Genomic DNA, 44,642 nt, shown 5'->3' with positions numbered 1-44,642 from the left:
GTTCGTTTCATCCTCCATGAAGTGTTTGATCTCCGCCTTCATAATGGATTCCAGGTTTTCTTTTACAAACTGAGTGACAAGATTTTCAAATAGGTTTGTGAGCTGGTTTTCTGCTATTATAGTCATGGAGTAGAGTCCCTTCTTGGTGCGTGGTAACCCCGAGGATACTCTACTTTTTTGTTCCCTGTTAAGGGGCCAAATCTTGGTACACAAACTATTGTACGTCATCAGACTTTGAACAAAACAGAACAAAACGCGTAGAATATGACATTCATTCGGGTGAAAAAATACTATTTGAGCATGAATCGATCCTGAGCAATCCTGTTTATATAGATGGGAAACTTTATTCGATCGAAACACTTGAATCACTTGATTATGAAAAATACGCTGTATTGGATTTGAGTACAAATCAATTTTTGGTGATTTTATCTTCAGGCGAGAAGATACTTGCTTTCGATAAACATTTCCTTCTCACATACAAATGGTTAGGAAATTCCAATCAGCAGATTGTCTATGTATATGATTTGGACGAAGAACCGATTGAGCAACAGTTACTGGGTATTGGCCGCGCCCATTATGATGGCAAGCAATTAACGATATTTAGTTGAAAATTTTTGCAGACGGCGGGGAGATTCTTGATAAATCTACTCTGAAATCATCAAACATACTTTCTGGCAGCCCCTTCTCTAAGTGTTTTGAAGGCAAGAGTGACGAAGAAGCCTGCGAATGTGCATGAATTTCGGTTACAAGACGCCATAATGTTGAAATTCCTGCGATCATGCATGAATTTTTGGGGAAATCGGTCGATAAGGGGAAACGAGGGTGAAATACCTGCACGCTGGCAGGCATTTCACCTTCAGGGGGTCAGAAATGCGAAAAAAACTGCCGTTTCGCATGTTTTGTCTAGCCCACAACTCGCTTGTCGTCCTCTAGCGAGGAGTACATGGGCGGTCCCATGTTTGCAGGCATTCCACATCAATCAACTTCTTAAAGCAGGAGCTGAGCTTTCCAAAAAGGGCTTTCTGGACAACCCCTTTGTTATGCAAATGTAATGGCGGAGTGGGTTGCGGCTGTTCACAAGGAGGGTGAACCATGCAGCTGGTACTCCCTGAGTGCCTTGTGAAAGCGTTGAAAAGGACTTGATAAAATTTTGATGTTTCGTTTTATTCTAGCTTGCTTCTTGACATCGTGCCTGCATGTGTCCAGACGATCGATGTTTTTATCAATCTTCTCTCTTAGTGTGATGATGAACCCGATTGCTATATGCGCACGAGCGAGCTCTTCGAGATCGGCGGCAAGCGCTTCACTAAGCTCCCTGATGCTCGGGATAGACAGTCTATTGTCCACGAAGACAACCTCTGGTGTGAAATCCTCGCGATAATCCTGTCCAGGCACTTGTTCCCAGAAATAATTCCATTCCTGCAGATGGCCGGTTTCATACAACAGGTATTTAAGAAACCCGCATAACCATGCCGTACAGCTTGTGTTGCGAAGCTGGCATCCGAGACCTCTCACAAGATGCCGGCAGCCATTGCAGCAGGAGCCGCCATTGGCAATACAGACTTTACATATATGCTCGGAGCCTGCATCCTGCAGAGCACGAATGCCGAGATCAATGACGGATAGTCTGCTGATTTGGTGCAGCTCTGAGGAGGTTGCGTTGGAGCCTTGCGAATTGGGGTTGGATGGATTGCTTTCCATGATGCTTGACATTCGCACTCACTCCTTGTTTAATAATAAGAATCAAATATTCAGATATTTGAATATATATAAATTATTATACTGAAGTTATAATAGAATGACAAACCGACTCAAGCGGGTATCTTTTGCACAATGCTAATATTTAAGTATGCTATTATATTCATATATTCAGTAGTTTACCCAAGGGAGCATACGCCATGAATCATAATGCGGGCATTCAACAATTTAAAGCCGATTTCTTTAAAGCATTAGCTCATCCGATGAGAATACGAATCCTTGAAGTTCTCGGGGAGGGCGATAAAAATGTAAATGAACTGCAACAAATACTGGGTTCGGAAGGCTCCGCCGTATCGCAGCAATTGTCCATATTGCGCAATAAAAATATAGTCTATGGGCTGAAAGAAGGAACATCGGTCATTTACTCCTTGCGGGACCCGCTCATTAAAGAACTGCTGGCAGTTGCAAAGCGCATCTTTGATAATCACCTTGTAGATGCCATTTCATTGCTGGAAGTGATTCGGAATGAGCCATATAACGAGAAAGGCGTCCGCGAGTAATTCGCTGGATCGCCTTTTTTTTCGAAAGCAGCGTTTAGAAACATTTTTACTTGATTAAAATATATGTATGCGATATATTGCATACAAAGGAGTGATTGGAATGCCAATCCCAACAAGTTATTCGACACCGGCGAGAGTGTCTGCCAAAGAACGAGCATTGTCACAAATCCAGAGGTGGATTATTGACGGAACATTGCAGCCTGGCGAGAAGCTGGTTGATGCTGAGCTGGCGGAGGCGCTTGGAGTCTCCAGAACACCCGTCAGGGAGGCTTTGCAGCTGCTTGAGGTACAAGGGCTGGTGGAAATGCATCCGGGAAGAGATACAAGGGTGCAAACCATTGAAAAAGATGACATCCTCAAAATGTATACGACACTTGCAGCGCTTCACGCATTAGCTGCCGAGACTGCTGCTTCGCTTATTCGTCCGGAGGAGGTCGAGCAGCTAAGAGGGCTCAATGCCGAGTTTGCCGCAGCGATTGAGAATGGACAGCCCTACCTTGCGATGGAGATAGATGAACAGCTCCACAATCTCATCGTTGAAGTGTCTGGCAACTCTTATGTGGCTGCCTTCAGCGCATCGCTGCAAATCCATATAAGAAGATTCAAGTATGTATTCTTGGCTCAGCCCGTCTCAGCAACCGCAGCATCAGTTGAAGAGCATGCTGCGATCATTAAAGCATTGGAGCAGGGATATGATGAAGCTGCCGCATCCGTAATGAAGCAAAATCTGCTCCGACCGATGCGCGAGCTGCACGCAATCATCAATGCCAGAGGGGAGTAATGGAAATGACAGACGAAAAAGATTTGAGAATTCGCAGCAAGGTGATCAGCGAGGGTGTCAATCGGGTGCCGAACAGGGCCATGCTTAGGGCGGTAGGCTTCAAGGATGAGGATTTCAAGAAGCCGATGATTGGGGTTGCCAGCACATGGAGTGAAGTAACCCCCTGCAATATTCATATTGATGAGCTGGCAAGGGAAGCCAAGAGAGGTGTGCAGGCCGGTGGAGGGGCCCCGCTAATTTTCAATACGATCACCGTCTCGGACGGCATATCTATGGGACATGAGGGCATGCTCTTCTCGCTGCCAAGCCGAGAGATCATTGCGGATTCCATCGAAATCGTCACAAATGCCGAACGGTTCGACGGATTGGTAGCAATCGGCGGCTGTGACAAGAATACGCCTGCTTGTCTGATGGCCATCGGCCGAATGAATTTGCCTGCGGTCTATGTGTATGGCGGCACCATTCAGCCCGGCAAGCTGAACGGTCAGGATGTCAATATTGTGACGGCATTTGAAGCTGTTGGCCAATACCATGACGGCAAGCTGACCGACGATGAATTGCATGAAATTGAGTGTCATGTATGCCCCGGAGCAGGTGCATGCGGAGGAATGTATACCGCGAATACGATGGCTTCGGCTGCTGAAGCGATGGGCATGAGCTTGCCTGGCTCTTCCTCAACAGCGGCAATTGCCGCCAACAAGGCGGCAGAGTGCGAGGAGGCCGGCAGGGTGGTGGTCGGACTGCTGGAGAAAGGGATCTATCCAAGAGACATTATGACTAAGAAGGCATTCGAGAATGCGATTACCGTCATCATGGCGCTAGGCGGTTCCACCAATGCATTCCTCCATTTATTGGCTATCGCACACGCCGTGGAGGTCAATCTAACCATCGATGATTTCGAGCGCATTCGCAAAAAGGTGCCGCATCTTGCCGATTTGAAGCCGAGCGGACGCTATATGATGCAGGATCTCAATGATGAGGGAGGCGTCCCTGCCGTCATGAAATTGCTCCTGGATCAGGGCTTGCTGCACGGGGACTGCTTGACGGTGACAGGCCGGACGATCGCTGAGAATCTTGCCCTTGTGGAGCCGTTGTCCGATCATCAGGATGTCGTAAGATCATTCGATAATCCGCTGAAGCCAAGCGGTCCTCTCGTTCTGCTGAAGGGCAATCTCGCTCCTGAGGGAGCAGTGGCAAAGATGTCCGGATTGCAAAACTTGCGGTTTACCGGCCCGGCCCGTGTATTCAACAGCGAGAATGAAGCTACACAAGCGATTATGAGGGATGAGATTCGCAAGGGTGATGTCCTCGTCATCCGCTATACAGGTCCCAAAGGCGGGCCTGGCATGCCGGAAATGCTGTCTGTCACAGCAATGATCGTGGGGAAAGGTCTCGGCGGAGATGTTGCCCTCCTTACGGATGGAAGATTCTCGGGAGGCTCACACGGATTCGTTGTGGGACATGTTGCGCCGGAAGCACAGGTCGGCGGGCCGATTGCGCTATTGCAAGATGGCGATATAATTACCATAGACAGCGAGACACAAGAGATTAATATGGAGGTCTCTGCTGCCCAAATGGCGGAAAGAGCTGAGAATTGGCGCCAGCCTCCGCTCAAATTCCGATCTGGGGTGCTGTCCAAATATGCACGGCTCGTCTCCTCTGCATCCAAGGGAGCTATAACAGATCTTCCATAAAAAATATATAGTATTACAGACATAAGTCTTTATGGAAAGATAGTTCCATAGAGGCTTTTTTGCTATTAAATAACATGCAATACTATATCACATAAAAAGGAAAAAAATGACTAGAGTCATCCTTGGGAGGGAGTGATTGCAGCAGTTGGACAACTGCATATTGATAGATTTGGAGAAATGTTTTTTGCGGTACAGTAAATTACTCATTCATGAAGAGGAGAGAAATGATGGTTAAAAGCAGATTGGTTAGTCTCGTTGTCGTGGCATTATTGCTCCTATCCAGCATCGCGTCGTTTGAAGCTGCGCCTGTTCAAGCCAAAGGGGAGTCTAATGAAGTCCCTATTAAATATCCCGATGAAATTGTCGTCAAATTCAAATCGGGCATCGATATCCCGCTTCAGAATGAAGCAGATCCCCAAGTGTCACCGCAAGGAAACACTGAGCCGGGGATTGCGCTGGAAGCGTTCCCGGAATTGAAGTTTAACCGGCTATTCAATCTTGCCGGAGATGCTGGAGGGAATGCAAGAGGAATCGAGAGCTCAATTACCGTCCTGGATCTCTATTATACAGCTCCTGTTCCAGAGAATGGCGATGCGGAAGAGCTGATACAAAGTTTAAGCGCTTCCCATTACGTAGAAGAGGCTTATCTCAAGCCTCAGCCGGTAGAGCCGCCTACGATTGTATTGCTGCCTAATACGACGCCGGTTCAATCCGGCAATGATCCTAATTTCTCCTTGCAGGGCTATGCGAACGCAGCGCCTCAAGGCCATGATGCCCCATATGCATGGCAGTATGAAGGCGGCGACGGCAAAGGAATTAGCTGGGTCGATGTCGAGCAGGGCTGGGCTTTGAATCATGAAGATTTGACCGCACATGGCATAGTGATGCTCCCAGGCAGCTTGAATGCAGCTTATCACAGCCACGGAACGGGTGTGCTTGGCGTAGTGTCTGCTGTTGACAATACGATCGGTAATCTGGGTATTACGAGCAAAGCAACGCCAATGGTATCCTCCCAGCACCGGTCTGCAGGCGGATACAGCACGTCAGGAGCAATCATCTCCGCAGCCGATGCGCTGCAAGCAGGCGATGTCATCCTGCTGGAAGCGCAAACAAGCTATAGCACGGCAAGCGGCTATGTTCCGGTTGAAGTATATCCGGATACATTCGATGCGATCCGTTATGCCGTTGACCGCGGGATTACGGTAATCGAGGCGGCAGGCAATGGTTCTGTCAATCTGGATACATTCCAGACGACGGATGGCAAATTCGTGCTGAACCGGACGAGTCCCGACTACAAAGAATCCGGTGCTATCATGGTCGGAGCGGTATCCAACACAGCGCCTCACACGAGAATGTATTTCTCCAACTATGGCAGCCGGATTGACGTCAACAGCTGGGGGATGTCCGTTCATACACTGGATGCAGCGAGCAGCAGTTCAACAACGGGCTATCAGAGCGGATTCAGCGGTACTTCCTCCGCTTCATCGATCATTACGGCAAATGCGATATCGATCCAAGGGATTGCCAAAGCTGAATTCGGCACTGCCTATTCAACGACCCAGCTTCGTGCTCTATTAAGCAATTCGACACTTAATACGCCGTCGAGCAATCCTGCTACTGACAAGGTCGGCTATATGCCGAATTTGAAGAATATCATCGACAATCTGCCCGTACCATTCGTTGATACAGTAGCGCCAAGCCAACCGGCGAACTTCATTTCGCCAAGCAAAACGTCGACAACGATCAGTCTCGCATGGGACGCTTCCACGAGCTTTACGGATACGGGCTTAACCCCGGGTACTGCATACACCTATACGGTAAAAGCAGTTGATGCGGCCAATAATAAATCTTTGCCAGCCAGTCTTTCTATCTCTACCAATTCCGGCAATACAGTAACGGTCTACTATAAACAAGGCTACTCGACGCCATACATCCACTACCGTCCTGCAGGCGGCACGTGGACGACCGCGCCGGGAGTGGCGATGCCGGCCTCTGAGGTTCCCGGATATAACAAATACACAGTGAATGTCGGATCGGCTACGGGCCTGGAAGCGGTATTCAACAACGGCAGCGGCACATGGGATAACAACGGCGGAAGCAACTATATCTTCCCTGTCGGCACTTCCACATTCAATGCCGGAACGATTACTTCGGGCGTACCGGTCAACAACACGGTTACAATTTATTACAAACGCGGCTTCAGTACGCCATACATCCACTGGCGTCCAGAGGGCGGCACATGGACGGCTGTACCTGGAGTAGCGATGGCGAACTCCGAAGTGGCCGGATACAGCAAGATCACGCTGTCAATCGGCAGCGCAGCCCGTGCAGAGGTGTGCTTCAACAACGGCAGCGGCACATGGGACAGCAACGGCGGAAGCAACTATATGTTCAACACCGGTACATCCACTTACGATAGTGGAACCATTACATCAGGGACACCTTGACAGAGTGAGGAATTGAGCAAGAATCATCAACGCCCCGGCCTTTCCAATATGGAAGGGCCGAGGCGTTTTTTTATATTTTGACAGGAAAAGTAAGATTGCGCCAGCAAAGCCCAGAGAGAAGCCGATGTGTGCGGTTACATGCTGTTTGACTGAAATTGAAGTCTATAATTATAGTTAATTATGGTAGTCTTTGCATCTCTCATAGGAAGACAGAGAGAAGGGGGATGCACGGATTAGCTGCAACCATACTGTACTTGAGTGGAGGAGAGAATGATGGTAAAGAGAACAATGGCTCACCTCATCATGACTTCAGCAGTATTCCTGTCTATTGCCGCTCTCGACACTGTGCCCGTTCTGGCGAACGGGGAAGAACCATCCAGTCTTGCATTCCCGGACGAAATTGTCGTCAAGTTCAAGCCAGACGCCAATCTGCCCTATCAAGACGGGGTAGAACCCGAGGTAGGGGAGGACGACGGATTAAGGGAAACATTATCACATTATCCAAGCTTGACGTTTAACCGGCTATTCCGCAACTATGATCTGCAAGCCTTGCCTATTGAAAGCTCAGCCTCCGTCTTCCAGCGCTACTTCACTGTTCCTGTTCCGGAAGGGGCCGATCCGGGCAATCTGCTAGAGAGGCTGAACCAATCTGGAGTGGTCGAAGAGGCTTATCTCAAGCCCAAGCCGGTAGAGGACCCCGGAGTAATCATTCCGAATTCAACCCCGGTTCAACCCGGCGATGATTCCAATTTCTCTTCGCAATTGTATGCGAATGCGGGGCCGTTAGGTCATGATGCGCCTTACGCCTGGCAGTTCGAGGGAGGGGATGGCAAGGGGATTCAATGGGTTGATATTGAGCGGGGCTGGGCTTTTAACCACGAGGATTTGGCCGCTCACCAAATACAGATGCTCCCCGGAAGCACGATCTTTCCAAGCTCTGCTGATCACGGAACAGCCGTACTCGGTGTTGTATCGGCGGTTGACAATGCAATTGGCAATATCGGACTTGCGAACAAGGCGAAGCCGATGGTATCCTCAACCATCCGTGCAGCCGGAGGCTACAATATTGCAGAAGCAATTCTCGTCGCGGTTGATGCGCTGCAGCGGGGTGATGTGATCCTGCTGGAAGCACAGACCAGCTACAGTACGGCTAACGGTTATGTGCCTATCGAGGTTTATCCCGCAGAATTTGATGCGATCCGCTATGCGGTTGATCAAGGGATTACCGTCGTGGAAGCGGGGGGCAACGGCTCTGTTAATCTCAACAACTTCCAGACCATTGACGGCAAATATATACTGAATCAGAGTAGTGCTGACTTCCGGGATTCAGGAGCAATAATGGTAGGCGCTTCGTCGTCGTCCGTGCCTCATACCCGGCTTTATTTCTCCAACTATGGCAACCGGATCGACGTGAACAGCTGGGGATTCTCCGTCCATACTCTGGCTGCGGCCAGTCCAAGCGCAACGACAGGCTATCAAAGCGATTTCTCGGGCACTTCATCCGCTTCAGCAATTGTGACGTCATCTGTCATTTCCATCCAGGGCATCGCCAAGGCCCAATTCGGCGCTCCATACGCACCGGATATCGTTCGCAATCTGCTAAGAAATCCGGCGTTCAATACACCAACGGGCAATCCAGCTGTGGATCAAATCGGCAATTTGCCCAACCTCAAGGGCATCATTGATCAAATGTCTCCGCCCGTTGTCGATAGTGTGGCACCGAGTATGCCCTCCAATCTGACTGTGAGCGGCAAGACTACCAGTATTATCTCGCTGGCGTGGAGTGCGGCAACCGACAATATCGGCGTAGTAAGGTATGAGGTGTGGCGCGACAATCTCAAGATCGGCACTTCCACAGCTACAAGCTTCACCGATACCGGATTAACACCCGGCACCGCATACAGCTATACAGTGAAAGCGGTGGATGCAGCGGGCAATTTGTCAGCAGCAAGCGCCAGCCTGTCTGTAGCGACGGACAATCCCAATACGGTTACAGTCTATTACAAGCATGGTTATTCTACGCCTTATATTCATTATCGTCCGGTTGGGGGGACCTGGACTACAGCGCCAGGAACCTCATTATCACCTTCAGAGGTGCCGGGCTACAGCAAACTAACAATTGCTGTCGGAACGGCAACCAGTTTGGAGGCCGTGTTCAATGATGGCAATAACAACTGGGACAACAACTACGGCAATAACTATATTTTCCCGCTTGGAATCTCGACCATCGATAACGGATACATCACTTCGGGAGCGCCTGTTGCCAATAACGTCACGATTTATTACAAGCAGGGCTATTCCACTCCGTATATCCATTACCGTCCATCAGGAGGAGCCTGGACGACCGCTCCTGGCGCCGCAATGCCGGCATCCGAGATTCCCGGCTACAATAAATTAACGATTAATGTTGGCACTGCGGTCGGCCTGGAAGCGGCGTTCAACAATGGGAACGGCACATGGGATAACAATCACGGCAGCAACTACTACTTCTCCGCAGGCACGTTCACCTTTAATGCCGGAACGATAACATCCGGTATGCCGACAGCGAACACGGTTACGATTTACTATAAACGCGGCTACAGCACTCCATATATTCACTGGCGGCCTGAGGGAGGGGTCTGGACCCCCGTGCCCGGACAAGCCATGCCAAGCTCCGAGGTTGCCGGATACAGCAAGGTTACATTGACGATTGGAGCTGCGAGCCGGGCGGAGGTATGCTTCAACAATGGCAGCGGAGCCTGGGACAATAATAGCGGGCGCAATTATTTCATTAACAAGGGCACCTTCACCTTCAATAATGGAAGTATAACTTCAGGCTCACCCTGATAGCTTCCGGGAATGAAAGATTAATGCTATACACCTCCAATTTTACTTTGTAAGTGACTTTGGAGGTGTTTTTATTTCTTTTTTCGGGATGAATAGATAGTTTTATAGGGCGTATTACCCATTTATTTTTAAGAAAATTTCAATTATTGAAACAGTATTCAGCCATATTAACATTAATAGGTAAATAAAAACTTATTTAATAATTGAACGAAAATAACGATAATCGTAGAAAAAGATAGAAAATGGCCCATTTGTTCGATGACATGGGGTTTGACTGCCATCTGGCCTGTAATTATAGTAAAAATAGGCATTGCTAGTATGCCTTATAAAAAATAATAGAGTAGAGGAGAGAAATGATGATTAGAAAAGGATTGTTGAGTCTGCTTATGTTCACCGTCGTATTCACGTCCGTCGTGGCTTTCGGCAATGCGCCAGCCACCGCAAGCGAGGACAAAGAAGCCAAGGTAGACAAGTACTTCAATCTGTCGAATGTGGAAGAAATCGTAGTCAAATTCAAAGACGGCGTCAATCTGTCCTATGAGGATGGGGTAGAGCGCGAGCTTGCGTCCAAGAAGGATCGTGAGCTGAGCGGCACGTTCTCAGAGTTTCCAGATTTGAAGGTTAACCGATTGTTTACGATCTTCGACAAACAATCGAAAGCAAAACAGGACAAGGCAAAGGCCGTGTTCCAAAATTATTTCACGATTCCGGTGCCTAAAGGCGCGGATGCCCAGAAGCTGCTGGAGAGCCTGAATCGTTCCGAGCTTGTGGACGAGGCTTATCCGAAGCTGGAAGCTGTCGAGCCAACGCTTGCTTCCAACACAACGCCGGTGCAGCCGAGCAATGACCCGAACTACAGCTTCCAGGGCTATGCCAATGCCGCTGCTCAAGGCATCAATGCTCCCTATGCCTGGCAGTATGAAGGTGGAGATGGCAAGGGAATTTCCTACTATGATATTGAGCGCGGCTGGGCACTGAATCATGAGGATTTGGTTGCGCACAGTGTTCCTTTTCTGGCGGGCGGAACGAACCAATCGACCTCTGCGAATCATGGAACGGCTGTTCTGGGCGTGATCTCTTCCGTAGATAATACGATTGGAAACATTGGGCTTGCGAGCAAAGCCCAGCCGCATGCAGCCTCTTATGTACGTGGCGGATTCACGAATATTGCCGAAACGATCATTCTTGCAGCTGATGATCTTGATCCTGGAGATGTTATTCTGCTGGAGGTTCAAGTGTCGGGCAATGCCGCCGGATGGCTCCCTGTCGAGACTTGGGAAGCGGAATACGATGCGATTCGATATGCCGTCAGCCAAGGCATTACCGTTGTGGAAGCAGCGGGCAACGGTACGGTCAATCTGGACACCTATCAGTCCTACAGCGGCAAATATGTTCTGAACCGGACAAGTCCTGATTATCAGGATTCCGGAGCAATTATGGTAGGCGCGGGATCTGATACCGTTCCGCACACGCGGATGTATTTCTCCAACTACGGCAATCGCATCGATGCTTTTGGCTGGGGAACCGGTGTGCATACACTTGCAGCCGTGGACACGACTTCCACGACAGGCTATCAATCAAGCTTCAACGGTACATCCTCTGCATCGCCGATTGTAACGGCGGCGGCTATTTCCTTGCAAGGGATTGCCAAGGCGGAATACGGAGTCACTTACCCGCCTTACCAGCTCAGGGACTTATTAAGGAATACGACTTATAATACGCCGTCAAGCAACCCTGCGACGGATCAAATCGGCTACCTGCCGAACTTGAAAAATATTATCGACAATCTGCCTGCGCCGATCATCGATACTACGGCGCCAAGCCAACCGGCGAACTTGACATCCCCAAGCAAAACGTCAACGAGCATCAGTCTTGACTGGGATGCTTCAACGGATAATGTGGGTGTTGATCATTATGAAATTTTACGGAATACGGTATTGATCGCAACTACGGCTTCTACGAGCTTTACAGATACGGGATTAACCCCAAGCACTGCTTACACCTATACGGTGAAGGCTGTGGATGCGGCGAATAATAAATCTTTGCCTAGCAGCCTTTATATTTCTACCGATTCCGGCAACACGGTCACGATCTACTACAAGAAAGGCTTCTCGACTCCGTATATCCACTACCGTCCAGCTGGAGGAACGTGGACGACTGCGCCTGGCGCAGCAATGCCGGAGTCCGAACTGGCCGGATATGCCAAGTATACAGTCAACATCGGCGCGGCAACGAGCCTGGAGGCCGTATTCAACAATGGCAGCGGCACATGGGACAACAATGGCGGCAGCAACTATATGTTCGGCACCGGCACCTCAACGTTTAAGAACGGGACGATTACTTCAGGCACGCCTGTAACGAACACGGTGACGATCTACTACAAGCACGGCTTCAGCACGCCATATATCCACTGGCGTCCGGAAGGCGGCACCTGGACAACTGCGCCTGGGCAAGTCATGCCGAACTCCGAGATAGCGGGCTATAGCAAGATTACGCTTGCTGTCGAAAGCGCGTCCCGAGCTGAGGTATGCTTCAACAACGGCAGCGGCACATGGGACAGCAATGGAGGAAGCAACTACTTCTTCAATCTCGGCACCTCCACCTTTGATAGCGGTACGATAACGACTGGCACGCCTTAAAGAGATCGCATAGATTCATCTCATACCCCCTTGTCTGTCAGCTGAAAGGCAAGGGGGATTTATATCCGTGAAATGGCTGTACACAAAATTGCTAGAGTAGAGGAGCGAAATGATGATTAAAAGAGGATTGTTAAGCCTTATTATGTTCACTGTTGTATTCACATCCGTTGTCGTCTTCGGCAATGGGCCCGCCACCGCAAGCGAGGACAAAGAAGCCAAGGCGGACAAGTACTTCAACTTGTCGAATGTGGAAGAAATCGTGGTCAAATTCAAAGAAGGCGTCAATCTGTCCTATGAGGATGGCGCTCAGCGCGAGCTTGCGTCCAAGAAGGATCGTGAGCTGAGCAGCACGTTCTCAGAGTTTCCAGATTTGAAGGTTAACCGATTGTTTACGATCTTCGACAAACAATCCAAAGTGAAGCAGAACAAGGCGAAGGCCGTGTTCCATAATTATTTCACGATTCCGGTGCCCAAAGGCGCAGATGCCGAGAAGCTGCTGAATAGCCTGAATCGTTCCGAGCTTGTGGAGGAGGCTTATCCTAAGCTGGAAGCTGCTGAGCCAACGCTCGCTACCAACACAACGCCGGTTCAGTCAAGCAATGATCCGAATTTCATCTATCAAGGCTATGCTAATGCGGCTGCTCAAGGCATCAATGCTCCCTATGCATGGCAGTACGAGGGCGGCGATGGCAAGGGGATTTCCTACTATGATATCGAGCGCGGCTGGGCTCTGAATCATGAGGATTTGGTTGCGCATAGTGTTCCTTTTCTGGCGGGAGGGACTAACGCATCCACCTCTGCGAATCACGGCACGGCTGTTCTGGGCGTAATTTCCGCTGTAGATAATACGATTGGGAACATCGGTCTCGCGAACAAAGCCCAGCCGCATGTAGCTTCTTATGAGCGTGGGGCGAGTACGAAAATAGCGGAAGCCATCATTCTTGCAGCTGATGATCTTGATCCTGGAGATGTCATTCTGCTGGAGGTTCAAGTGTCGGGCAATGCCGCCGGCTGGCTTCCTGTCGAGACTTGGGATGCGGAATACGATGCGATTCGCTATGCCGTCAGCCAAGGCATTACCGTAGTGGAAGCAGGAGGCAACGGCTCGGTCAATCTGGACGCCTATCAGTCCTACAGCGGCAAAAATGTACTGAACCGGAATAGTCCCCACTTCCGGGATTCCGGTGCAATTATGGTAGGTGCCGGGTCCGATACCTATCCTCATACGAGGCTGTCTTTCTCCAACTACGGCAACCGTGTTGATGCCTTTGGCTGGGGAACGGATGTGCATACTCTTGCAGCTTCAGATACTACTTCAACGACAGGCTATCAATCGGGCTTCAGCGGTACATCCTCTGCATCACCGATCGTAACGGGAGCAGCTATTTCTCTGCAAGGGATTGCCAAGGCGGAATTCGGAAACGCCTATCAGCCTTACCAGCTCAGAGAGTTGTTAAGAAACACGACTTATAATACACCGACAGACAGCCCTTCGACGGATCAAATCGGCTATATGCCGAACTTGGAAAATATTATCGATAATCTGCCAACGCCGATCATCGATACAACAGCGCCAAGCCAACCGACAAACTTTACATCGACAACCCAAACGGCATCGAGCATCTATCTTGCATGGGACATTGCAACCGACAATGTCGCTGTAGATCATTATGAGCTATGGCGTGATTCGGTATTGATCGCAACACTATCAAGCAACTTCTATGCGGATTTGGGGCTGACTCCAAGTCAAACTTACAATTATACGGTCAAAGCGGTTGACCCGATGAATAATAAATCTTTGCCTAGCAATCTCTCTGTCTCTACCAGCAGCGGAAACACAGTAACGGTCTATTATAAAAAAGGGTTCGCAACACCTTATATCCACTACCGTCCTGCCGGAGGCACTTGGACGACTGCGCCGGGCGTAGCCATGCCAGCCTCAGAGGTTGCCGGGTATAACAAATATACGGTGAATATCGGTGCGGCTACGAGCCTGGAAGCGGTATTCAACAACGGCAGCGGCACATGGGACAACAACGGCGGAAGCAACTATTTCTTCTCGGTAGGCACTTCGACATTCAATGCCGGAGTGATTACTGCAGGCGTACCGGTCAACAATACGGTGACGATCTACTACAAGCGCGGCTTTACTACGCCTTATATCCACTGGCGTCCAGAGGGCGGTACCTGGACAACGGCACCAGGGCAAGCGATGGCGAACTCTGAGGTTGCAGGCTACAGCAAGGTTACGCTGACGATTGGCAGCGCTGCGAGGGCAGAGGTTTGCTTCAACAATGGCAGCGGCACATGGGACAGCAACGGAGGGAGCAACTACTTCTTTAATGCAGGCACATCCACCTTTGACAGCGGAACGATAACTGCAGGAACGCCTTAACGAGTCGAATAGATTTCATTTATTTTATGTAATCTCCCTTGTCTTTCAGCGTGGAAGGCAAGGGAGATTTAACAATTTGCTAGAGCAAAGGAGAGAAATAATGATTAAAAGAGGATTGTTAAGTCTCATTATGTTCACTGTTGTCTTCTCATCAGTCGTCTTATTCGGCAATGTGCCCGTCACTGCCAATGAAGTCAAGGATGCCAATGCGGACAAGGCAGCCAGCCGTCTGAATGCCGATGAAATCATTGTCAAATTCAAGCCGGGAGCGGGTCTTTCCTATGAAGACGGAGCCCAGCGCGAGCTTGCAGTGAAGAAGGACAGTGCGCTGAGCGGCATCCTTTCCGAGTTTCCGGATTTGAAGCTCAATCGGTTGTTCAAAATTTTTGACAAACAATCGAAAGTGAAAGAGGACAAGGCAAAAGCCGTGTTCCAGGATTACTATACGATCCCCGTTCCCAAAGGTGCGGATGTTGAGCAGTTGTTGAAGAACCTGAACGATTCGGAGCTGGTGGAGGAGGCTTATCCCAAGCCGGTTCCGGCAACGCCATCGCTGGCATCCAACACGACACCGGTTCTGCCAAGCAATGATCCGAACTATATCTATCAAGGCTATGCGAATGCTGCTGCTCAAGGCATCAATGCCCCTTATGCATGGCAATACGAGGGCGGTGACGGAAAAGGCATTTCCTATGCGGACGTTGAGCAGGGCTGGGCGCTGAATCATGAGGATCTGGCAGCACACAGTATCACATTGCTTCCAGGTGGTACCAACGATACGACAGCAGCGGATCATGGAACCGCTGTAATGGGTGTCATCTCTTCTGTAGACAACACAATCGGCAATGTTGGGCTTGCGAGCAAGGCACAGCCAGTAGCATCCTCATGGTGGAGAACCGGTGGAGCGAATATTCCGGAAGCGATTATTGTCGCCGCAGATGCTCTTCAGGCTGGCGATGTCATACTTATAGAAGTTCAATACACCAATGCAAGCGGTTATGTGCCGATTGATCTCTACTCGGCGGAATACAGCGCAATACGTTATGCCACTAACCTTGGTGTAACCGTAATTGAAGCAGCGGGCAATGGTGGTCTGGATTTGGATACCTTGCAGGATACGAACGGCAAATATGTACTGAACCGCACCAGCCCTGATTTCAGAGACTCAGGCGCAATTATGATAGGCGCTGGTTCCGATACAGCACCTCACACGCGGATGTATTTCTCCAACTATGGCAGCCGCATAGATGCATACGGCTGGGGAACGGGCGTTCATACGCTAGCGGCGGCCAATATGTATGCAACGACCGGTTATCAGAGCGGCTTTAACGGCACATCCTCAGCCACTCCAATTGTTGCATCGGCTGCTATCTCGCTGCAGGGTATCGCCAAGGCGGAGTTTGGTGTCGCCTATTCGCCCCTCCAGCTTCGGGAACTGTTACGGGATCCCGTTCTTAATACGCCGTCAAGCAGTCCTTCAACAGATAAAATTGGCTACATGCCCAATCTGAAAAATCTTATCGACAATCTGCCTGTTCCGTTCTTTGATACAACAGCGCCAAGCCAGCCGACGGGCTTCACATCACCTAGCCAAACGGCATCGAGCATCAATCTGGTATGGAATGTTTCAACCGATAATGTCGCTGTAGATCATTATGAGCTATGGCGCGATTCGGTATTGATCGGAACGACAACAACGAACAGCTATGCGGACTTGGGGCTGACTCCGAGCCAAACCTACAACTATACGGTCAAAGCGGTTGACGCGGCGAATAATAAATCTTTGCCTAGCAGCCTCTCTGTCTCTACCAGCAGCGGGTACACAGTAACGGTCTATTACAAAAAAGGCTTCACAACACCATACATTCACTACCGTCCTGCCGGAGGAACGTGGACGACTGCGCCGGGCGTGGCGATGCCAGCCTCGGAGGTTGCCGGGTATAACAAGTATTCTGTATATATCGGCGCGGCTACTAGCCTCGAAGCGGTATTCAACAACGGCAGCGGCACATGGGACAACAACGGCGGAAGCAACTACTTCTTCTCGGTAGGCACTTCGACATTCAATGCCGGAGTGATTACTGCAGGCGTACCCGTCAACAATACGGTGACGATCTATTACAAGCGCGGCTTCACTACGCCTTATATCCATTGGCGTCCAGAAGGCGGCACTTGGACAGCGGTACCTGGAGTAGCGATGGCGAACTCTGAGGTTGCGGGCTACAGCAAGATTACGCTGTCGATCGGCAGCGCTGCAAGAGCAGAGGTTTGCTTCAATAATGGCAGCGGTACATGGGACAGCAACGGCGGGAGCAACTATTTCTTCAATGCGGGCACATCCACTTATGATAGTGGGACAATAACCGCCGGAACACCGTAGAATACCTTCTATAGCTGCTCTTTGAGCTGCAGCGGCCAGTCAGCAAAACGGGGCTAACCGAAAGTCCTATATCCAATGAGCCAGTCCCCAATGATATGAAAAGATGCCTCCAAAACCACTAAAAACTAAAAAGTGGGGGTGGAAGCATCTTTTTCATTTTATATGGGGACTTTGTTAGGATGCCGTTTCGCATGTTTCGCCTTGCTCGCAGCTCGTATTTCGCATCCCGCATGTCTCGGCGTTTGAATGGCGGATCGTCCTCTGGAGAGGAGGACGTGGGCAGTCCCATGATCGCAGGTATTCCACATCGTACAGATTCTGCCGCTTATTGCATCGCAATCCGAATTAGATCCTCCTCAGGCACCCAATCGACGGAAGCGCCCAGCGCTTCACTAATGAACCTTAGCGGCAGGTACGCTGTTCCATTGACTGTAAAAGGCTCGTTCTGCAGCTGAACGGGTTTGTTGTTCATGCTAACACCTGCCGACTTGAAGTTGATTGTGATTGCCAGAGGAGTACCGGGCATAGATCGGCTGATCGTTGCAACCTTATTCTTCTCGTCCCAAGCAATGCTGGCGCCCAGCTTCTCGAAGACAGAACGAAGCGGTATGAAGGTCTGAGCGGAGCGTGTTATTACTCCGTTGGTCAGCACAACGGCTTCGTCGTTTAATTGAATAGAAAGGGGCCGCTGCATGGGCACTTGCGTGTTATGCATAAACTCATAGTCGCCATAACCTAATTCCCCATTCTTGTTAACACCCCAGCCCCACAATGTCCCGTCATTCTTGCGCATGATAAGGTGACGGCCGCCTGATTTTATTTCACTTACATCGGCTGCTATGAGCGTAAATTCGGCAAGCGGGGACATTCGCTCAAGATCGATCGAGGTTTCGAATACCTTTCCTTCGCGTGTAAGCACTAGAATGGAGCGCTCTACGACAAGCGCATCTGTTACATTACTAATGCTGGCAATACGCAGAGGGTCGGCCTGGTTATGAAAAACTGTGCCGTCAGATGATCCTGTAATTGTATCTCCCCAGAACCAAAGGCGGGCTTGCTGGTCAATAGCAAGATTGGCGCGCCTGCTGCTTTTTATGGATTGTATGCCAGTTAATCCCTTCACCTTAGCGGCAGCTAATTGGTCAGCAGAACCGCTGGCAGTAAATTCAACAGGCCACGACCATACGGTTCCGTCCTTGCTCAGTGCGAGATTATAGTCGATGGCAACGATATCATTGAGAGATGCGACTGGTTCATAGGATTGTGTTGAACGGTTATCCTTCCAGACCGTGCCGTCCTTCTTCAGAAACAATTGTCGTTGAAATCCTTCCCGTGGGTAGGATTCATAATAAAAGTCCATACTGGCCACATTGTCTATGCCGGCGAGCAGTGTAAATTCGGGAGCGTCAGATTGGCTCTCCGGCGTGGGAGCGGTAAAGACTTGTCCCTGGGCATTCAGTGCCCACAAATGGCTTCCGTCCAGATACACATCGGCAAGGTCGCGCAATTCCGCAATGGGATGGAGCTGCGCAGCTGCGGCGAGTGAGCTTCTCTCCCAATACCATACGGTATGATCCTGCTTCATAATGAGTTGACCGGTGAATGATTGTTTCACGTCAGCAAGACCATGCACCTGTGTCGGAACCGATTGATTCCCGCCCCACTGCCAGTATGTGCCGTCGGTTTTAATTAGGGAGGCATACTGAAAGGAAGAAATGTTGGAACTCCGCTCCTCTGCGGAAGCGGGGAGAGTCAAGGCGGCAGTTATGCTGGCGATCAAAGCCAGGCTTGTCAGATGCTTTTTCATTCTAGATTCACCTCATCCTTTTAAGAGAAAGAACAACAGAGCGGAGCAGGGGGAATGATTCTGAAGAAGCGTTAGCGTTCGCCTTTGTTCCCGGAATTCCACCATAAATAATCTGCATTCAAGAATTCCGGGAACAACAGCGATCGTAAGAACATTCCTCAGTGCAGCGGATCCGTTGTTCAATTCTATAGTTCAAAGACGTCGATAATTGAAAAAAGGTTCCAGTACTTCTATACTCATCGATAGGAGATACAATATGATGGATTCAGAACGGCGGCGTGCTTCCGAGTATTGGCGGATCGTGTACGCCGGAGATTTTCAACGAAACAGGTGAGAACATATGGGAGATATACATATCCTGATAGCTGATGACGAGAAAGAAATAAGAGATTTATTGAAAAAATATTTGGAGAGAGAATGCTATAAGGTAGATACAGCGCTGAATGGGGAGGAAGCTCTCCGGCTTTTTCATGACAATAATTATAACCTGGCGATTCTTGATCTAATGATGCCTGTAATGGATGGGCTGGAGGTCTGCAGAAGAATGCGGGAAGTATCTAATATCCCCATCGTTATGTTGACTGCCAAGGATCAGGAGCTGGAGAAGATTCTGGGCCTTAGTATGGGGGCCGATGACTATATGACGAAGCCGTTCAGTGTCCATGAGCTGGTGGCCAGAATTAAGGCACAGCTGAGGCGATTCCTTGTGCTCGGCAGTGAGGGGCGTTCAGCATCAGAAGAAACGCCGATCCGATTCAACCGGTTAATGGTCGATGTGAAGAAGCACCTCGTTAAGAAGGGGGAGGAAGAAATCGTGCTGACGGCCAAGGAATTTGAGCTGCTGAAGTTTTTTGTTTCCCATCCCGGGCAAGTGTTTACCAAGACGCAGCTATTTCGGCAAGTGTGGGACAGTCAGTATATCGAAGATGACAATACGGTGATGGTCTATATCCGCAAGCTCAGATTAAAAATCGAAGATGATCCTTCACAGCCGAAGTTTATCCAGACGGTGTGGGGGATCGGATATAAGTTTGCAGGTGACTCCGAATGAAGCCAGATAAGAGCATGCTGCTTCTGTTGCTCCAATTTCTGATCCTGCTAGCGCTCCCGCTCATTTCCTATCTGGCAGGCGGTGGATCGCATGTCATGTTGCAGGGCATGCTTTATGGTGCGTTAGTAGTGATTGCAGCGTCCTTGTTCATGCAACGTTATCGGTTTAATGCCAAGCTCAAGAGAGTGGTAGCGGATCTGGAGCGCGTTCGCATGGGCAATATGAACACCCGGCTGCTGGCCAATGACGGTTCTATGTTTGATGAGGTTATTTTTTCCATTAATGCCCTTATTGAGCAGCTATCCAGGATGCAGATCCAGTCGATCCGCTCCGAGGCAGCAAGGAAAAGTCTGTTGTCCAATATATCGCATGATATCCGAACACCGCTCACCTCCATTATTGGATATGTGGATGCGTTGAAGGATGATATTGCCGGTTCCCATGAAGAGAAGCAGGAATATATGGCGATCATCTCAAGCAAGGCAAGCGCACTGAAGGCGCTGATCGAAGAGCTGTTCCAGCTTGCCAAGCTGGACGGGGACGATATTCCGATGCAGCCGGAGCCGCTTGATCTGGCCGAGATTGCGAGAGAATCTGTGATCGCTTTTCTTCCGGAATTGAAGCAGGCGGGCATTAGGCTGCAAGCCAATATCCCGGAAGAGAAATGTATGATTATGGCGGATCATCTCAGCTTGCTGCGCATTATGAACAATATGATCAAGAATGCTGTCCAGTATGGGAGTGCCGGACAAGTATTGGGCGTAGAGCTGATCGAGCGCGCGAATGCCTATCATCTCAGCGTATGGGATAAGGGGGCAGGAATCGCTTCTGCTGATCTTGCCCATGTGTTCGATAGAATGTATCGAGCAGACCGTTCAAGGAACGCTCAGAATTTCGGAAGCGGTCTCGGGCTTGCCATTGCGAAGGCGCTGGTAGAGAAGAATGAAGGGACAATATGGGTGGAGAGCATACCCGGTGTCAAAACAACGTTTACTTTCTCCATTCCTAAAGAATCGGGATTAAGAATTAATTAAGAACTTATTAAGAGGCATATAAGATCGTCTGCTTATTATTTAACTATGAGCTGTCAGACAGCAGTTTAGAGCAGGAGGTCAAGATGGAAACGATTATCAGAACGAGTGGTTTAACCAAGATTTATGGCACGCAGAAGGCGGTAGACAACCTTGCTATGCATGTGAAGCAGGGACAGATCTATGGTTTTCTCGGCCAGAACGGGGCAGGCAAAACAACGACGATCCGTATGCTGCTGGGGCTCATCAAGCCTACAGACGGGCAGATCGAGATTTTCGGAGAGAACCTGCTTGCCAGGCAGAAGGAGATTCTGAGAAGAGTAGGCTCTATTGTGGAATTTTCCGGTTTTTATATGAACCTGACAGCCAGTGAGAATCTACTTGTCAATGCCAGGCTTATGGGCGTTCATAAGCGGAGGGCCATCGATGAAGCGCTGGAGATTGTCGGGCTGCAGCATGAGACGAAGAAAAGGGTCGGCAAATATTCCTTGGGCATGAAGCAGCGGCTCGGGATCGCCCGAGCGATTCTGCATCATCCTGAGCTGTTGATTCTGGATGAGCCGACGAATGGGCTTGACCCGATCGGGATTAAGGAAATTCGGAAGCTGATCCGATCGCTGGCGGAAGAAAGGAAGATAACGATTCTGATCTCCACCCATATCCTCTCCGAGATCGAGCAGCTGGCAGATGTAATTGGCATTGTCCATCAGGGCAGGCTGCTGGAAGAGCTTGAGATGGAGGACCTGGGGAAGCGGAACCGCAAATATGTGGAATTTCATGTGTCTAACGACAATAAAGCTGCCATGCTCTTGGAGCAGTACTTCCATACGTATGATTATGAGGTGCAGGGAGAGGGCATTATCCGTGTCTATTCCCATATCGGACAGCAGAGCGGGATCAACAAATTGTTCGTGGAGAGCGGTATAGAGGTTTCCGGAATTGCAATGAGCGAAAACAAATTGGAAGACTATTTCGTTCAATTGATAGGTGGTGGAACGATTGGTTAATCTGCTGTATACGGAGTTGTTAAAGCTGAAACGGGCCAAAATGCTGCTGGTAAGCTTGATTGGGGCGTCCGCAGCACCGCTTATGGTCTTTATCGGGTTCCTTGATTTGAAAGTCAAGAAGCCGGATTCAGCCGTTCATTATGAGGAAGTGTTCTACAATACCAATTTGTACGTGCTGTTGCTGATCGGAACATTGTTATATGGCGTAATAACGGCCTATATTTTCAATCGTGAGCATGAAGAGGACACGCTGAAAAATCTGTTGACGATTCCGGTATCCAGAACGGGCCTGATAGTAAGCAAATTGGTGCTGCTGTTCTTCTGGATCATGCTCCTTACGATTGCAGCCTGGGCGCTGACGCTTGCTCTGGGGCTTATCGGCCAGTTCGAAGGATTAAGCGCGGGTGTTTTACTTACTTCCTTCAAACAATTTATAATAGGAGGAAGTCTGTTATTTCTGCTGTCGACGCCAACGATGTTCATTACTTTCCTGTTCCGCAATTATGTGCCCACGATCATATTCACTGCTGCCATCACGATGGGCAACGTGGCACTGGCCAACCGGGAATACAAGGCGCTGAATCCATGGTCCGCTGTACAAGTAATCGCGAATTATGAGCCCGTTCCGCAATATCCGCTCTATTATTCTTACATTGCGATCCTGCTCGTAGCAGCGGCTGGATTTCTGGCAACGGTGATCTATTTTAGAAGACTTGATATTCAATAAGAAAGTGGAGGTTTTTGGTTTGAATGATTATATTAATGCAGTCATCATGGGAATAATCGAAGGATTGACAGAATTTTTGCCGGTCTCTTCAACCGGACATATGATTTTAGCGGGACATCTGCTGAATTTCGAGGGCGATCTCGCCTCAACCTTCAAGGTCGTTATTCAACTCGGCGCGGTGCTGGCTGTACTGGTGCTGTATTGGAAAAGATTCGTAGGCTTCATGAACATTACGCCAGCTGCTCTTAAACGTCCAGGTATTAATATTATTCATGTAGGCTTAGCACTTATACCATTCGTATTCGTCGGCTTTACGATCTACGGCTACATGAAGAAGCATCTGTTCGGGCCAACGCCTGTACTCATCGGCCTGATCGCCGGAGGTATTCTGATGATCGTTGCAGACCGGGTCCGCAGACGGGTCAGTGCAGAGACGATGGATGACATTACATACAAGCAAGCATTCGGCATCGGGTTGTTTCAATGTTTGGCCGTATGGCCTGGCTTCTCCAGATCCGGCTCCACCATCTCGGGCGGCATGCTCATCGGCACCAGCCAGAAGGCAGCGGCTGAGTTTACATTTATTATATCGGTTCCGATCATGTTCGGGGCATCGGCATATGATCTGTACAAGAGCCGGGAGTTTCTCTCAGCAAGCGATATCCCGCTGTTCCTGGTTGGGCTGGCGTCCGCATTCATTGTCGCTATGATTGCCATTGTAACTTTCCTGAACATTATTAAGCGGCTTCGTTTGTCCTGGTTTGCTTATTACCGGTTCGTGCTTGCCATTCTGTTCTTCGTTATTCTATATTTGTAGGATGTAGGGGATTGGAGCGAGAGGAAGGCCCTTGCCTATTCTTGCAGCCTCTCCGGAGAGGAAGGAACAATAGCATGGTCGATAAAATATTTACGCTGGAAGAAGCGAATGAACTGCTGCCTGAACTGAAGGAGAATTTGCAGAAGCTGCAAGCGTTGACGGATCATTATGAGCGCCAATATCGGGAGCTGCAGCAGAAGCGTCTCCAGCACGAGCCGTCTCCCGTCAGCACGGTAGAAGACCCGTTCTTCGAGGCGGAAGGACAGCTGGAATTTATGCGCATCGAGGTTGATCTGCTAGTCGAGAATTTTATTAGAAGAGGGGTAATGCTCAAGATGATCTCCCCTGGATTAATCGACTTTCCGGCAGTTCTGGACGGTGAAGAGGTATTGATCTGCTGGAAGGAAGGCGAGGAACGCATTACCCATTATCACGGATGGAATGAAGGTTTTATCGGGCGGAAAGAGCATCCAGAGGCATGATGAACGTAGTTTATTGTCATTAATATTTAACGGGGTTAAATATGGACGGCAGCCTGAAAAGGCGGCCGTCCTTTGCTTATGGGAGAGGTCATTGCGATCATAATGGCAGCTATAGCTTGTCTATCAATTTGACTTGCCGAATTGCGAACGATTGGTTATGATGTACGATGTATTCCTATTTTGTTAGCTCCGACAATTGAATAACGGAAACAGGTGCTGTCCGGCGTGTAAGACCCGGATCAGCTTAATAGGGAAGTTCGGTGCAATGCCGACGCGGTCCCGCCACTGTAATGGAAGAGTCGCAGCAATATGCCACTGGTTGCAAGAATACCGGGAAGGCTGCTGCAGATGATGACGCCTAAAGCCAGGAGACCTGCCTGTTTCAACAGCACTGCTTTACCTACGGAAGATAGGGAGGTGTTAGACGGCATCCATCGAGTGATTATTAGCGGAGGCGTCTTTCCCCTTGTCAGATTTAGGGGAGAGACGCCTTTTTATGTTGTGTCCATTTAACCAACTACACTGGAGGAATGAAACGTATGCAAGGTCAAATTACAACAGCAAACCTGGGTTATCCTCGAATCGGCGAGGATCGGGAATGGAAGAAAGCGCTTGAAGCCTACTGGTCCGGGAAGCTTGGCCAAGAAGACTTCAAAGTTGAGATGGAGCGTATACAGCTGGCTCATCTTGAAGTGCAAAAAGCGAAAAATCTCGACTCCATTCCGGTTAATGACTTTACTTATTATGATCATATGCTGGACATGGCGGTGATGCTTGGGGTAATTCCAGCCCGGTTCAAACAGGCAGGCGAGGAATGGTCACTTAATATTTATTATGCTATGGCTCGCGGGAATGCATCGGCAACGGCCTGTGAGATGACCAAATGGTTCAATACAAATTACCATTACATCGTCCCGGAGATCGGAGAAGAAGCCCCGCGATTGATTGAGAATAAGCCGTTGTCCGCCTATCGCTTTGCGAAAGCCAAAGCAGGAATCGAAGGAAGACCGGTTATTGTAGGCCTCTATACCTTCCTCAAGCTGTCGAAGGGCTTTCCCGCTCAACAATTGGGCGAGAAAGTAAAGCAATTCCTGCCCCTTTATGTACAGTTGCTGAAGGAGCTGGAAACGGAGGGCGTCGCATGGGTTCAGATCGATGAGCCGGCGCTAGTTACGGACACCGGAGTGGAAGAGTTTGCGCTCGTGGAATCCATCTATGCGCAGATTAATAAAGAGGTGCCTAAGCTGCATATAATGCTTCAAACGTATTTTGAAGCTGCGGAGCATTATGAGCGGCTTGTAAAGCTGCCAGTAAGCGGCATCGGACTTGATTTCGTGCATGATAACGGAGGCAATGCTGCTTCGCTGGCTGCTCATGGCTGGCCTGCAGACAAGTGGCTTGGAGCTGGTGTTATTGATGGACGCAATATTTGGCGCTCTGACCTGGACGCCAAGCTCGTGCTGATTCAAGCTCTGCTGAAAACAGTGCCCCAAGAGCGCATTATTCTGCAGCCATCCTGCAGTCTCCTCCATGTTCCGGTGTCGCTGCAGCGCGAAGTGAAGCTGAATGAGACGATCAAAGGCTCGCTTGCATACGCGAATGAGAAGCTGGATGAGCTCGTGCTGCTGAGGGCATTGCTTAACGGACAGAATGAGTCCGGCATATCTGCTGGACTTGACAGCAGCCGTCAGGCGCTGTCCCAATTCCGCTCCCTTCCGGAGCGAAACAGGAAGGACATTGCCGATGCTATGGCCGCAATCGATGCTGTGCGGGAGAAGCGGAATCTTCCGTTCAGTGATCGTGTCAAGCTGCAGCGCGGCAAATGGAAGCTGCCGCTTCTGCCTACGACCACGATCGGCAGCTTCCCGCAGACGCCGGAGGTGCGCCAAGCCCGTCTGAAGTGGCGCCGCAATGAGTGGGATCAAGCGCAGTACGAGGCGTTTGTGAACCGTGAGATCGAGTCCTGTATTCGCATTCAGGAAGAGATCGGGCTTGATGTGCTTGTTCATGGCGAGTTTGAACGGACGGACATGGTAGAATTTTTCGGAGAGAAGCTGGATGGGTTCCTGTTCACCCAGAACGGTTGGGTGCAGTCTTACGGTTCCCGCTGTGTAAAGCCGCCCGTCATTTACGGAGATGTGGCTTTCGCCGCTCCAATGACGGTCAAGGAGAGCGCCTATGCGCAATCGTTGACAAGCCTGCCTGTGAAAGGCATGCTGACAGGTCCCATTACCATTCTGAATTGGTCGTTTGTGCGTGATGACCTCAGCCGTGAGGCCGTGGCGAACCAGATCGCGCTAGCGCTCAAGAGTGAAGTGCTCGCTCTGGAGGATGCCGGCATTGAGATGATTCAGGTGGATGAGCCTGCACTGCGCGAAGGATTGCCTCTCAAGCAGCGGGATCAGGAAGCTTATCTCCAATGGGCGGTGAAAGCATTCCGTCTATCGGCGGCGAGCGTGCAGGACACGACACAGATTCATACCCATATGTGCTACTGTGAATTCCATGATATGATCGATTCCATCCTTGCGCTGGATGCGGATGTCATCTCGATCGAGACGTCACGCAGTCATGGCGAACTGATCGCAAGCTTCGAGCTTCAGGGTTATGATCATGGCATCGGGCTTGGCGTCTATGATATTCATAGTCCGCGTGTACCGTCTGTCGATGAGATGTCGGAGATGATCGACCGGGCGCTTCGAGTGCTGGACCCGGAGCTGTTCTGGATCAATCCCGATTGCGGCCTGAAGACGAGAGGCTGGGCAGAGACAGCCCCGTCGCTTAAGAACATGATTCAAGCTGCCCAAATTGCACGCGAGAAGCTGCAAAATGTAAAGGCATAAGCTGCTGGCAGCGCTAAGATGAATGCCCTGTCCAAATAAAGGTAGCAGGAGGGATATATGCGGCAAGATCTCTTATATTTTCTGATGTCCGTGGATGATGACCAGGTGATACGCTCCATGATGTACAATATGAATAGAGAAGATTTGACGACCTTATTCCATCATCTCAGCTATGCTTCGCCAGATCAGTTGGAACGCTGGCAGTTGATCTATGAGTAGCTTATGCAGTAGCCACCACCACCTTGCTTGAGTTGCCCGGTGGAATACTATAGTAGAATGCGCGGTGCGCAAACCTGCAAAAGTGCATCTATTTTTGCTGAATCAGGTTAATTAAGCGAAAAGCCTGCGATAGAGCAGGTATTCTAGCAATTTCTCCCTCACTATAGGCTTAGGCTGACAAAAAGATGCGGTATAGCAGGAATGATGCCAGGCCGGCTTGATATGGACATCAAAGGATGCACAATTGCAGGAATTGAGCACGAAGGGTTCCTGTAGAGCGATTAATTCATCTTTGACAACCGGAAGACGGAACGATATACTTAACACCAGTTTAGTAAATCTCATATTTGTTTGACCGGAGGAGCCTGCCAACAGCGGGCTCTTTTTGCGTTTTTTTGGTTTCTCTTTAAGTTTCTCTTTAAGTTTCTCCTGTCTGCTGCACTTACTTTTAACGATTTATGGAAATGCTAAGCTTCTAATTCTGACAATAGTGAGGGAGGATTGAAAGTGACTCATCTTCATATGGCAATACTGCTTCCGTTTCTGCTGGCTGCAGCCTGTCGGCTCCTTCAAAAGCTGCTGAGTCGTGTTCATGCCGGATGGCTGATTATCCCTGCGCCTGCGCTGCTGTTTATTTATTTTGTAACGCGAATTCCATCGGTGCAGGAGGGGCACGCAATCTCAGGACGAATACCCTGGATACCGTCGCTTGGCATTGATTTTACTGTATATCTGGATGGGCTCAGTCTGTTGTTTGCCTTGCTTATTAGCGGGATTGGCACATTGGTTGTGCTGTATTCCATCTATTATCTGGACAAGCGGAAGGAGCTAGTGGGGCTGTTTTACATTTATCTGCTGCTGTTTATGGGCGCAATGCTTGGTGTGGTGCTGTCCGACAATATGATCGTTCTGTATGCGTTCTGGGAATTGACGAGCATTTCCTCCTTCTTGCTAATTGCCTTCTGGCATAATCGGGAAAAGTCGAGATACGGTGCGCTGAAATCGATGGTTATTACGGTATTCGGCGGCTTGGCGATGCTTGCCGGGTTCGTATTGCTCTATGTCATGACGGGGACGTTCAGCATCCGTGCAATTATTGGCGATCTGAGCGCCATCATGGGCGATGGGCTGTTCGCACCAGCGATGCTCCTGATTTTGCTTGGCGCGTTTACTAAGTCTGCTCAATTTCCTTTCCATATCTGGCTGCCGGATGCGATGGAAGCACCTACTCCGGTCAGCGCATATCTTCATTCGGCAACGATGGTGAAGGCCGGATTGTATCTGGTCGCGCGGCTCAGTCCTGTATTCTCGGGCGATGCTCTCTGGTTCTGGTCTGTATCCTTAGCAGGAATGGTTACCCTGATCTACGGTTCCTACCGGGCGATGAAGCAGACGGATTTGAAGGCGATGCTGGCATACTCCACCATCAGCCAGCTTGGACTTATGATGAGCTTGCTTGGCCTTGGCTCTGCAAGCGCCTTTTATTCCGTGGGAAGTCAATCCTTGCTCTATACTGCGGCAACGATGGCGGCGGTCTTCCATCTCATTAATCATGCCGTGTTCAAAGGAGCGCTGTTCATGGTGGTCGGCATAGTAGACCATGAAACGGGAACGAGAGATATCCGCAGACTTGGCGGGTTAATGTCATTCATGCCATTAACATTCTCGATTGCGCTGATCGGCTCGTTCTCCATGGCAGGTCTTCCGCCGTTCAACGGCTTTCTGAGCAAGGAAATGTTCTTCACGGCTGTGCTGAATATAACGGGGATGGACAAGCTGAACATGGAATCCTTCGCCATACTATTCCCGGTTGCCGCATGGATCGCCAGCATCTTCACATTCGTCTACAGCATGCTGCTGTTGTTCCGGACGTTCTTGGGGCGTAAGCAGCCCGACAAGCTGGACAGGAAGCCGCGTGAAGCGCCTGTTGGCATGCTGCTGCCGCCCATTGCACTAGCTGTACTTGCAATCCTGTTCGGTCTGTTTCCGAATCTGTTGTCCTATTCCATCATCGAGCCTGCAATGGCCGCTATACACCCGGGCCAGCTTGTGCCTGGGGAGCATTTTGTAGTGACGATCTCTCACTGGCATGGCTGGACAACCGAGATCTTCATGACGATCGGTGTTGTCCTTGCGGGGACGATCCTCTACAAGCTGCACGCTCGTCTGAGCGCCATTCGCGAGCCGCTATGGACCAGGAGGCTGACATTGAACCGCACTTATGACGAAGGGCTCAGGCTGCTGGATACCGGCTCGCGCAGGCTGACCAATCGCTACATGACGGGATCGATCCGGCATTATTTGATTTATATATTCGTCTTTTTGATCGCGGCAATCGGTTGGACAATCTTTAGAACTGTTGATCTGGCTGCGCTTCATCTTGCGGATTTTGCGCCGATGTCGTTGTTCGAGGCTGTCAGCATGATCGTGCTGATCCTGTCGGTTATTGCAGTTCCCTTCGCAAGCTCGCGCATGATCGCGATTATTTTGACCGGGACGGCGGGGTATATGGTTACCTTGTTCTTTGTTATTTTCCGGGCACCGGATCTTGCGCTAACACAGATCATTGTTGAAACCGTATCCGTCACGCTATTTCTATTATGCTTCAATCATTTGCCGGAGCTGAAAAGGGAGGCAGCAGCGCTGCGCTTCAAATTGTCCAATCTGCTCATTGCTGTCGGAGTCGGCGCCGCCATGACGCTGCTCGCGCTAATTGCCAGCAGTGAACGGTCATTCGAATCGATATCGCATTTCTTCCTGGAGTCGAGCTATAAGCTGGCAGGCGGCAAAAATGTCGTCAACGTTATTCTCGTTGATTTCCGCGGCTTCGATACCATGCTGGAAATTCTCGTACTTGGCATCGCTGCATTCGGGATCTGCGCCTTGATCAGATTGCAGCCGGGCACTTCCGATAAACAGGCCTTGCCTGCCAATGAACAAGACAACGGCAGGGGCAAACGCAGCCGCACAAGCAATCTGGCTGTCAGGAGCAATGATGTTATTCTCAAGACCATTGCCAAAGCTGCAATCGTTATTATTCTATTGTTCTCCCTGTACATGCTCAATACCGGCCATAACAATCCGGGAGGAGGCTTTATTGGAGCGCTAATGGCTGCAGCAGCCCTCATTCTGCTGGCTATGGCTTATGGCAGAAGGACGCTTCGCAAAGTCATACCGATTGATTACCGTGTATTAACAGCTCTCGGCTTATCGGTGGCAATCCTTACAGGGATCGGCTCATTCCTGTTTGATGCTCCCTTTCTGTCGCATACGTTCGGCTATTTCGATATTCCGCTTCTTGGCACAACAGAGCTCGCAACCGCCATGCTGTTTGATCTTGGCGTGTACATGACGGTTGTAGGCATGACCATGACGATTATTCTGACGATCGGGAGGGATAAATAACGATGGAATTATACATGTCTCTGGCCATTGGCGTTCTATTCACAGTCGGTGTGTACCTCATTCTGTCGAAAAGCTTGCTGCGCATTATTCTGGGCACCTCACTGATGACGCACGGCATTCATTTGCTGCTGCTAACGATGTCCCGCTTGAAAAGGGGGGCGCCGCCGCTGCTTGGCGAGGAGGCTGAGGCTTATGGGGATCCGCTGCCGCAAGCACTCATTCTGACATCCATCGTCATCAGCTTTGGCGTAACGTCACTTTACCTCATATTGGCCTACAAGGCCTACCGGAAGCTGGGAACCGATAATATGGAGCTGCTGAGGGGGGAGGAGGATGAATAATTTGCTTGTTCTGCCTCTGCTAATTCCTTTGAGTACAGGTGTTATTCTATTGTTTCTAAAAAATAAAATGATTGCCCAGCGCTGGATCAGCGCACTTGGCATGGTACTGAATCTTGCATCCGCTTGTCTGATTCTCTATCAGGTTAAGGCGGAAGGGATACAGACGCTGCACATGGGAGGATGGCTGCCGCCTTATGGCATCGTATTCGTTGCGGATATGTTCGCAGCGCTGCTTCTGCTGATGACCTCGGTGGTCAGCATAGGCTGTCTGTGCTGCGCATTCGGGACAGTCGGCGGGGCGAGGGAGCGCAATTATTTTTACCCCTTCTTGCAGTTCCTGCTTGTAGGCGTCAGCGGGTCGTTCCTTACAGGAGATTTGTTCAACCTGTTTGTCTGCTTCGAGGTCATGCTGATTTCCTCCTACGCGCTGCTTGTGCTTGGAGGGACACGGCTCCAGCTAAGGGAAACACTGAAATATATGCTCATTAACATTGTATCCTCCACCTTGTTCGTTGCAGCCGTCGCTTATTTGTATGGAACTGTCGGCACGCTGAACATGGCGGATCTATCCCTTAGGGTGGCGGAAGCAGGACAGGAGGGGGTGCTGAACGTTATCGCCATACTCTTCCTGGTTGTCTTCGCGATCAAAGCAGGCCTGTTCCTGTTCTTCTGGCTGCCAGGCTCTTATAGTGCGCCTCCGGCTGTGGTTACCGCACTGTTCGGGGCGCTGCTGACGAAGGTAGGGCTGTATGCGCTCATTCGCACTTTTACGCTAATTTTCTATCATGAGCCTGCTGCTGCCCACAGCTGGATTGGTTGGATGGCCGGGGCAACGATGATTCTGGGAGCGCTTGGCGCGGTTGCCTATTCAGATATTGGCCGCATCTTGAATTATAACGTTATCATCAGCGTTGGCCTCATCGCTTTTGGCTTGGCAGCAAGCACAGAGGAATCATTGAATGGCGTGGTATTCTATCTTCTGCATGACATGGCGGCCAAAGCGCTGCTGTTTATACTGGGAGGCATTATAGTGGGGCTGTCAGGAACGAGGCGATTGCAGGAAATGGGAGGTTTAATGAAGCGCTGCCCGCCCATTGGCTGGATGTTCTTCCTTACTGCACTGGCCATTGCAGGGATACCGCCGCTCAGCGGATTTGCAGGCAAGCTGCTGCTGATCCAAGGCGGCCTGCGTGCCGGATACTATGGGCTCTCGGCAGTGTCGCTGCTTACTAGTCTGATCGTGCTCTACTCCTTGCTTCGCCTATTTATGGCAGCATTCTGGGGAGAAGCGAAGGCTCAGCCGGCTTCCTTGCCGCCATCGTCCGGCTTCGCGCTAATGCCGGCAGCAGCAGCGGCTGCAGTCTCTACGTCAACGCGACGAGCACCAGCCTCAGCCTCTACGTCAGCGCGAGCTATAACGCTGGCGCCAGTACGCAAGCGGCTAGTCCTTGCTTCAGGAGCATTGCTGCTGATCGTCATCTCCATGGGGATCGGCTCTGAGTGGGTCTATTCTTTCACTGCAGAAGCAGGGGAGACGCTTATGAATCCGGCCATTTATATCGATGCTGTCTTGAAGGAGTAGAGTGAATATGAAGAAACTGTATGCAACAGCGAAGCTGCTTGCGCTATTCGTCAAAGAGCTGTTCATTTCCAGCTATGCAGTCATTCTGCATATTATCCGGCCCAGGCTGGCTGTACGACCGGGAATTTTCGCACTTGAGACGGAGCTGGAATCAGATTGGGAGATCACACTGCTGTCCTGTCTCATCTGTCTGACGCCCGGCACGCTGACTTTGGATGTAGCACGGGACAGCCGCACCTTGTTCATTCATGCGATGGATATAGGCGACGCCGGGCTTTTGTCCCAACAAATTAAAGGATCATTCGAAAAAGCGATTATGGAGGTGACGCGGCCGTGATGTCTAACCTGCTCCTTCTATCGCTGGCTGTATTGGCTGCGGCCATACTGGGCTGCCTTTACCGCTTGCTGAAAGGCCCGACTGTCCCTGACCGGATCGCCGCTCTGGACACGATTGGTGTTCTGCTGCTGTCGATGATCGCCGTTCTTTGCATGCTGTTTCGAACAACCGCCTATTTGGACATTATTCTGGTCATCGGTATTTTAACCTTTATAGGAACGACTGCACTCACGCGATATATAGAAAGGGGAGTCATTATTGAGGATGGAGATGCTGAAGATGATCGGTGAAATGGCAATTGGAGCTGTTGTGCTGCTAGGAGCATGCATTGGCGCGATAAGTGCCTTTGGCTTGATTCGGCTTCCCGACATTTACTTGAGATCACATGCGGCTACCAAGAGTGCGACCGTTGGCGTGCTGCTCATACTGGCGGCTGCATTTCTTTATTTCCTGCTCTATCTTGACCACGTCAGCGTGAAGCTGCTGCTCGGTATCGTATTCGTATTTCTTACTGCTCCCGTTGCTGGTCATTTGACCGGAAGAGCCGCTTATCGATCCGGTGTTTCTCTGTGGAAAGGAAGTGTGAGGGATGATCTGAAGCAGGAAGATTCTTCGGCACAAGGACCGCTATAGAATAGAGGGAACTCTTTGTTTGCAGATTGGACAAGTGGGCAGAAAATGAGCATGAAGATGGCATTTGCCTGTATGAGAAATTCCAATTTGAACTTTTTTTGCTGAACGTGTCACAAATGATGAGTGCCGGCAGTCTTGTTAAGTGAAAGAAGCGACGCACCACTCATTACAAGGAGGAATTCAAGATGGAAACGAGATTCAGAATGGAACAAGTAAATGCTCGAGCTTATGAAGGCATGCTAGGATTGGAAAAGGCAGTGAGCTCCGCAAGCCTGGACAAAAAAATGAAGGAATTAATAAAAATCCGGGCTTCCCAAATAAATGGCTGTGCTTTCTGTATCAATATGCACGCCTTAGATGCGCGCAAGCTGGGTGAGACAGAGCAGCGTATCTATGCACTCAATGCATGGAGGGAAACCACGTTCTTCACTCCGGAGGAGCGAGCGGCGCTGGCTTTGGCAGAAGCTGTTACCCTCGTCACGGAAGGGCATGTTTCTGACGAAGTATATAACGAAGCGCGTCAGTACTTCGATGAAACCGTACTTTCAGAAATTATTATGGCTGCAGTTACGATCAATGCGTGGAATCGCATTGCAATAGCAACTAGAATGATTCCCGTATAAGACTGCGTTCGCACTGCGCGCAGCTCCCAGCGTACGTTGCGAATGCTGCATAACGGCGGTCGGTCGACCACAGCTGCTGCATTTGCTGCCGAACGGATCGGAACGATTGGAAGGAACGCGAGAATGGTTCGAAATGACCGAAATGACCGAAATGATTGAAATGATTGAAATGATTGAAATGATTGAAATGATCGTAATGACCGAAATGATTGAAAGATCAAATGAGCGCTGTTCTAATAGAGGAGGAGAGATGCTGCCGCTGGCGGCATCTTCTTTTTTTGCCTATCCTATCGAGGGTGTGAGTTAATACTGGACTTTGGTCTAGGAAGCGGTTCACCTATAGTAGGAGGTTCGGCCCCGACTTGTTGTGATACAATGGGTTCAACAAATGGAATTCCGATTACATATAAGGGAGATGTAACATGAGGATTAGAACGATTTTGGGGACACTGCTTATTTTCTTGGGGGCGTACTTGTTTTTGAACCGCGGAGGCTCGTTCGGCCCGGGAACGATTTTCGCCTATTTCTGGCCAAGCCTGTTTGTAATACCGCTCGGACTGTTTTTTCATTGGATGTATTTCTACATGACGGGGCGCAAAGGTGTCGGATTGCTGGTTCCTGGCGGGGTTCTCTTTACAGCCGGAATTGTGTGCCAGTTCTCCATGCTGTTCGACAGCTGGAGCTACATGTGGCCAGGATTTATTATGGCTGCTGCCGTCGGATTGTTCGAGCTTTACTGGTTTGGCGGACGCAACAAGTGGCTGCTGATCCCGATTAATATTTTGATTGTATTGTCCCTGCTGTTCTTCGCAGTATTCTCTACCGGTGTGCTGCTCAACAATCTGGCAGGCCAACCGCTTATTGCCGGAGCGATACTCCTAATTGGAGCATTGCTGCTGGTCGGACGGAAAAAGGAGCATTATAAGGAGTAAGGTGATTAAAAAGGTATGTTATAAGGGAATTAAGGAGAGGCTGCCAACTGGCGGTCTCTTCTTTCGTTATGTGGCAGAGGGGAGGCAGATGCAGAAAACCTGCGATATCAGGCTGAAGCTGCCGAAGAAAGTCATGCCGAAGAAAGTCTACGGTTCCTGTCAACTAGCCTCCAAATGTATGCCAGTGTGACTGACTTCAACATCTCAGATGGTAAAGAGCGCAGATGGTAAAGGGAGAGAAGCCTGCGAAAGGGCAGGAATTTCGGCGAAAAGGAGCCACTGATGGCAGAAAGCCTGCGAAGAGGCAGGAATAAATGGCGGATCGGGCTGCTATCGGGAAAATATGGCGAAAAGCCTGCGCTCTGGCAGGCATTCGGCCTTCAGCAGGCTGAAATGAGGAAAAGCATGCCTTTTCACACGTTTTTTGAATAGTCCGGGGGGTTTCCCGCCAACTGGACTTCAAAGGTGAACCAGTGACTGACTTCAACATATCCAGATGTTAAAGAGCGCAGATGGTAAAGAGCGCAGATGGTAAAGAGGGGAAGCCTGCGAAAGGGCAGGAATTTCGGCGAAAAGGTGCCACTGATGGCAGAAAGCCTGCGAAGAGGCAGGAATAAATGGCGGATCGGGCTGCTATCGGGAAAATATGGCGAAAAGCCTGCGCTCTGGCAGGCATTCGACCTTCAGCACGCTGAAATGAGGAAAAGCATGCCTTTTCGCACGTTTTTTGAATAGTCCGGGGGGGTTCCCGCCAACTGGACTCCAAACGTGAACCAGTGACTGACTTCAACATATCCAGATGGTAAAGAGTTCAGATGGTAAAGAGTTCAGATGGTAAAGAGCGCAGATGGTAAAGAGGGGAAGCCTGCGAAAGGGCAGGAATTTCGGCGAAAAGGTGCCACTGAAGGCAGAAAGCCTGCGAAGAGGCAGGAATAAATGGCGGATCGGGCTGCTGTCGGGAAAATACGGCGAAATGCCTGCGCTCTGGCAGGCATTCGGCCTTCAGCAGGCCGAAACGGGTTAAAAGCCTGCTATTGCGCAGCAATGTTCAGTAATGTCTGCTGCTGTTGCTGTGGGGACTGGCTTCTCCCAGCGAGGAACCATTCCATTTCAACAGCCTGCAAAAGGTCGTTATGCAGCGGAATCGCACAGGTTAGCCGGTGCTTGACTCGCATGCAAATAATCGATTTCGAATCCGGGCATACTGAGCCAGCGATACTAAAAATTCAGCAGGCGAGGGTGAGTATACGTTGAAGAAAATAATTGCAATTGCTGCTGCGTTGCTGTTAGGAGCACTTTTTGCTGTTAACTACAACACCATTGACAAGGATCGGGGGCCTACACCGGATCGTGTGGCGACTCCTGGACCGACGGTCGGCCAAGCGTCATCGACTACATTAACGCCTAAGCAATCCACCATTAGAGCGAAGCAATTGCCGGGAAATTGGACTGATCTTCTCCCATATCTACCGATAACGAACAATCCAGGCACGCAAAACCGTTATAACCCGGGAACACCGAACACGAACAATCCCGGAACACAAAACCGTTATAATCCCGGTACACCGAACACGAACAACCCTGCCGGGAATAACAATCAGTCGAATCAACCGGCAACATCGTCTTCCCAATTCGAGAAGCAGGTTCTGGATCTGGTCAATCAAGCCCGCTCTTCGGCTGGACTGAATGCTCTTACGATGGATCAAAGCTTGTCCAATGTCGCGATGGCGAAAGCCAAGGATATGCATAATAACAATTATTTCGACCATAATTCACCGACCTATGGCTCTCCATTCGAAATGATGAAGAAGTTCGGCATTTCCTACAGTTATGCGGGTGAGAATATCGCCAAAGGGCAGCAGAGCGCGCAGCAGGTTATGAATGACTGGATGAATAGTCCAGGCCACCGGGCCAATATTCTGAACAGCAATTACACCAAAATAGGTATCGCTTATTACAGCGGTGAATGGGTTCAGGAGTTTACCGGCTAAATTTCGGCTGGTGCAATAACATGCTCAACATGCTCATGTGAGCTGCCGGGATGAGGAGGATTTCCACTGGCCTGGAGAATATCCGCTTCTCTTCTTGAAGGTTTTGGAGAAATGATGCAGGTCTGCAAAACCGCAATAGGAGGCGATTTCCTCCTGATTCAGCTCCGTATTCCGCAGCAGCTCCATGGCATGGTTGACACGCATATGAAGCAAATACTGATGTGGGGACATGCCGTAGCGCTTCTTGAAGGTTGCGCTGAAGCGCGATACCGACAGATTGGCGCGTCCTGCCATATCCTGCAATGTCAACGGCTCGCTGAGATTCAGGGAGAAGTATGAGGTAATCCAGTCAAAGGTCTGCACGGTTTGACGGGTGCCGCGTATCGGTGCATAGTAGGTTTCCAGCAGTGAGACAATGAGTTCTGTAACAAGAACCTGATTCTTCAATTGGAGAACAGGGTCCTGCTGCAGGCACAGCTCGATAATTTGCAGGAATGTTTCTCTGAATTTTGTGGGCTGCAGCGGTTCGATATTCACGGGAACTTCAATACCGTAAACGTCGTCGAGCCTGGGCTGCAGCAGCTCCTGATAGGCTGTCAAATCAACCTGGCCTGCCCGGGTGGGAAAGCTCCTTTCCCGCTCGGTATTATAAAAAATATCAAAATGAATAAACGGTGTATTCGTATCCGTCAGCCCTTCCAGCACAACCAGACTCCCCGGCTGCACCAGACAGAACTGCCCCGCTTGAAATCTGTATTCCCGATGATCCACCCAGAATAGGCAGCTTCCATCCTGAATGTACACCAGCAAATAATCCAACAATCGCCGCTCGGGAAATCGCCACGGTTTTCTGAGGGCAAATTCGCTCTCCCTTACATAAGGAACAACCGGGCGCATCTTTAGCAATTCGGTTAGCATTAGTATAATAAACTCCTTTCCCCATGTTATATTCTCTGCTGACTATAGCATATTTATGCGGTTAATCGCAGTTGTTTTTGACAAAAAGTCAGGCGGGTTTGACAATGACGGCCGTCGTATCTGCCGGTATGATTAAGCTATAAATAAACAAAGCAGGTGAAGCAGCCAGGCGATGATCATGAGAGCGAATGACGGAAGCGGCCGAGCGCCAAGGATGGAAATTCATCAAGCGATGTGGGCGCTGAAATGTTATGGCAGCGAGGGTAGAGAATGGACGCTGGAAGAGAAGCTTGAACGAATTGCCGAGGCCGGTTTTACCGGCATATTCGGTTCCTTGCCTGATCAGGCGGAGGAGAAGCAATGGAGGCGGCTGCTGGATCGGTATGGTCTCAGCTTTGGATTGGAGTCGTTTCCTGGAACATCTCTGGAACTGTCGCAGCTGCTGGATCGAGCCGGGGACTTTCCGGTGCTGTATGTAAATGCTCAAGTGCCGGATGCTTATACGACCGGGCAGGAAGCTGTAGCCCGCCTGGCTTCGCTCATGGAGACAGCGGATCGTTACAAGGTTCCGTTCTTCATGGAGACCCATCGGGGACAGCTTACACAGGATCTGCTGCGAACCGTGGAATATGTACGGGAGTTGGCCTGCATGCGGCTGACGATTGACTTCTCGCATTACGTGCTCGCAGGCGAAATGTACAATTTTGAGTAAGCCGAGCCTTACTTTGACCAGCTCTTGCAAAGGACATCCAGCATTCATGGCAGAGTGACCAATGCGCAGCAGATTCAGATCAATATGGGTCCGGAGGGAACGCATCCTATGGTCGGGCATTTTCTACGCTGGTGGAAGCAGGCTGCCCTGTATTGGCTTCACGAGGCAGAGCCGGGAGATGTGCTGCTCTTCGTGTGCGAGATTGGCCATCATTATGCGGTTACCCCGAATTACTTGCCGGGAAATTCGTGGGAGGAGCATTTTGACCGATGGGAGCAGTCGATTGTGATGAAGAAACTTGCAGAGCGTGTATGGTCAGAGGTATCCGCCGCAGCCGGGAAGACAACGAACATGATATAGCGATGATGACAAATGGATAGATATGGAGGCGTATCGATCATGGTGAACACGATGATGGATAATTTGGGAATCCCGCCGCTCGCAGGAATCTGCTCTTATGAAACCGCGGACAAGCCGGGCTATCAAGTTGATTTTACGGTACAACTGCTCAAAAGATACAACTATGTCAAAGCCCATCTCGTCGATATCGCTGCAGCACATCTGCCTGCCACGCCGGAATGGGAAGTGAAATGCGCGCTCAGTCACCATATGTGGTTGGATGCGGAGCACAGCCTGGCGCTGCGCAAACGGGTATCCGAGATGAGAGAACCGCCGCTCGGCCTGGACCGAGTGCCTGATGAGCAGCTGAAGGTCTGGCTGGACGAGGCGATTCGCGCCAACGATACGACCGAGCTGCTGACCGGCATCTATGCCGTCATTCGTCCCGCTTTGCTCCAATCGATGAAGCTCTATGCGCAGGAGGCGAATCCGCTTGCTGACCATCCTACCTGGCGGCTGCTGAGACAGATCCTGCGAGAGGAAGAAGAGATGCTGGATTGGGGCTTTCAGGCACTGCAAGCCTTCACCTCCCAAGCATCTGAGCACGCAGTGCAAAGTGATGTCTGGGCGGCGCACTTGTCCGCTTATCTGCAGCACGCAGGAGGCATGCACGGGAACGAGCTTGTTCATCATGTGGAGCTGCCGCAGCCTCGAAATGACGGCAAGCCTTACGAAATGGCGGCAGCTCCCCGGCGGGACGATCGTTTCCAGGATCACTACAACAACTCGGCACTTATCGACGAGTATTATCAGGATGAGGCGCTGCTTGCAGATGAGCGGGTTTTTGCCCTCTATTATAAACGGCTTCGTGAGATGGATGTTCCGGAGTGGATGGCCCCGATTCTGTTCAAGACGAAGGGACAGCCGTGGGAATATTACAGCGATCTGTCCAGGCAATTATGGGACGAGGCTCGTCATGCGATGCTGGGCGAGGTAGGTTTGTACTCCTGCGGTGTGCCTTTCTATCGTTACCCTGTTGATCTGAAGTCCTCCATGTCGCTGAATGTAGATTTGGAGCCGATTGAGAGCCATGTGCTGTTGTGGGCGATTGAGCAGGGGCTTATGAATAAGGAAACGGGCAAGCGCTGGGAATGGCTCATTTCGAAGCAATCGGGGATGCCCTTGGCAGCAACGGTGCAGGACTATGATTGGGCGGATGAGGTGCTGCACGCGCAGATCGGCCGACGTTGGCTTGTTCCCAAGTTCGGAAGCATGGAGGTAATGCAGAAGGAGGCCAAGCTTGCATGGAAGAAATGGGATGAAGCAAAAGCAAAATATGCCGGCTTGTCCAAGCAGGAAGAATGGTGGCCCCAGTTTGTTCAGGAGATGAGAAGCGGATACGACAGTGCGGGGGCATGACACAGCTACTATAGGAGGGAGAGCCCGTACCTAAGAATGGTGCGGGCTTTCTTAATATCCATTACACACTGTCTTGCTTTGGCATTCGATACAGCGTACGGGAGTCTTCAAATGCAGCCTGCAATTGGGACAAATTGTCTACAATCAAGTCGGGAGCTTCTGAAGGCTGATCAGCTCGCTGATAGCGGGCGAACCCTTGTCGGATCCAGATTGTGCGCATCCCGAGACGCTTCGCTGGGATAATATCATTATCGATGCGGTCTCCGACCATGAGTGCATGCTGAGGCAAGCAGGCCGTCTTGCGCAGCGCAAGCTCAAAGAAGCGAATATCGGGCTTCGACAGTCCTTCTTCCGCAGAGGAGAAGACAGCCTCAATATAGGGCAGGAGGCCGTAACGCTCCAGCCGCTCGCTTGTGCCGTTGCTCTGGTTCGCAATAATGCCGATCCGGCAATGTGCCGAGAGACTTTGCAGCAGCGGTTTGGCCTCCGGGAAGGGAATCTCCAGCTCCTTACGATATTGCATAGCGGATCGAATCGCAGCGCGATCTGCCTCTGATGGGATGAAGCGCTCCATCACAATGCGCATTGGGAAGGGGTTGTGTCTGATATGTGCGTCGAACAAGGCTTGATGGATCTGCTCTTCCAGAATGGAGTAGCCTAACAAGCCCGCCTCCCGAATGAACTGCGCAATACTGTCTCCAATAGGAGGGGACTCATCCACAAGCGTATCCCCCACATCGAAGAACACCCAAGATAGGCCGTTAAGATTCAAGCGGCTTCAACTCCATTCAAGTGCCGCTGACCCGCAGCATATAAAAGGCTCCCGCAATCGCATGAAGGATGACAATGCGAATACAACGGGAGCCTCTGGCATGTCCGGTCGGCAATAAGATTTATTTAGCGTTATTTTACAATCAACCCTGATGAAATACAACCGTTAAAAGGGGCAGCCAATAAGTCGCCGAAATTGGCAGCCCGCCCCGATATGGCGTAGAATAGTCCCTATAAACAGCAAACCATATGAAGGAGTCCGCTATGAGCTGGCAAATAAAAAAGTTTGAAGAGCTGACCAATATAGAGCTTTACGCGATTTTGAAGGAAAGGACGCTGATTTTTGTAGTGGAGCAAAATTGCCCCTACTTGGAGGTCGATGGGAAGGATCCTGCTTGTTATCATCTGTACAAGGAGGATAACGGCCAGATTGCCGCGTACCTGCGAATCGTCCCTGCGGGCATAGCCTATCAAGAGGCATCGCTTGGGCGGGTTATTGTGAGCCAGGCTTACAGAGGTCAAGGCATAGCCAGGGAGCTGCTGCAGAGGGGGATCGACTTTGTGCGGCATGAGCTGCAGGAAACGGCGATAAAAATACAAGCCCAAAGCCATCTGCAGCAGTTTTACGGTTCATTCGGCTTTCGCGCGGTAACAGAATCGTACCTGGAGGACAACATTCCACACGTGGATATGATTCTAAGTGATGAAGCAGAAGCAATCCTATAATCGATAAGAAAGCGGTGATGACCGGATGGCTGCTGCACCAAAACTTCCTCTATCATCCCAGGAAAAAGCAAATTTAAGGGCATTAAAAATAAAGCTGAACGAAATTGCCGACATGGAGGTCTCGCAGCTTGCCCTCATTCTTCAAACAACTGAACAGCGGGCCGGGGCCATTCGGGGGCTGGCTCAGTTCCAATCCATTCCCTCCATCGGCCCCAAAGTGGCTCAGCGGCTGGTTGATCTCGGCTATTGCTCGCTTGAGTCATTAAAGAACAGGGATGGTGCGGGACTCATCGACCAATGGGAGCAAGCATCGGGATATTGGGAGGATCCTTGTCTTGAGGATGCCTTCCGCTGCCTTGTACACCATGCCAATAACCCGGGCAGCAGCAGGGCATGGCATGATTTCACGGCGGAGAGGCAGCAATATCGGGTACAGCATGGATATCCTGCTTCACGACCTGCCGTTGCCTGGCACAGGCGTTTGGAATGAACAACCAAGCTGCTGCGCCGGGGGAATGTTCATATGATCGCTGACGCTTCTCCAGAATCATTCCCCAGATTTGCCTTGTTGTTTTTTTTCTCGCATTTAAGTTACATAATAATATTTATGTAAACAAAATAAATCTTGACATACGTGCGAACAGAGCGGAGGGTCGGAGGGATTCTGGAGAAACGATAGTGTTCGCCTTTAAAGCCCGATTTCAACCTATGATCATCTGCCAATTAAGAAATCGGGCTTTAACAGCGGTAGCAAGAACCCACCGAACCCGCAGCGGCTTTATGAGCCGTCAACCTCTGATTTTGGCCGGTACTGCTTCAGGCTGCGCTCCAGCAGTTCTACGACAGCCTCTTGCAGTTGCACAGGTGTTGCTACTTTGACCTCGGGTCCGTACATAAGCAGCTTTCGCGACAGGAATGCGAGCTCTTCCGGGGGCACCTGGCCGTGCCATTGGTTGTCCTTCATGGAGCGAAAGAGGCTTTCATTCCCCGCAAGGCGGGCTCCCATATCTGTAAAATGAAGGACAACCTCAACGCTATCCCGCTCATCAGGGGCTGCCATCCATTCGGTCAGAGTCGGCAGGGAGCCGTCGCTGTTATCCAGCACTTCCAATTGTGCAATACGATCCACCCGGTAGAGGAGCACACGGTGGCTCCTTCTTGCAGGCATGTACCAGAAGCCGTTGTCGTAGTAAATACCAAGCGGATAGGCTGTCGATTGCTTGGCGCCTTCGGCGGACTGATACAGAAACCGGATCTCCTTCTGCTCCATTGCCGCCTCCAGCAGCTTCATTGTGAATGGCGAGGGCTGCTGGGGCTGCTGATGATAGAACAGGATATGCTTCTTCATCCCGTCGATCGCCTCTTGAACATCCGGCGGCAGCTCCGCATAATATTGCTCAGCCAAATAAGCGCGAATCGACTGAAAGGGAAAGTCCTGTACCTTCTCGAGCACCTGCAGCATTAAAAAGAGGCCGATTGCCTCCGAACGCGTCAATTGTAGAGGCGGCAATATGCGGTTGGGCAGCACACGGTAGCCTCCGTGCGGGCCTACCTCCGTATAGAGCGGGACACCGATCCCCTGCAAATAATCGAGATCGCGCTGAATGGTGCGGACGGATACTTCAAAGCGTTCAGCCAGCTCGCGGGCGGTAAATTTTTTTCTGGCATCAATAATTCCCATAATCGCGATTCTTCGGTCGTTCATATTCATCTCCTGATTACGTCACTTTTTGTCGTAGTTATACTTTAGCATGAATATCAGAAGGGTGCGAGATGATAAATGTCGGTAAACAAAGTTGTGTTGTACATTGCAATGAGTCTGGATGGGTATATTGCGCGAAGCGATGGTTCGGTTGACTGGCTGTTTGATGTCCAGGGCGATGGGGGAGATAATGGGTATTCCAAATTTTACAGCAGGGTTGAAGCAGTGGTCATGGGAAAGCTCACCTACGATGTGGTACTGAAGTTGGAGGAAGAATTTCCGTATTCGGATAAGCCCTGTTATGTATTCACCAGATCAGAGCCGGCAGCTGCACCGCATGTCATATTCGTTGACGAGCCGGTGCAATCGTTTATCCCGCGATTAAAGGCTGAAGCCAAAGGCGACATATGGCTAGTAGGAGGGGGGCAGCTCGTGCAGGCATTTCTGGCCCACCATCTGGTCGATGAGCTGCAAATCGCTATCATTCCTAAAGTGCTGGGCGGAGGCATTCCACTGTTCCTAGGCGGAACGGCGCCAAGTGTCTGGGAGCTGCAGAATATGGAGAAAATCGGTCAAATCGTATTGCTCACCTATCGCACTAACGGATGAGAGGAGAGAATGGAAGAGTCTAGCCTTGCGCATCGGGTTCATATCGCGTTATTCTGTAATAGCTATAGATTAATAGGATAGGAATCGATCACACATGGCTATTGGTTTTTTTGACTCTGGAATTGGCGGTCTTACGGTGATGGCAGACTCGATCCGCAAGCTGCCTACACAAGATTTTGTCTATATCGCAGACAGGCT

General features: G+C 50.3%; 37 protein-coding genes, 2 pseudogenes and 1 riboswitch (1 of these 40 cut by a window edge). Of the genes and pseudogenes, 33 read left to right on the top strand and 6 right to left on the bottom strand.

Annotation, left to right across the window (positions count from 1 at the left end; genetic code table 11):
- Both K0T92_RS25650 and K0T92_RS11725 read right to left on the bottom strand, forming a co-directional pair.
- A pseudogene (locus K0T92_RS25650) lies at positions 1-126 on the bottom strand (IS256 family transposase); the annotation flags it as partial.
- Between the two features lie 948 nt (positions 127-1,074).
- The gene (locus tag K0T92_RS11725; protein ID WP_219872648.1) at positions 1,075-1,713 is read right to left on the bottom strand and encodes a hypothetical protein; all 639 of its coding nucleotides are present in this window, start codon (positions 1,711-1,713) and stop codon (positions 1,075-1,077) included.
- A gap of 185 nt (positions 1,714-1,898) precedes the next feature.
- Between K0T92_RS11725 and K0T92_RS11720 the strand changes: the two genes are divergently transcribed.
- The 8 genes from K0T92_RS11720 (at position 1,899) to K0T92_RS11685 (ending at position 17,420) form a co-directional block, all read left to right on the top strand.
- The gene (locus K0T92_RS11720; protein WP_219872647.1) at positions 1,899-2,258 is read left to right on the top strand and encodes an ArsR/SmtB family transcription factor; all 360 of its coding nucleotides are present in this window, start codon (positions 1,899-1,901) and stop codon (positions 2,256-2,258) included.
- 100 nt (positions 2,259-2,358) lie between these two features.
- A complete protein-coding gene (locus K0T92_RS11715; RefSeq protein WP_219872646.1) occupies positions 2,359-3,039 on the top strand; it encodes a GntR family transcriptional regulator in 681 nt (226 codons plus the stop codon).
- A 5-nt stretch (positions 3,040-3,044) separates the two neighbouring features.
- Positions 3,045-4,733 (top strand): dihydroxy-acid dehydratase, encoded by a 1,689-nt coding sequence (gene ilvD, locus K0T92_RS11710; RefSeq protein ID WP_219872645.1) that lies wholly within the window; start codon positions 3,045-3,047, stop codon positions 4,731-4,733.
- A gap of 224 nt (positions 4,734-4,957) precedes the next feature.
- Positions 4,958-7,180 (top strand): carbohydrate binding domain-containing protein, encoded by a 2,223-nt coding sequence (locus tag K0T92_RS11705; protein WP_219872644.1) that lies wholly within the window; start codon positions 4,958-4,960, stop codon positions 7,178-7,180.
- A 270-nt stretch (positions 7,181-7,450) separates the two neighbouring features.
- Complete coding sequence (locus tag K0T92_RS11700) at positions 7,451-10,006, top strand: carbohydrate binding domain-containing protein (protein ID WP_219872643.1); 2,556 nt, start codon at positions 7,451-7,453, stop codon at positions 10,004-10,006.
- A gap of 353 nt (positions 10,007-10,359) precedes the next feature.
- Positions 10,360-12,645: a carbohydrate binding domain-containing protein gene (locus K0T92_RS11695; protein ID WP_219872642.1), complete on the top strand. Its 2,286-nt coding sequence runs from the start codon at positions 10,360-10,362 to the stop codon at positions 12,643-12,645.
- Between the two features lie 109 nt (positions 12,646-12,754).
- Entirely contained in the window at positions 12,755-15,040 is a 2,286-nt protein-coding gene (locus K0T92_RS11690) for a carbohydrate binding domain-containing protein (protein ID WP_219872641.1), read from the top strand.
- A 100-nt stretch (positions 15,041-15,140) separates the two neighbouring features.
- Positions 15,141-17,420, top strand: coding sequence for a carbohydrate binding domain-containing protein (locus K0T92_RS11685; protein WP_219872640.1), 2,280 nt, complete (start codon positions 15,141-15,143; stop codon positions 17,418-17,420).
- A gap of 325 nt (positions 17,421-17,745) precedes the next feature.
- Here K0T92_RS11685 and K0T92_RS11680 read toward each other — a convergent pair whose 3' ends face one another.
- Positions 17,746-19,227: a stalk domain-containing protein gene (locus K0T92_RS11680; protein ID WP_246628090.1), complete on the bottom strand. Its 1,482-nt coding sequence runs from the start codon at positions 19,225-19,227 to the stop codon at positions 17,746-17,748.
- Between the two features lie 340 nt (positions 19,228-19,567).
- Between K0T92_RS11680 and K0T92_RS11675 the strand changes: the two genes are divergently transcribed.
- The 18 genes and pseudogenes from K0T92_RS11675 to K0T92_RS11590 all read left to right on the top strand — a co-directional run bounded on the left by K0T92_RS11675 (position 19,568) and on the right by K0T92_RS11590 (position 37,248).
- Positions 19,568-20,278 carry a response regulator transcription factor gene (locus K0T92_RS11675; protein WP_219872639.1) on the top strand — a complete coding sequence of 237 codons (711 nt, stop codon included), beginning with the start codon at positions 19,568-19,570 and terminating at the stop codon, positions 20,276-20,278.
- On the top strand, positions 20,275-21,312 hold the full coding sequence (locus tag K0T92_RS11670) for a sensor histidine kinase (protein WP_219872638.1): 1,038 nt from the start codon (positions 20,275-20,277) through the stop codon (positions 21,310-21,312). Before K0T92_RS11675 ends, K0T92_RS11670 begins: the two co-directional genes overlap by 4 nt.
- An 83-nt stretch (positions 21,313-21,395) precedes the next feature.
- On the top strand, positions 21,396-22,316 hold the full coding sequence (locus K0T92_RS11665) for an ABC transporter ATP-binding protein (RefSeq protein WP_219872637.1): 921 nt from the start codon (positions 21,396-21,398) through the stop codon (positions 22,314-22,316).
- Positions 22,309-23,043, top strand: a complete 735-nt coding sequence (locus K0T92_RS11660) for an ABC transporter permease (protein WP_219872636.1) — start codon at positions 22,309-22,311, stop codon at positions 23,041-23,043. The genes K0T92_RS11665 and K0T92_RS11660 overlap by 8 nt, the downstream gene beginning before the upstream one ends.
- Before the next feature lie 19 nt (positions 23,044-23,062).
- The gene (locus K0T92_RS11655) at positions 23,063-23,860 is read left to right on the top strand and encodes an undecaprenyl-diphosphate phosphatase (RefSeq protein WP_219872635.1); all 798 of its coding nucleotides are present in this window, start codon (positions 23,063-23,065) and stop codon (positions 23,858-23,860) included.
- Positions 23,861-23,934: 74 nt separating this feature from the next.
- A complete protein-coding gene (locus tag K0T92_RS11650) occupies positions 23,935-24,342 on the top strand; it encodes a DUF2203 domain-containing protein (RefSeq protein WP_219872634.1) in 408 nt (135 codons plus the stop codon).
- Between the two features lie 194 nt (positions 24,343-24,536).
- Positions 24,537-24,737, top strand: a riboswitch (cobalamin riboswitch).
- Between the two features lie 144 nt (positions 24,738-24,881).
- Positions 24,882-27,185 carry a 5-methyltetrahydropteroyltriglutamate--homocysteine S-methyltransferase gene (gene metE / locus K0T92_RS11645; protein WP_219872633.1) on the top strand — a complete coding sequence of 768 codons (2,304 nt, stop codon included), beginning with the start codon at positions 24,882-24,884 and terminating at the stop codon, positions 27,183-27,185.
- A gap of 57 nt (positions 27,186-27,242) precedes the next feature.
- Complete coding sequence (locus K0T92_RS11640; RefSeq protein WP_219872632.1) at positions 27,243-27,404, top strand: hypothetical protein; 162 nt, start codon at positions 27,243-27,245, stop codon at positions 27,402-27,404.
- A gap of 507 nt (positions 27,405-27,911) precedes the next feature.
- Positions 27,912-30,809, top strand: coding sequence for a Na+/H+ antiporter subunit A (locus tag K0T92_RS11635; protein WP_219872631.1), 2,898 nt, complete (start codon positions 27,912-27,914; stop codon positions 30,807-30,809).
- Between the two features lie 2 nt (positions 30,810-30,811).
- Positions 30,812-31,150, top strand: coding sequence for a Na(+)/H(+) antiporter subunit C (locus tag K0T92_RS11630; protein WP_219872630.1), 339 nt, complete (start codon positions 30,812-30,814; stop codon positions 31,148-31,150).
- On the top strand, positions 31,143-32,732 hold the full coding sequence (locus K0T92_RS11625; RefSeq protein WP_219872629.1) for a Na+/H+ antiporter subunit D: 1,590 nt from the start codon (positions 31,143-31,145) through the stop codon (positions 32,730-32,732). The genes K0T92_RS11630 and K0T92_RS11625 overlap by 8 nt, the downstream gene beginning before the upstream one ends.
- A 10-nt stretch (positions 32,733-32,742) precedes the next feature.
- Positions 32,743-33,069, top strand: a pseudogene (locus tag K0T92_RS11620) (Na+/H+ antiporter subunit E); the annotation flags it as partial.
- Complete coding sequence (locus K0T92_RS11615; protein WP_219872627.1) at positions 33,066-33,359, top strand: Na(+)/H(+) antiporter subunit F1; 294 nt, start codon at positions 33,066-33,068, stop codon at positions 33,357-33,359. The pseudogene K0T92_RS11620 and the gene K0T92_RS11615, both read left to right, overlap by 4 nt.
- On the top strand, positions 33,334-33,702 hold the full coding sequence (mnhG, locus tag K0T92_RS11610) for a monovalent cation/H(+) antiporter subunit G (protein WP_246628088.1): 369 nt from the start codon (positions 33,334-33,336) through the stop codon (positions 33,700-33,702). The genes K0T92_RS11615 and mnhG overlap by 26 nt, the downstream gene beginning before the upstream one ends.
- 185 nt (positions 33,703-33,887) lie before the next feature.
- A complete protein-coding gene (locus tag K0T92_RS11605; protein ID WP_219872626.1) occupies positions 33,888-34,325 on the top strand; it encodes a carboxymuconolactone decarboxylase family protein in 438 nt (145 codons plus the stop codon).
- A gap of 133 nt (positions 34,326-34,458) precedes the next feature.
- Entirely contained in the window at positions 34,459-34,632 is a 174-nt protein-coding gene (locus K0T92_RS11600) for a hypothetical protein (RefSeq protein ID WP_219872625.1), read from the top strand.
- A gap of 115 nt (positions 34,633-34,747) precedes the next feature.
- On the top strand, positions 34,748-35,257 hold the full coding sequence (locus K0T92_RS11595) for a hypothetical protein (protein WP_219872624.1): 510 nt from the start codon (positions 34,748-34,750) through the stop codon (positions 35,255-35,257).
- Positions 35,258-36,507: 1,250 nt separating this feature from the next.
- On the top strand, positions 36,508-37,248 hold the full coding sequence (locus K0T92_RS11590) for a CAP domain-containing protein (protein ID WP_246628087.1): 741 nt from the start codon (positions 36,508-36,510) through the stop codon (positions 37,246-37,248).
- Between the two features lie 33 nt (positions 37,249-37,281).
- On the opposite strand, the gene K0T92_RS11585 is transcribed toward K0T92_RS11590, so the two are convergent.
- Positions 37,282-38,166, bottom strand: a complete 885-nt coding sequence (locus tag K0T92_RS11585; RefSeq protein ID WP_246628086.1) for an AraC family transcriptional regulator — start codon at positions 38,164-38,166, stop codon at positions 37,282-37,284.
- A 172-nt stretch (positions 38,167-38,338) separates the two neighbouring features.
- On the opposite strand from K0T92_RS11585, the gene K0T92_RS25010 reads away from it, so the two are divergent.
- The 3 genes from K0T92_RS25010 to K0T92_RS11575 all read left to right on the top strand — a co-directional run bounded on the left by K0T92_RS25010 (position 38,339) and on the right by K0T92_RS11575 (position 40,636).
- Positions 38,339-38,878 carry a sugar phosphate isomerase/epimerase family protein gene (locus K0T92_RS25010; RefSeq protein ID WP_246628085.1) on the top strand — a complete coding sequence of 180 codons (540 nt, stop codon included), beginning with the start codon at positions 38,339-38,341 and terminating at the stop codon, positions 38,876-38,878.
- 84 nt (positions 38,879-38,962) lie between these two features.
- Positions 38,963-39,238 (top strand): hypothetical protein, encoded by a 276-nt coding sequence (locus K0T92_RS25005; RefSeq protein WP_246628084.1) that lies wholly within the window; start codon positions 38,963-38,965, stop codon positions 39,236-39,238.
- 39 nt (positions 39,239-39,277) lie between these two features.
- Complete coding sequence (locus tag K0T92_RS11575; RefSeq protein WP_219872623.1) at positions 39,278-40,636, top strand: hypothetical protein; 1,359 nt, start codon at positions 39,278-39,280, stop codon at positions 40,634-40,636.
- Positions 40,637-40,697: 61 nt separating this feature from the next.
- Here the strand turns inward: K0T92_RS11575 and K0T92_RS11570 are convergent, their stop codons facing one another.
- Complete coding sequence (locus K0T92_RS11570; protein ID WP_219872622.1) at positions 40,698-41,408, bottom strand: HAD family hydrolase; 711 nt, start codon at positions 41,406-41,408, stop codon at positions 40,698-40,700.
- A gap of 263 nt (positions 41,409-41,671) precedes the next feature.
- On the opposite strand from K0T92_RS11570, the gene K0T92_RS11565 reads away from it, so the two are divergent.
- Together K0T92_RS11565 and K0T92_RS11560 are read left to right on the top strand one after the other, a co-directional pair.
- Positions 41,672-42,133, top strand: a complete 462-nt coding sequence (locus tag K0T92_RS11565) for a GNAT family N-acetyltransferase (protein WP_219872621.1) — start codon at positions 41,672-41,674, stop codon at positions 42,131-42,133.
- Positions 42,134-42,158: 25 nt separating this feature from the next.
- Positions 42,159-42,623, top strand: coding sequence for a helix-hairpin-helix domain-containing protein (locus K0T92_RS11560; protein WP_219872620.1), 465 nt, complete (start codon positions 42,159-42,161; stop codon positions 42,621-42,623).
- Positions 42,624-42,911: 288 nt separating this feature from the next.
- Here K0T92_RS11560 and K0T92_RS11555 read toward each other — a convergent pair whose 3' ends face one another.
- Complete coding sequence (locus K0T92_RS11555; RefSeq protein ID WP_219872619.1) at positions 42,912-43,838, bottom strand: helix-turn-helix transcriptional regulator; 927 nt, start codon at positions 43,836-43,838, stop codon at positions 42,912-42,914.
- A gap of 75 nt (positions 43,839-43,913) precedes the next feature.
- Here K0T92_RS11555 and K0T92_RS11550 point away from each other — a divergent pair, with 75 nt between their 5' ends.
- Both K0T92_RS11550 and murI read left to right on the top strand, forming a co-directional pair.
- Positions 43,914-44,444: a dihydrofolate reductase family protein gene (locus tag K0T92_RS11550; RefSeq protein ID WP_219872618.1), complete on the top strand. Its 531-nt coding sequence runs from the start codon at positions 43,914-43,916 to the stop codon at positions 44,442-44,444.
- 94 nt (positions 44,445-44,538) lie between these two features.
- Positions 44,539-44,642 carry the 5' end (the start) of a glutamate racemase gene (gene murI, locus K0T92_RS11545; protein ID WP_219872617.1) on the top strand. It continues 661 nt past the right edge of the window, so 104 of the gene's 765 nt are visible here — the first part of the coding sequence; the start codon lies at positions 44,539-44,541; its stop codon lies off the right edge, out of view.

The sequence above is a fragment of the Paenibacillus oenotherae genome (genome assembly GCF_019443105.1).
Lineage (GTDB): Bacteria > Bacillota > Bacilli > Paenibacillales > Paenibacillaceae > Paenibacillus_Z > Paenibacillus_Z oenotherae.
Note: the sequence above shows the minus strand (reverse complement) of the source record. Positions and strands in the feature narration are given on the sequence as shown.

Coding starts and splice junctions, on each gene's coding strand:
- K0T92_RS11725 (WP_219872648.1), bottom strand. CDS start 1,713: ATGTCAAGCATCATGGAAAGCAATCCATCCAACCCCAATTCGCAAGGC.
- K0T92_RS11720 (WP_219872647.1), top strand. CDS start 1,899: ATGAATCATAATGCGGGCATTCAACAATTTAAAGCCGATTTCTTTAAA.
- K0T92_RS11715 (WP_219872646.1), top strand. CDS start 2,359: ATGCCAATCCCAACAAGTTATTCGACACCGGCGAGAGTGTCTGCCAAA.
- ilvD (WP_219872645.1), top strand. CDS start 3,045: ATGACAGACGAAAAAGATTTGAGAATTCGCAGCAAGGTGATCAGCGAG.
- K0T92_RS11705 (WP_219872644.1), top strand. CDS start 4,958: ATGATGGTTAAAAGCAGATTGGTTAGTCTCGTTGTCGTGGCATTATTG.
- K0T92_RS11700 (WP_219872643.1), top strand. CDS start 7,451: ATGATGGTAAAGAGAACAATGGCTCACCTCATCATGACTTCAGCAGTA.
- K0T92_RS11695 (WP_219872642.1), top strand. CDS start 10,360: ATGATGATTAGAAAAGGATTGTTGAGTCTGCTTATGTTCACCGTCGTA.
- K0T92_RS11690 (WP_219872641.1), top strand. CDS start 12,755: ATGATGATTAAAAGAGGATTGTTAAGCCTTATTATGTTCACTGTTGTA.
- K0T92_RS11685 (WP_219872640.1), top strand. CDS start 15,141: ATGATTAAAAGAGGATTGTTAAGTCTCATTATGTTCACTGTTGTCTTC.
- K0T92_RS11680 (WP_246628090.1), bottom strand. CDS start 19,227: ATGAAAAAGCATCTGACAAGCCTGGCTTTGATCGCCAGCATAACTGCC.
- K0T92_RS11675 (WP_219872639.1), top strand. CDS start 19,568: ATGGGAGATATACATATCCTGATAGCTGATGACGAGAAAGAAATAAGA.
- K0T92_RS11670 (WP_219872638.1), top strand. CDS start 20,275: ATGAAGCCAGATAAGAGCATGCTGCTTCTGTTGCTCCAATTTCTGATC.
- K0T92_RS11665 (WP_219872637.1), top strand. CDS start 21,396: ATGGAAACGATTATCAGAACGAGTGGTTTAACCAAGATTTATGGCACG.
- K0T92_RS11650 (WP_219872634.1), top strand. CDS start 23,935: ATGGTCGATAAAATATTTACGCTGGAAGAAGCGAATGAACTGCTGCCT.
- metE (WP_219872633.1), top strand. CDS start 24,882: ATGCAAGGTCAAATTACAACAGCAAACCTGGGTTATCCTCGAATCGGC.
- K0T92_RS11640 (WP_219872632.1), top strand. CDS start 27,243: ATGCGGCAAGATCTCTTATATTTTCTGATGTCCGTGGATGATGACCAG.
- K0T92_RS11630 (WP_219872630.1), top strand. CDS start 30,812: ATGGAATTATACATGTCTCTGGCCATTGGCGTTCTATTCACAGTCGGT.
- K0T92_RS11625 (WP_219872629.1), top strand. CDS start 31,143: ATGAATAATTTGCTTGTTCTGCCTCTGCTAATTCCTTTGAGTACAGGT.
- mnhG (WP_246628088.1), top strand. CDS start 33,334: ATGGAGATGCTGAAGATGATCGGTGAAATGGCAATTGGAGCTGTTGTG.
- K0T92_RS11605 (WP_219872626.1), top strand. CDS start 33,888: ATGGAAACGAGATTCAGAATGGAACAAGTAAATGCTCGAGCTTATGAA.
- K0T92_RS11600 (WP_219872625.1), top strand. CDS start 34,459: ATGACCGAAATGACCGAAATGATTGAAATGATTGAAATGATTGAAATG.
- K0T92_RS11595 (WP_219872624.1), top strand. CDS start 34,748: ATGAGGATTAGAACGATTTTGGGGACACTGCTTATTTTCTTGGGGGCG.
- K0T92_RS11585 (WP_246628086.1), bottom strand. CDS start 38,166: ATGCTAACCGAATTGCTAAAGATGCGCCCGGTTGTTCCTTATGTAAGG.
- K0T92_RS25010 (WP_246628085.1), top strand. CDS start 38,339: ATGATCATGAGAGCGAATGACGGAAGCGGCCGAGCGCCAAGGATGGAA.
- K0T92_RS25005 (WP_246628084.1), top strand. CDS start 38,963: ATGGGTCCGGAGGGAACGCATCCTATGGTCGGGCATTTTCTACGCTGG.
- K0T92_RS11575 (WP_219872623.1), top strand. CDS start 39,278: ATGGTGAACACGATGATGGATAATTTGGGAATCCCGCCGCTCGCAGGA.
- K0T92_RS11565 (WP_219872621.1), top strand. CDS start 41,672: ATGAGCTGGCAAATAAAAAAGTTTGAAGAGCTGACCAATATAGAGCTT.
- K0T92_RS11560 (WP_219872620.1), top strand. CDS start 42,159: ATGGCTGCTGCACCAAAACTTCCTCTATCATCCCAGGAAAAAGCAAAT.
- K0T92_RS11555 (WP_219872619.1), bottom strand. CDS start 43,838: ATGAACGACCGAAGAATCGCGATTATGGGAATTATTGATGCCAGAAAA.
- K0T92_RS11550 (WP_219872618.1), top strand. CDS start 43,914: ATGTCGGTAAACAAAGTTGTGTTGTACATTGCAATGAGTCTGGATGGG.